Raw genomic sequence first — 44,756 nt, forward strand, 5'->3', positions numbered from 1 at the left:
TATCAAAATCATATAAAACTCCTTGACAAGCATCAGTAAGATTTGACAAAGAGCCATTTTTATTGCGTTAGAAAAGCGGGCTAGTTTTGTGTATCCAGGGAAGAAATGGCTTGACTTTTTTAAAATAAAGATTAAACTTTTCCGAGAAAACATTAACAAAAAATGAGGAGCTTAATCAAAAACAAAATGATTGAAATTGATCAATTGTCGTTTGACTACCGGACTTTCAGCAAGGAACCGGGCTTAAAAGGAGCTTTGCGGGATATATTTCACCGCCAGTACCAGGCGGTACCGGCCCTCAAGAATCTCAATCTGACCATCCAAGACGGTGAGATCGTCGGCTTGATCGGGCCAAATGGCGCGGGGAAGACCACCTTGACCAAGCTCTTGACGGGAATCATCCAGCCGAGCAGGGGGCGCGTAACGGTTGCCGGGATTGCCCCAGGAAGCCGGCAAAAGTAGCTGCTGCGGCAGATTGGCGTCATGTTTGGCCAGAAGTCGCAGCTGTCCTGGAATCTGCCGGCGGCCGACACCTTGAACATGCTGGCGGCCATCTACCAGCTGAAACCAGACCGCTATCAGCAGCGGCTGCAAGAATTATGTGCCATGCTGGACATCAGCGAGATCATCAAATTGCCGGTCCGCAAGCTGTCACTGGGCCAGCGGATTCGCTGTGAACTGGCCTGCTCATTGATTCATGATCCCCGTTACCTGTTTTTGGATGAGCCGACCATCGGCTTGGACCTGTTGACTCAGGAGAAGATCTATGACTTTTTAAAGGAAGAAAATCGCCTGCACCGGACAACGATCATTTTAACTTCACACAATGTCCGCGATCTTGAGGCCTTGGCTAAGCGGCTGCTGATTTTGAGCAAGGGCGAGCTGATTTTTGACGACAAACTGAGCAAGCTGCCCCTGCAGATTAAGCAGGCTGATGCTTACTGTCTGAAATATTGGATTGGCGACCGGGCAGACGTGCGTGAGGAAGTCATTCATGATCCTGGTCAGCTGTTCGCGAAAATGGAAGAATTTCGTCCAGAACAGATTATTTCTTTGAGCAAGACTGGGGTCTCGGTAGAAGACGTAATCTTGAAAATTTACCAAAGAGAAAAAGAATGAAAAAATATTTGCCAGTTTATTATTTAGGTTTGAAGAACAGCTTGGTCTACCGGGCGAATACGGTGATGAAGCTGGCCTTGCAGCTGGCCAGCCTGCTGGTCACGATCCTGATGTGGAGGTTTATTCTCGCGGAAGGCGAGAGCTTCAGGCAAATGGCCCGCTATCTGCTGGTCACGAACCTGGTCAGCCTGATTTTTACCACTGGTCCGGTCTTTCAATTCGCGGATATGGTCAATACTGGGAGCCTGTCAGTCTATTTGACCCGGCCACTGTCCTTATATTGGTATCTGTTCAGCTATAACGTGGGCCTGCAGACCCCGCTGCTCGTGCTTTATCTGCTTTTGCTGCTCTTTTTGCTGAAAAGTGCTGGCAGCCTGTTCTTATTGGCGGTCTACCTGCTTATGAGCAGTTTGATGTTCTTTAGCCTGATGATGGCCTTGGCCATGCTCAGCTTTTGGCTGCTCAATATGTGGCCCCTGCGCAGCGGCATCAACGCGATCTATCTCCTGCTGGGCGGCCTGTACTTTCCTCTGCGCCTGTTGGGACCAGCTTACAAGTATCTGCAGTACAATCCTTTTTCATTAGTGACCGACTTTCCAGCCCGGCTGCTGACGGCTTCAGTCAACGGACGCGAGTTTGGGCAAAATTGCCTGGCCGTCGTGGCCTGGCTCTTGCTGAGCCTATTGCTGGAACAGGTGCTTTTTAAAAAGGGAATCAAGACTTTTGAGGGGGCAGGAGCATGAGCACGATTAAAGCTATTTGGCAGCAAAGTCTGGAAGAATTTTTGATTTACCGTGGCACCAGCATTATCACTTTTATTTTGGCCGCGGTCTTTCTGCTGATCGAGCTGTTTACTGGGAAAGTTTATTTCAGCCAGGGCGAAAATCTGGCGGGCTGGACGGCCAACCGTTATTTCATCATAATCAGCTTCATGAATAGCGCGGTCTACCTGTACAACTTGTTCTTTATCTTGGGTCATGAAAGCCTGGGGGACGACATTTTGGAGGGCAACCTGGACTATCTGCTGGTCCGTCCCAGCTCAAGCTATTGGCTGGCTGTAGGACGGAGCCTGGACGTGCCAAGCTTTTTCAACCTGCTCTTGTCAGGCGGTCTGCTTGTCCACTATCTTTGCGTGGAAAAAGCAGGGGGGAAAGCAGCATTGGTGGCAGGCATGGTTGTCCTGACGGCGTTTTTAATCTTTCTATTGAACCAGCTTTGCTTGACCCTGCTATTTTGGTTTGAAGGACTGACTGCCCTGGGCGGGATCGTGGAGGACCTGGTCAGTCTTGCCGCCCGGCCCAAGCAGATCTTTCCGCGGATCATCCAGCAGCTCTTTACTTGGCTGATTCCGCTTTTGCTGGTCAGCAACCTGCCGATCGACTGGCTGTCAGGCCACGGCGGCTGGCTGCTCTTGTACCTGCTGGCCTTTTTGCCGTTGCTCTACTGGCTTTCGGTTAAGTTTTGGCAACGGGGGCTGCGGCACTATTCCTCAGCAAATTAAAGAAAAGTCATTGATCAAATCAGTCTTGGCAGACTGCATTGACAAGCTTGGTATGCCTAAAAATCGAGCAGCACTTTTGCGCTATTACGATATCAGCGCCGAAGACTCTCATGAGATCGAAGTGAAATTAGCCCTTGACGGGCAATCTTAGACCTAGTACAATAGAAAAAGTTGAGAACAAGAAGAAGCCCCCGCTTCTCGCCTAAGTTAATGAACCTCTGGGCAAATCGATATTTTCTGTTGATTTTAAAGGCGGGCTTTGATTACCCGCTTTTTTCTTGTCCTCGAAATTAACATGGAGGTGAACAGTTATACCACAGAAACAAAACAACATGATCCTCAACGAAAGCATCCGTGCTCGTGAAGTTCGGCTGATCGATGCTGACGGCAAGCAGGTTGGGGTTGTGTCAAAGAACGAAGCTCTGCGCCAGGCGAGCGATGCTGGCCTTGATTTGGTTTTGATTTCACCAAATGCCAAGCCACCAGTTGCCAAGATTCTTGACTACGGCAAGTACCGTTTCGAACAACAAAAGAAGTTGAAGGAAAGCCGGAAGAATTCCAAGCAAGTCAGCGTCAAGGAAATTCGCTTGAGTCCGACGATTGAAGGCAATGACTTCGAAACCAAGTTGAAGCATGCACGCAAGTTCATTGAAAAAGAAGGCGCCAAGGTTCGTGTTTCGATTCGTTTCAGAGGCCGTGCGATCACGCACAAGGAGTTAGGACAACAAGTGCTGGAAAAGATGGCCGAAGAAACTTCGGATATTGCTGTTGTAACCAGCCGTCCAAAAATGGAAGGCCGTCAAATGTTTTTGGTGCTCAGTCCTAAGAGCGATAAAGACAAAAATAAAAAATAGTTAATTGGAGGAATTTTACCATGCCAAAGATGAAAACCCACCGCGCTTCTGCAAAGCGTTTTAAGAGAACTGGTAACGGCGGTTTGAAGCGTCACCACGCCTTCACTGGTCACCGTTTCCACGGCAAGACCAAGAAGCAACGTCGTCATTTGAGAAAGGCCGCTATGGTATCAGCTAGCGACTTGAAGCGCATCAAGCAAATGCTTTCCCAAATGCGTTAATTTACTATTTTTATTAATACACTAACGATATTAGGAGGATTTTCAGATGCCAAGAGTTAAAGGTGGTACTGTTACACGCGCACGTCGTAAGAAGGTTTTGAAGCTTGCCAAGGGTTACCGTGGCTCAAAGCACGTTCAATTTAAGGCTGCTTCTACGCAATTATTCGTTTCATACAAGTACGCATTCCGCGACCGTAAGAAGCGCAAGAGCGAATTCAGAAGATTGTGGATCGCCCGGATCAACGCAGCTGCTCGTCAAAACGGCTTGTCATACTCAAAGATGATGCACGGCTTGAAGCTTGCCGGCGTTGACATGAACCGTAAGATGCTCGCTGACATCGCCTACAACGACGAAAAGACTTTCGCCGCTTTAGCAGAAACTGCTAAGAAGGCTTTAGCTTAATCAACGAACGCTAAGAGAAAAGACACTCATCTAAGTTAGATGGGTGTCTTTTTTGTTTGAATATTGCCCGGAAACAGGAATGCTTGCCATCCGGATTGCCAGTAGCCGATAGCCACGATATAAAGCAGGCTGCTTCAAAGCCGAATTCATATGAGCGTTGTTTGCATCTGTCTTATGCTTCATCGTCAAGTGCTGACCGATGACCTTTTAAGGCAAAGACATAAACCAAAAGAGAAATGAAGGCTGCGAATGAGACGTAGTAGAAGAAGAGACTTTCATGGCCGATTGACCGCATGTATAAGGCGACGTATTGGGAAGTGCCGCCAAAAAGAGCGACAGTCAATCCGTATGGCAGGCCAACGCCTAAGGCCCGGATTTCACTTGGGAAGAGTTCCGCTTTGACGATGGCATTGATTGAAGTATAGCCGGAAACGATGACCACGCCCGTCAGCATTAGAAGAAATGCCTGCAAGGCAGTAGTTACATGAGCGAGCAAGGTAAAGAGCGGGACGGTCAAGAGAGTTCCGCCGATGCCAAAGAAAATCAAGAGGGGGCGGCGGCCGATTTTATCCGACATATGGCCAAAGAGGGGCTGCAGGGCGACCATGACCAAAAGAACCAAGAAGTTGATCAGGGCGACCGTTTCCTTATCCATGCCGGCCGAGTTGATCATGAACTGCTGCATGTAGGTGGTATAGGAGTAGAAGCTGATCGTGCCGCCCAGGGTCATCCCGACGACGATGGCAACTTGCTTAGGATATTTCATTAAAAGAGTGAAGCTGCCGGCCTGCTTGTTTTGCCTGTTTTTGGCAACGAACTGGGCGGATTCGTCCATGGACAGGCGCAGCCAGAGGACGGCGATGGCACCAAGGGCACCAATAATGAAGGGGATGCGCCAGCCAAAAGCGTAGAGCTGGTCGTCGGTCAAGATCTGCTGCAGGATGATTTGGACCAGCAAGGAGAAGAGCTGGCCAGCGATCAGGGTCACGTATTGGAAAGATGAGTAGAAGCCCCGCCGGCCCCGGCTGGCCATTTCCGACATGTAGGTGGCGCTGGTGCCGTATTCTCCGCCAAGGGAGAGTCCTTGCACCATCCGGGTGACGACCAGGATGATTGGACTGATGATTCCCACTTGGGCGTAGGTTGGGGCAAAGGCAATGATCAAGGACCCAGCGGTCATGATTGTGACTGACAGGGTCAAGGCAGCCTTGCGCCCTTTTTTGTCAGCAAACTGGCCCATGATCAAGGAGCCCAGGGGCCGCATCAAGAAGCCAATCGCGAAGACGGCAGCCGTTGAAAGCAACTCAGCGGTCTGGTTGCTGGCTGGGAAAAACGCAGCTGAGAAGTAGATTGAGAATGAAGCGTAAACATACCAGTCGAACCACTCAATCATGTTTCCCAGTGAGCCTTTGAAGATATTTGAGGCGATCTGCCATTCACCAGATAAGCTGCCGATTTTTTTGCTAGGAACTTCCATCATGTTTCCCTCCGTTTCTAAAAGATAAATAATGGATCAGCTCTTGCTGATGACTGTAACTATAGAAGCTTTGAAAAGGGGTGACAAGGGGGAGGTTATAACAAGATTGAAAATAAGTGATAAAGGGACGGTTGCTGTTGAAAAATAGAGCAATCGACATTTGCGCATAATATAGTTAAGTGGCACCTCCGCAATTTTGACAACGACAACTGTGATTATTAACTAAATTAAGTTTTTGAAAAGTGCTGCAGATTATGCTGTTCCTTTTTAGAAAAAATCGGTTTCTTGTCACTATAGATCACATCCGGCAGAAAGGACAAGGTTTGCCAGAGTGCTGAAGCCCATGCTATTGTGTGCTTTTTAGCTGCTGTGCATGAAAATCGCTGCCCCAAATTTTGGATAATACGGTTCTTTTTATGTCACTCCCTTAACTTAATGACATTGCTCTGAGCTAGATGCGCTTTTTCTTTGTTAAACCCCAATTTTTCTATATAATTAGGAGAGGCACTATAAAGAAAGTTCAAGGAGGAAACAATTACATGAGTGAAGAAATTCGTTGCATTGGCTGTGGGTCAGTCTTGCAAAGCCAAGACAGCCAGCAAGCCGGCTATCTGCCACAGTCAGCCTTGGCCAAGGTTGAAAGCGGTGAGCGCGAGGAAGTGTACTGCCAGCGCTGCTTCCGCCTGCGGCACTACAATGAAATTATGCCAGTGGAGCTGGACAATGACGACTTCCTGGCCCTGCTCAACTCTTTGGCTGCTAAGAAGGCCTTGATTGTGAACGTAGTCGACCTGTTCGACTTCTCCAATTCATTGATTTCTTCCCTGAAGAGATTTGTCGGCAGCAACGACTTTATCCTGGTCGGCAACAAATTCGACTTGTTCCCGCTCAACTCCAAGGAGTCCAAGATCAAGGACTGGATGCGGCAAGAGGCCAACCGGATGGGCTTGTACCCGAAGGAAATCTTTCTTATCTCCGCGGCCAAGAAGAAGAACCTGGATGAGCTGATTAAGTACTTGAACCTGCACAGCCAGGATCAGGACGTCTACTTCGTCGGCACGACCAACGTCGGCAAGTCGACTTTGATCAACGCCATTATCGACGAAATGGGCGACGTGCAGAACCTGATCACGACTTCCCGCTTTCCGGGAACCACTTTGGACCGGATCGAGATTCCGCTGGACAACGGCCACTTCCTGGTCGACACCCCAGGGATCATGACCAAGAAGCAATTGGCAAGCAAGCTGGATCCAAAGGAGCTGGACATTGTCGCGCCAAAGAAGCCGCTTAAGCCGGCCACCTACCAATTGCTGCCTGGAAATACGATCTTCCTGGCTGGCTTAGGGCGGATCGACTACCTGCAAGGGCCATCGACTTCCTTTACGGTTTATGCCTCAAGAAGCATGTATGTCCACCGGACCAAGACGGAGAAGGCTGACGAGTTTTACGAAAAGCATGTCGGCGAGCTGCTGACCCCGCCAGGTGCCAAGGATGAATTGCCAGCGCTTAAGGGGCAGGAATACAATATTAAATACCGAAGCGACGTCTTGTTTGCCGGGGTCGGCTTTATCACCGTCCCCGCCGGCTGCTTGATCAAGGCTTACACTCCGGGCGGAATTGGCTTAGGAACCAGAAGAGCTTTAATTTAGCATTTTTAATTAGAGGTTGATCATGGATTCATTAGTAGATTTCAGCAAAGAACCTGGCGTGAAGGTTCAAACAGAAGAAGACCACCGCGGCCGCGGCAAGCAGATCGGAATCATGGGCGGGACTTTCAACCCCGTCCACATCGCCCACTTGGTTGCTGCCGAGCAGGCAATGACCAAGCTGCACTTGGATGAGGTCTGGTTCATCCCGGACAATATCCCCCCGCACAAGGACGCGCCAATCAAGATTTCTGCCCGGGACCGGGCAACCATGCTGGACTTGGCAACGCGGGAAAATCCGCGCTTCCGGGTCAAGCTGCTGGAGCTGTTCCGAGGCGGCGTGTCCTACACGATCGACACCATGCGCTATCTGACCAAGAAGGCCCCGGAGAACACCTACTACCTGATCATGGGCAGCGACCAGGTCAACAGCTTCCACAAGTGGAAGGACGCTGACGAACTGGCCAAGCTGTGCACCCTGGTTGGCATCCGCCGGCCGGGCTACCCGCAGGATCCGCACTACTCAATGATCTGGGTCGACGCTCCCGACATCCGCCTGAGCTCAACCTATATCCGCCGGGCCGTGGCTACGGGGACCTCAATCCGCTATCTGGTGCCAGAGCCGGTGCGCAAGTATATTGAAGAAAAGGGGCTTTACCGTGACTAAGCTGGCATTTAAGGAAACCTATTCGCCTTTGACCAGCGATGAGATCATCGCTAAGGAAAAGAGCATGATGGACGAGAAGCGCTTCAAGCACTGCATCGGCGTTTCCAAGACGGCCCGCAAGCTGGCGAAGCTCAACGGCTATGATGAAGACAAGGCTGCCTTGGCGGGCTTCGTGCACGACTATGCCAAGCAGATTCCCGTGGCTGACTACGTGCAGGCCATCAAGGAAGAAGGCTTTGATCCTGACCTGCTCAACTGGAGCCGGGCCATCTGGCACGGGATCGTTGGGGCCTACTTCATCAAGCGGGACCTGCAGATCGCGGATCCGGAAATCCTGACGGCCGTCAACCGGCACACGACAGGTGACAAGGAGATGACCACCTTGGACAAGATCGTCTTCGTGGCAGACTTCATTGAGCCCGGCCGGGACTTTCCAGGGGTTGAGGAAGCCCGCGAGACTGCTTTTGCCGATCTGAATGCCGGGGTCGGCTATGAACTGGCCCATACCTTGGAATACTTGGCTGAAAAGCGGGCCAAGATCTACCCAAGAACCCTGGAAGCCTACAATGTCTGGGCAGTTGCCGCGGACAGTCAGAAGCAGCTGCAGGCCAAGGAAAGAGCCAAAGACAAGCAAAAACACCAAAAATAACAATAGGAGAAATTACATTTGAAGAGCGAAGAGTTATTAGACATCGTATTGAAAGCCATCAGCGAACGCCACGGTGAGGACACCGAGGCATATGACATGCGCGGGATCAGCATCCTGAGCGACTTTTTTGTAGCTACCAGCGCTTCATCAAGCCGCCAGCTGCACGCCATTGCCAACAGCGTGATCGAGGAATGCCACAAGCATGACTACTACGACTACCACGTTGAAGGGAACCACGACTCAGAATGGCTCCTGGTCGACTTGGGCGACGTAGTCGTCAACATCTTTACCGAAGACGCCCGGGCCTTCTACAACCTGGAGAAGCTGTGGGCTGACGGCAAGCGCGTGGAAATCGAGGAAGACTAGGCAATGAGCGTTGTTGGGATTATTGCGGAATATAATCCATTTCACAGCGGACATGAATTTCTGATGAACCAGGCCCGGCTTTTGGCCGGGGATGATCCAGTCATCGTCGTGATGTCGGGCAACTACGTCCAAAGAGGGGAAATGGCCATCTTGGACAAGTGGTCCCGGGCCAAGGCCGCCTTGGCGGCTGGGGCGGACCTGGTCTTTGAGCTGCCTTTTTCCTATGCGGTGCAGCCCGCGGACATGTTCGCGACTGGCGGTGTGGAGCTATTGACCAAGCTGGGCTGCAGCGACCTGGTCTTTGGGGTTGAAGATGCCAACATCAACTTTGAGTACTTTGGCCAGAAAATTGCCAAGATCCCGCGCCAGCGCCAGGACTTTGCCGATTACAGCCAGACTTATTCGACTCAGTACAATCAGATGGTTGCCCGGGAAGTTGGCCATGAGATCAGCGAGCCAAACTCCATCCTGGGTCTGGCCTATGCCGTGGCCAATGCCAATCTGGGGATGCCGCTGCATCTGCACCCCGTCACTAGAGTCGGGGCCGGGCATGACGACATTCTCCAGCGGGAAAAGGTCGTCCAGAGCGCCAGTGCCATCCGCAACCTGCTGTTGAACGGGGAAAAGGGCGAAGACCTGGCCCAGTGGCTGCCAGCGGGGGAAATTGCCGACATCAGGAAGCAGAGAACCCTGCCCAACTGGGACCTGCTGTTCCCGCTTTTGAAATATCGCTTGGAATCAGCGTCCATCCCTGAGCTGCAGCAGATCTACCAGATGAGCGAGGGGCTGGAGTACAAGATGAAGGCGGAAATTCACCTGGCCAAGGACTTTTCCGAATTCCTGCGCCACGTCAAGTCCAAGCGCTACACTTACTCCCGCCTGCGCCGCTTGAGCCTGTACGTTCTGTTGAACGTGACGACGAGCGACGTCCTGCACAGCTACGACGACGTTTCGACCATGCTTTTAGGCTACAGCAAGGCGGGCCGCAAGTACCTGAAGAAGGAGCGCAAGGATTTCGCGGTCAGCATCATTTCCAAGGTTGACCGCAAGAATTCCCAAAACGGAACCTTGGGCCTGCAGGTCAGAACCGACCGCTTGTTTGAACAAATGATTGGGGTCGACCAAAACTTTGGCCACCGCCCCCTGGAGGTAAACTAATGCTTAAACTGTCTTATTTTCAGATCAAAAACAGCCGTGAGCCAATGACCGTCGTGGATGCCGACTTGGACTTTGGAAGTGACTTCTACGAGCGGGCCAAGAACCTGGTCATTGACGTCAAGCAGGCCCACGTCAGCGGTCAGCTGTTTTACGATGAGCCCTTCGTAACGGCCAACTACCAGGTCAAAGCCGACCTGGTGGTGCCGTCATCGCGGAGCCTGGCGCCAGTGCCGCTGCAGCAGCATTTCTCTTTCGTCGAGAACTACTCCGACCATGAGCCGACTCAAGAAGAGAAGGAAATGGGTTTGTTCATCATTCCGCTCGCGGATGACGACATCGACGTGCAGAAGGCGGTTGAAGACAACATTCTCTTGAACATTCCGACCACGGTCTTGACCAAGGAGGAAGAAGAGGAGGACGTCTACCCGGAAGGCCAGGGTTGGGAAGTCGTGTCTGAAGCTGAATTTGCCGAAGAGAAGAAGGACAAGGTCAACCCGGCCTTTGCCCAGCTGCAGGGCCTGCTGGACCAGATGAAGGCTGAAGAAGACTCAGGCAAAGAAGAGTCAGACAAAGATAAGAATAATAATAAAAAAGACTAAAGCATTCTTGAATGAAGGCTGAGGCAAAATAAGTTCCAGCTGGAATTAATCCAGCCGGAACTTATTTTTTATTGGTCTCTTGTTAAAATTCGATTTTTGGGCTATGCTAGAATTATTAAAATTAGCTTTAAGATGAGACTTGTATTAATTAAAGCGACAATTGAAGAGAAAATAAACTTTCTGTTAGGGGAATTTGAAAACTATGGCGAAAATATTGATTATTGAAGACGAAAAGAACCTGGCCCGGTTCGTTGAATTGGAACTTCAGCATGAAGGCTATGAGACTGAAGTGCAGAATAACGGCCGCAAGGGGCTTGACGCCGCTTTGAATGAGGACTTTGACGCAATCTTGCTGGACTTGATGCTGCCAGAATTGAACGGGTTGGAAATTGCCCGCCGGGTAAGACAAGTCAAGACTACGCCGATCATCATGATGACGGCCCGCGACTCCGTGATCGACCGGGTTTCCGGCTTGGACCACGGCGCTGACGACTACATCGTCAAGCCATTCGCGATTGAAGAATTGCTGGCCCGCCTGCGTGCCGTCTTGCGCCGGGTCAAGATTGAAAAGGATGCTTCAAAGGAACAAGTGCCGCGGCAGAAGGTGGTCAAGTTCAAGGACCTGACCATTGAGACCGCCAACCGGATCGTCCACCGGGGCGATGGCAAGACGGTTGACTTGACCAAGCGGGAATACAACCTGCTGATGACCTTGATTGAAAACAAGAATAACGTCGTTGGCCGGGACCAGCTGCTCAACCAGATCTGGGGCCCAGAATCCAACATTGAAACCAATGTTGTCGAAGTTTACGTGCGTTACCTGCGCAACAAGATCGACATTCCTGGCAAGCCTTCATACATCAAGACAGTGCGTGGGACTGGCTACATGGTAAGAGATGAGGACGACAATGCCGAATAAGGGCAATGGCAAGAAGAGAGGGACCAGACGCGTCTCACTGATCGTGAGATGGGTCAGCATCGTCGCGCTGACGATCGCGGTCTCTTTTCTTGTTTTCTGCGGGGTTGTCTTCAATACGGTCAAGCAGGAATCCCTCACCCAGCAAAAGGACGTTTCAAACGAAGTGGTAACGACTTTGCGCAAGCGTCTGGTGGGGATTGACCGCGAATTGGAAATTACCAGCGTCATCCAGCAGCTGTCGCCGGATACCCAGCGCCTGCTGAACGGGGGGCCAACCATTCCCAACGACCAGAGCTCAAACAAGAGCTCGGTCTTCAGCGACAGCGTACTGACGACGATTACCAATCCTGACGTTACCGTGGCCATCTATAATCTGCGCGATGAGATCGTCTTCCATAACGGGGATACCGCGCCTAAACTGGTGAAGTTCTCGGGGAGCAAGAAGACGGTCGTCAAAGACGACAAGAAGGGGCAAAGCGTCCTTTACGTTTACCAGGAAGTGCGCAACCGGACCAGCGGCAAGCTGACGGGCTACATCGTGGTCAAGAACGTGATGACCAGCTACAACCGCTTGATCCACCGGACCGTGCGGGTCATGGCCTGGCTCTCCTGCCTGGGGATTCTGGCGGCAATCATCGTTTCTTATGTGGTCGTGCGCAACGTCGTCAAGCCGATCAAGATCATGTCCAAGGTGGCCAGAGAGGTCAACGAAGACCCTAACAGCTCGGTCAGAATTCCGGAGCTGCACCGCAATGACGAGCTGGAAGAGCTGGGATTGTCCTTCAACAGGATGCTGGACCGGATGCAAAAGTACATTGAGCAGCAGAAGCAGTTCGTCAGCGACGTCTCCCACGAGCTGCGGACGCCCGTAGCCGTCATTGAAGGCCACTTGAGCATGTTGAAGCGGTGGGGCAAGGATGATCCCCAGATTCTGGAAGAATCTATTGATGCTTCGATTTCAGAAGCGGAGCGGATGAAGCACTTGATTCAGGAAATGCTGGATCTGACGCGGGCAGAGCAGATCAGCGTCCACTATCCAAACGCGATTACCGAGCCAATGGAGGTCTTGACCAGGGTCGTAGGCGACATGGCCATGGTCCACCCTGATTTTGAGATCCACTTGGAAGTCTCGGACCTGGATCCGGAAACCAAGATCCAGATCTACCAGGGGCACTTGGAGCAGCTCTTGATCATTTTGATTGACAACGGGATCAAGTACTCAACCGACCGCAAGGAGATCACCGTTTCTGCCGGCCAGGCAGGCAGCGAGTGCCAGATCGTGGTTCAAGACTACGGCGAAGGGATTTCGGATGAAGACAAGAAGAAGATCTTCAACCGCTTCTACCGGGTCGACAAGGCCAGAACCCGGGAGAAGGGCGGCAACGGCTTAGGCCTGTCCATCGCCCAGAAGCTGGTTGAGTCCTATCATGGCGAGATCAGCGTGGAATCAGTCCTGGGCCAGGGAAGCCAGTTCAGAATCACCTTCCCAATCTTGAGCGAGTCCGACGTCAAGCGCCTGGAAGCCCGCCAAGCTGCCCAAGAGGCAGCCGGAGGCCAAGGAAATGTCTTGCCAGGTCAACAGAGCCAAGATGCTGGAAAACAAGAATAAGCGCCTTTTAAGGCCAAATAAAACAGCTCATGCATTGCATGAGCTGTTTTATTGTCTGCTGACAAGCTTTGCTTGTCAGCTTTATTTATGTTTATTGCGCTGCTGCTTGCCTTGGTTGCGCTTGCGCAGGTCTTGGTGCTGCTTGGAGTCAGCGACTGACTGTTGGCTCTTGGCAGCTGGCCTGTTGATGATGCTGTCCAGCTTGGCCTGGGTAACGACTTCCACGATAGGCTTGTCTTGCAGCTCTTTCTCAATCCGCTTCTTAGCATGCGGCTGAACGATGAAGGTCGTGATCAGCTGCTGGATGACCATCACCAGGTTGCCGACTGCCCAGTAAAGGGCCAGGGCTCCGGAGAAGGACATGGAGAAGAAGAAGGTCATGATTGGGTTCATGAGCAGGGTAGCCTGCATGGTCTTCTTCTGCTCTTCAGGGATGCCGATGGTTGAAATCCCGCTTTGAGCCAAAGCCAAGAGGGTGGCGACGATCGCCAAGAGCATGGACTTGTCATACAGGGAAATCCCAAAGAAGGTGGAGTGGGCCAAGGCTGAGGAATAGGCTACGGCCTGGTAGATCCCAATCATGATCGGCATTTGGATCAAGAGGGGCAGGCAGCCCATGCCGCCAGTCAAAGAGATGTTGTTCTTGGAGTAGATCTCTCTTTGCAGGCCGCTGAGCTCCATCTGCTGCTGGGGCGTCAAGCCTTCGGTCTTCAAGGCCTTCTGCAGCAGGGCCATCTGCGGCTGGATGCGGTGCATCTTTTCCTGCTGGGTAATGGCCTTGTGCTGCTGGTTCAGCATCAACGGCATCAAGATCAAGCGCACGACCAGGGTGATGATGACGATCGCCCAGCCGGCCCCGCTGGCTCCGCCAATGGCGTGGCTCAGGTTGACGGCAATGTGCTGCAGGGGCAGGCCGATCCACTTGTAGACCCAGTAGTAAGGACCAGCCGTTGGCGCCTTCATGACATTGCTCTTGGACGTGCTTCTTTGACACGCTGACAAAAGCAGCGTCATGGCGGCTAAGCCAGCAGTTGGCAAAAGATATTTTTTGATTTTGTTCATTTCGTATTAACTCTCCAGATATTTAGGCTACCCTAATATAATACATGAAAAGAGTGCAGTTGTTCCATTTCCGGCACGATTTCTGTATCAATTCGGGAAATATGGGCAAAATGCGCTGCCTTGCCCAAGTCCTTGGTGAAGGCGTCAAGCTCGCTTGGCTCGCCTTGCACCACGATGGTGACCGAGCCGTCAGGATTGTTGCGCACCGTGCCCGGCAAGCCCATTTCCTGGGCCTGCATCTGAACTGCCCAGCGGAAGCCTACCCCTTGAACGACGCCGTAAACCTGCATTTTTCTAGTTTCCATATTTGATCCCCCTCAGTTTTATGATTTAATTTTTTTGCAAGTTCGATTAGAATAGTATTTCTAAGGAGTATTTTATCATGCAAGAAATAACATCTGTCAACAACCGCTTAATTAAGTCCATTGCCAAGCTGGACCAGAAGAAGTACCGCGAGGAAAGCGGCTACTACCTGATTGAGGGCTTTCACTTGGTGGAAGAAGCCCTGAAGGCCAAGGAGAAGTACCAGTACCTGCTGGCTACGCCGGACGCGGTCAGCCGCTTGGACCAGGACTATGATGAAGACAAGCTGGTTAAGATCAACAGCGCCGTGGCCCACCATTTGAGCTCAACCAAGAACTCACAGGAAATCTTCATGACGGTCAAAATCAACCAGCCGGACCACTTCGACTTCACTTGGGGCAAGTGGGTCCTGCTCGATGACCTGGCTGATCCGGGCAACGTGGGGACCATCATCAGAACGGCTGATGCCGCTGGCTTTGATGGGGTGGTCTTGTCGCCAAGGACGGTCGACCTTTACAATCCCAAAGTTCAAAGAGCCATGCAGGGGAGCCAGTTCCACCTTTCTTTGCTGAAGTACCCTTTGGCCAGCGCCATTGAATCCTTCCGCGCGGCGGACATTCCGGTCTATGCCTCAATGCTGGACCGGGAAGCCAAGCAGCTGCAGGACTTTGACCAAGTGCCGCAGCTGGCCTTGGTCATCGGCAATGAAGCCCATGGGGTCAGTCAGGACGTGGCTGAGCTTTCCGACGAGAAGCTCTATATTCCGATCAAGGGCCAGGCTGAATCGCTCAACGCGGCCGTAGCCGCTGGGATCATGATCTATTACTTCTCCTAGGCTGGACGGGTCTGTTTAGGCTTTTCACTTGTATTTGGTAAGTTGATTATGCTTAAATAGGATCATAAATCAGAATGATAATTCTTAGGAGGAATCTATATGGCGGAAGCTGCTGAATTAAAGGACAGTCCCTGTGACTGCGTCCCAGCGGAAAACTATGAAATGTGCCAGCGCTTTGTCAAGGCGTTCGAGATTATAGGCAAGAAGTGGAACGGCTTGATTATCAGCTCCCTGTGCGATACCAAGGCCATGCGCTTCAGAGACCTGGCCCATGCCGTTGGCGCCTGCTCTGACCGGGTGCTGGTGGAACGGCTGCGGGAACTGGAGGCTGAAGGGATCGTCAACCGGTCCAAGGATGAAGAGCGCAAGATCGTACTCTATACGTTGACCCCAAAAGGCGCGGAATTGAAGCCGGTTTTTGAGCAAGTTCACCTTTGGGCGGACAAATGGGCTTAAAAGCTGCTTGCATTCGGCTTGATTTTGCCTTATTATTCTAATTAATTACTAAGAACAAGACTAGTAGCAGGGCCCAGCTTTGACAGGGAGGCTTCTTGGTGAACTGAGAGGAAGCTAAGGCAAGGCTTGTGAATTTCATCTTGCGAGTAGAATCTAATCAATTCCGGCGGCCACCGTTATTCGGCAAAGAGCGTAGGCACCTGTTGGTGCCTAAACTAGGGTGGTACCGCGAAGCTTCGTCCCTTTTTGGGGGGCGGAGCTTTTTTTGTTGAAAGGAAATTAGTTACATGGATTTATTTGATCGATTGAAAGACCTGCGTGAGCAGGGGCTGGAAGAAATCAAGGAAGCTGCTGACGAGAAGAGCTTGAACGACGTCCGCGTCAAGCTGGTCGGCAAGAAGGGCGAACTGACCCAGATCTTGCACCAAATGAAGGACGTTGCCCCAGAGCGGCGCAAGGAAGTGGGCCAAAAGGTCAACGAGCTGCGCGACGCCTTCAATGAGAGCTTGGCCCAAGCCAAGGATGAGCTGGTACAAAAGATGATCGAGCAGCGCCTTGAAGCTGAAAAGATCGACGTCACTCTGCCAGGCCGCCGTCAGCACATGGGCTCCAAGCACCCGATCCGCATCATCCAGGACGATTTGGAACGCTTCTTCATCGGGATGGGCTACCAAGTCGTGCAAGGTCCTGAAATCGAAACCGAACACTACAACTTCGAAATGCTGAACCTGCCAAAGAACCACCCGGCCCGCGACATGCAAGCTACTTTCTATGTTGACGTTGACCGCCTCTTGAGAAGCCAGACTTCACCAGTGCAGGCCCGGACCATGGAAAAGCATGACTTTAATAAGAGCGACCTGAAGATGATCTCTCCAGGCAAGGTCTACCGCCGTGACGATGACGATGCCACCCACTCCCACCAGTTCATGCAGATGGAAGGGCTGGTAGTCGGCAAGAACATCGCCTTGAGCGACCTGAAGGGGACTTTGGAACGCGTGGCCAAGCACGAATTCGGTCAAGACAGAGACACGCGCCTGCGTCCAAGCTACTTCCCATTCACTGAGCCATCCGTGGAAATGGACGTTTCCTGCTTTGAATGCGGCGGCAAGGGCTGCGCAATCTGCAAGAACACCGGCTGGATTGAAGTTCTGGGGGCCGGCATGGTGCACCCGAACGTTCTGCGCGCCGCCGGCATTGACCCAACCGTCTACTCCGGCTTTGCCTTTGGCCTGGGGCTGGACCGCTTTGCCATCTTGCGTTATGGCGTTGACGACATCCGCGACTTCTACAGTGATGACGTCCGCTTCTTACAACAATTCCGTCAGGAGGAAGATTAATGTTAGTTTCATACAATTGGTTGAAAGATTTCTTGAACATGGAAGGCGTAGATCCCTACGCTTTAGCTGAAAAACTGACCCGGTCCGGGGTTGAGATTGCCTCCACGGTTCACCCGCAAGCCGGCTTGAGCAAGCTGGTCGTTGGCCATGTCTTGACTTGCGAGCTGATGGAAGGAACCCACCTGCACAAGACCACGGTTGACGTGGGAGAAGAGGAACCTAAGCAGATCATCTGCGGGGCGCCAAACGTTGCTGCTGGCCAGGACGTGATCGTGGCGCTGCCAGGCGCCCACATTGCCGGCGGCCACAAGATCAAGAAGGGCAAGCTGCGCGGGGAAGTTTCCGATGGGATGATCTGTGGCTTGCAGGAAATCGGCTTTGCTGATGCCCTCGTTCCGCCAAAGTATGCTGACGGCATCTTTGTCTTCCATGAAGAAGGCCTCAAGCCTGGTGAAGAAGTCTTCAAGGCCCTGGGGATGGATGACTACATTTTGGACTTTGACATTACGCCAAACCGGGCCGACACCTCATCAATGGAAGGGGCAGCCTACGAAGTCGGGGCTTTGATTGACCAAAAGCCAAAGATTGAGGACGTCGTTCTCAAGGAAGACGGTCCAGACTGGACTGACGGCTTCACGGCCACTGCCGACGTCAAGGTCGCGCCAAAGTACTACCTGAGAAAGGTAACTGGGGTCAAGATTGGCGAAAGTCCGCTCTGGATGCAGACTCGCCTTTGGAACGCCGGCATTCGTCCAATCAACAACGTCGTTGACGCCACCAACTACGTCATGCTGCTGACTGGCCAGCCAATGCACGCCTATGATGCCGCTATGTTCAAGAATGGCCGCATCGACGTCCGTCTGGCCAAGGAGGGCGAAAAGCTGCAGCTGCTCAATGAGAAGGAATTGGACCTGGACCCAGAAGACGTGGTGATTACCGATGGCGAAAAGGCCGTTGGCCTGGCCGGCGTCATGGGCGGCTACAACTCAGAAGTTACTGAAAGCACCACTGACGTGATTCTGGAAGCCGCGGTCTTTGACCCAGCCTTGATCAGAAAGGCTGCCCTGCGCCACGACAACCGGACCTATGCTTCCGCCTTGTTTGAAAAGGGCATCAACTGGGACAACACCCAAAAGGCCCTGGACGCCTGCGCCTTGATCCTGAGAAACGACGCCAACGGCACGGTCTGCGCCGGTGAAGTCAAGGCAACTGACGAAAAGCGCGATCCGGTCGTAATCACCACGACTGCCAGCCGGACCAACAAGCTCTTGGGGACCAACCTGTCAATGGACGAGATCGTCAAGATCTTCCACAAGCTCAACTTCGCCATCACGACTGACGGCGACAGCTACACGGTCACGGTGCCAAACCGCCGCTGGGACATCTTCATTGATGCTGACCTCTTTGAAGAAGTCGGCCGCATCTATGGCTACGACAACATCAAGTCAACCCACCCGGAAACCGGCGAAATCTCCGGTGGCTACACTGAAGAAGAAACCAAGATCCGCCACCTGCGCAACCTGGCTGAAGGCCAAGGCTTGACTGAAACCATCAACTACTCCTTGACCAGCGATGAAATGGCCACGACCTTCGTCAAGCAGCCGCTGCCAGCAGTCAAGGTCAACTGGCCGCTGAACTCATCCAGAACGACCATGCGCCAGAACCTGATCTGCGGTCTGTTGGACACGATTGCCTACAACTTTGCCCGCAAGCAGACTGAGTTGCAGCTGTTTGAAAACGCCCGCGTCTATGACAAGGCCAACGGTGAATACAATGAACACGAACATCTGGCTGCCGCTTACGTTGGCAATGCCGGCCAAAGCAACTGGCAGCACCAGGATGAAAAGATCGACTTCTACTACGTCAAGGGGCAGCTGGAAGACCTCTTGGAAATGGTTGGCATCAGCAAGGGCATTGAATACCGGCCAGAAGTCGTCAACGGGATGCACCCAACCAGAACTGCTGGCATCTACATCAACGATGAATACGTTGGGCTGATCGGGCAGATCGCCCCAGTTTTGACCGTCAGCGACAAGAACTTCGCCGGCAAGGAGATCTACGTTTACGAACTGAACCTGGAAAAGATCCTGCCTTTGATGACCAAGGGCGTCAAGTCAGTTCCAGCGCCGAAGTACCCAGCAGTTGAACGCGACCTGTCAATCCTGGTTGATAAAGACGTGACTAACGCGGCGGTCGTCTCCGCGATCGAGGACAACGCCGGCAAGTACCTGGTCAAGGTTGACGTCATCGACGTCTACGCTGGTGCCCACCTGCCTAATGGCAAGAAGTCACTGGCCTACCGGTTGACTTTCTTGAACGAAAAGGACACTTTGACTGATGAAGTCGTAAGCAAGGCCATGACTGAAGTCCAAAATGCCTTGGAAGAAAAAGTGGACGCAACTATTCGTTAATTGTTGACTTTCAAGTGATAAAACTCTAATATTTAACAATGCAAAGCGTTGAAATAAAGGAGAATTTTTAATATGCCTGAAAAAAGATATGAAATGACTGCCGAAGGCAAGAAGCAATTGGAAGAAGAATTGCACAACCTGAAGTTTGTTAAGCGGCCACAAATCGTAGAACGTTTGAAGATTGCCCGTTCATACGGTGACTTATCAGAAAACTCTGAATACGACGCAGCTAAAGACGAACAAATGCGTCTGGAAGAAAGAATCGACCAAGTATCTGAACAATTGAAGTACGCGGTCATCATCAACGCCGACGAAGTCGACCCAGACGAAGTAAGCATTGGCAAGACGGTAACGGTTACCGAAGTGGGCGAAGACGAGCCTGAAACTTACGAAATCGTGGGTTCAAGCCAATCAGACCCATTCAACGGCAAGGTTTCCAACGAATCCCCAATCGGCAAGGCACTCTTGGGCCACAAGAAGGGTGAAACCGTCAAGATCAACGTTGACGCTGCCAACGTCAGCTACGACGTCGTAATCAACGACGTGAAGACGACTCACTAAGCACGGTCATTTAAAGCACAACAAAAGAAAAGCGCTGAACAATTAGCTTTGTTCAGCGCTTTTTGCTGTCATTTTTAAATTGGATAATTGCCATCCTGGTCATAGCGCCTGATCGCGCTAAGCCGGCTCCAAATCTTGTAAAGGAGCAGGGTGATCAAGGAAAGCAGGCTGCTGAAAAGGAAGAGCCGGGGCACGTAGATTAAGGTCAGCTGGTGCTTGCCCTTGGCCAGCTTCCAGGTCAAGAAGACATTGGCATATTTGCCGTTTTTTACCCGCTGGCCCTGGTCATAGACAAGCCAGTTCGCGGAATAAGGGATGGTCGAGGCCAGCCGCTTGCTTTTGGCCAGCGTGAAGGCACTGGACTTGATGCACAGGCTGCCTGCCTGGAAAAGCTTGAGCTTGGGCTGGCGCAACTTGGCCAAGGCCTGGCTGACCTGTTGGTTTTGCAGGTGCAGGATCCGGGCGCCAAAGAGGTCAAGCGAGTTCTTTTGCAGGGTGAAGACGATCTTGACTTCATTGCCCTTTTGTCCCGAGGCAATATTGACCAAGCGGGTCTGGTCGTCGCGGCTTTCAAAGTCATAAAAGATGTCGTTGACCGTGAGGGAGTCCTTTTTAAAGTCAAAGCCGCTTGGCAGCTCAAAGTAGTAGGAATCGTTGCTGTCGGGGGTGAAGTAGAAGGTGATGCTGGCTGGCTTGGCCGGATTAACCTTGCTGAAGGCCAGGGCGTTGTTGGACTTGGCTTTCAGGTTGGACAGCTTGTAGGCCGGCAGATTCAGGTCGTCAAACAGCTTGAGCCGCTTTTGTCCAGTCAGCTTGGCCAGGAGGATTTCCTGGTTGGCCGCCGGATCGTCGTTGACGAACTTGACCGCAGTCGTCTTGGCGTCAGTAGCAAAGATCAGGGGCAGGGCCGCTTGGTTCTTGAGGATGCTGACCTGCTTGAACTGCTTGCTTGGATAGCAGTTGAAGAGGTCAGCCCGGTGGATCAGGTTGTCATAAGCCATCCGGGCCTTGGCGGAGACTCCGTCAGCTGAATAGTTGGGTTGCAGGTAGTACTTGATGCCCAGGAGGCTGTCCGTGATCAAGGTGCCGCCCTGGTTGGTGTAGGAGTTGCTGTTGTGGACGTAGCCCAGGCTGGTCATGAAGCTTGAGACTGCCCGGTTGCTGATGGAATTGAAGGTCGTGATCCCGTAGTAGCCGCCCGTGAAGGGGTCATCATCTGACCGGCTGAAGGTCTTCTCCAGCCGGTAAAGGGTAGGATCATGCTTTTGCTGCCAGCTGGCGGCTTCACTCACGTTGACGGCGAACTTGGAGTAGTCTTGATTGTTCTGGTAGGACAAGGCGTTCAGGGACCAGACTAAGTTGAGGGACATTTCGGCCATGGCCAATAGGCAGAGGTAGTAGGCCCCGTACTTGTGAAAGCCATGGATGAAAAAGATATACAAAAGCGCGGTCAGGAGGAAGAGGCAGCTGGCCAGGACGTCATCCTGGCTTAAGAAATTCAGGTGGCTGGGATTCAGAATCAAGTAGATCGCCAAGCCAGCCGCGAAAAGCGAGGCCAGAATTTTTTGGAGCAAGGAGAAGGCGACCGGCTGGCTGATGGTCGCCAAGGCCAGGTCAAGGGCGAAAAAGGCCAGAATAAAGCTGAAGCGGCCCGGGTACCAGACCGGAAACTGGCCCATGTGCCAGATCAAGACCAAGGGAGTAAAGTCCAGGGACAGGACCAGGAAGAAGAAGAGGGCGAAATTGGCCAGGCGCTCTTTAAGCTTGATTCGCTGGTCAAAAAAGTAGATCAAAGCGACCAGCAGAAAGCCGCTGCCGATGAAGAGGTTGGGCATCCCGTCCTCCATTTCCCCAAAGCTGTAGGAGCCTACAGCCAGCTTGCCCAAGATCTTGAGGGGGGCAAACTGCCAGCTGAAGGACCAGACGGCGTCAGAATCGGCCTTGCCCTGAAGCAGCTCGGCCAGAGTCGGCAAGAGCATGAACAGGCAGAGGAAGCTGGCAATCACGCTGGCTGACAGGTAGCGGCCAAAGGCCCGCCAGATGAACTTGGCGTCGGTTTTTGACCAGTTGATGACCATCCGGGAAAACAGATAGAGCGCGCCAAACAGCAGGGCCATGTAGCCAGTATAGAAGTTGGTAAACCAGATGAGGAAGGTGACTAGGACCAAGTGGCTTTTGCCTGCCAGGGGATGCTTGACGAAGAGCCGGTCGATCTCTTGGACCAAAAATGGCAGCAGGCAAAGGGTGTCCAGCCACATCAAGTTCAAATTGTTGGCCACCACGAAGCCGCACAAGGCATAAGCCAGGCTGGCCGCCAGGGCGGTGGCGCTTCTAAGCGGGTATTTGGTCTGCCAGACTTCATAGCTGGCCAGGCCAATGGCCCCGATCTTTACGGAGATCAGGACCAGGATGGCCAGGGGCAGCTGCTTTTGCGGAAAGAGCAGGAGCAGTAGGTTGAAGGGGCTGAGCAGGTAATAGGCATCCGTCCCCAGCATTGAATTGCCTAAGCCGCTTGCGAAGGTATAGATCAAGCGCAAAGGGTGGGTCAGGAGGTTCTTTTGGTAGAAGGCCAGCAGATCAACGTACTGCTGGCCCAGATCCACCGTCAGGACGTTATAGCCCTTGCTGGCAAAATAGGCAAAAAAGATCAGGGCCGGTAGGAGGAAGCTGAACCAGTAGGGCAGCGCGCTGAGGCTGAAGATTTTAGAGCAGCGGTTTTTGAGTTTTTGCGGACACATTAAGAATTATCTAACTCCTCTCCAATGTGATAGAATTGCGAACGGCTTTTTGTTAAAATGTCTTTAGTTTAGTGAGGAAGATTTATCGTGAGTTATTTCAGAAAGAATAGCGGGACTGGCAACGGAAGTCAAACCGCGAATACGCCTCTCAGAATGAAAATCCTGGTAGGTATTATTTTAATCCTTTTTGCCGCTTTGATCGGCCAATTGGCCTATTTGCAGCTGGCTTACGGGTCAAGATTTGCCGCGGAAGTCGATTCAACCGACCAAAACACGATTTCCAAGTCCGTGCCGCGGGGGATTATGTATGACTCCCAAGGACGGATTCTGGTCGGCAACAAGGCGATCAACGCGGTAACCTATACGCGTGGCCTGTCGACTAGCCCGACGACCATGTACAAGGTTGCCAATGCCCTTAGCAATTATATCGAAATTACGGATGAAAAGCCGTCTGAAAGAATGGTAGCCGACTACTACCTGGCTGACAGCAAGCGTGAGGCCAAGGTCAAGAAGGCCTTGCCCAAGAGCCAGAAGAAGACCAGCCTGTCAACCAGCCAGATCAACGACTATGAAGTGGCCTACGTTGAAAAGCAGCTCAAGCCTGCTTTGACCAGCAAGGAGAAGACGGCAGCCTTGATCTACAACAAGATGTCCGGGGCTACGACCCTGTCCACGATCAACCTGAAGTCCAACGGCCTGACCAACAAGGAAATCGCCCAGGTTGGCGAGCACTTGTCAAATCTGCCGGGCGTAGGGATCGGGACCGACTGGAACCGCTACTACCCAAATGGCTCATCCATCAAGAGCATCATCGGATCCGTTTCCACGACCAAGACCGGCTTGCCAAGCGACAGCCTGCAGTACTACCTGGTCAATGGCTACTCCAGAAACGACCGGGTCGGCACTTCATATCTTGAAAAGGAATATGAGGCCCTGCTGAAGGGGACCAAGGCCAGCTACAAGGTGACCTCCAAGTCCGGCAAGGTCTCCAAGACTGAGCAGGTTTATGCCGGCCAGTCTGGGGCCAGCCTGAAACTGACGATTGACGCCAAGTACCAGGCTGAGGTCACGAAAGCTTTGAAGACCCAGTTCAAGAAGGCCATCGGTGCCGGAGCAGCTAAATTGTCCAGCGGGGCCTACGCCGTGGCTATCAACCCTAATACGGGGGCAGTTTTGGCCTTGTCCGGAATCAGCTATGATCCATCAAAGCAGAAGATCACCGATAATGCCTTGGGCAACATCAACCAGTCCTTCGTCATGGGTTCTGTCGTCAAGGGGGCGCAGGTGGCAGGCGGCCTGATCAACAAGGTCATTACTCCAAGCAACTCCACCTTGCCTGATACGCCGATCTACCTGCCCGGCTCACCAGTCAAGAAGTCAATCTACCCAGTTGGGATCTTCAGCTCCCTGGACGCGCCAAGTGCCCTGGAAGTTTCTTCAAACATCTACATGATGCAGCTGACCCTGCGCTGGATCAAAGCTGGCTATGTAGCCAAGTCCTACATTCACATGCCGCAGACGGCCTTCCAGACCCTGCGCAACAACTTTGGCATGTTTGGCCTGGGGCAAAAGACCGGGATCGACCTGCCCGGGGAAAGCTCCGGGATTCAAGGCTCCTCCTTTGACTCTAAAACTGGCTTGATCAGATCCGGCTCCGTCCTGGACGAATCCTACGGGAACTATGATGCCTATACGCCAATTCAATTGGCCCAATACGTGTCAGCCATTGCCAACGGCGGCTACCGGATGCAGCCGTACGTAGTCAAGTCGATCGGCCATACCTCCAGTGACGGGAAGCGCTTCTCGGTTTACTACAACAAGAAGCCAACCGTCCAGTTCAAGATTCCATGGACCCAGTCTGAGCTTGACGTCATCAAAGACGGCTTCTACCGGGTCACCCACGGGAGCAATGCCTGGGGGACGGCCCATAGTTTGAAGAACGTCAAGCCATCCATCTCAGCCAAGACTGGGACGGCCCAGACCTTCTACTACAATGCCAAGACTGGCAAGTCAACCGACACGGAGCTGATCAATGAAACCATGGTTGGCTGGGCTTCATCAAACAACCCGCAGATTGCCTTCGCGATCGTCTTTGCTGGCTTTGATCCAGACCTGGAAGGGTCTTACAACAAGGATCTGGCCAAAGCGATGGTCACGTCCTACTACAAGCTGCACAAGGGCCAGTTCACGAATTAGTGGCAAAAAAACTTGCTCTCTTTTTCATAAAATGTTATCATTGGACAGTCAGATATTAATTTGTAGGTGGTGAAAACAATGGCAGAAAACATCATTTTGGAATGCACTGAATGTGGCGACAGAAGTTACTTATCCAAGAAGAACAAGCGTAAGCATCCAGAACGTTTGACCTTGAAGAAGTATTGCCCAGTCGAAAGACAAGTTACTCTTCACCGTGAAACTAAGTAATAAAGATGGCAGGTCCTTCCGACCTGCTTTTTTATTTTGCTGATTTTGGGAGGCAGAAAATGGACAAGCGGACTTTCCGCAAGCAGCAGATCGCCAAATTGGCGGCTTTTGCCAAGAGCGGGGAGAAAAAGAAAGAAGACGCGGTTTTGACCCGGAAGGCCTTGCGCCTGCCGCAATTAAGGGAGGCCAATGACATTGGGGTGACCTATTCCCTGGTCAGTGAGGTTGACACCTCCAACCTGATTGCCCAGCTTTGGGAAGCTGGCAAAGGGGTCTGGCTGGCCAAGAGCCATCCTGACAAGAGCATGGACTTTGTTCGCTATGAGCCAAGCACGGTCTTGCAAAAGTCCAAGTTTGGGGTCATGGAGGTGGCGGACCGGTCAGCCGCCATCAAGAATGACCTGGACCTGGTGATCGTGCCCGGGCTGGCCTTCAGTGCTAGTGACCACAAGCGCCTGGGCTTTGGGGGCGGGTATTATGACCGCTTTTTGGCCAAATACCAGCCGCAGACCGTTTCCCTGGTCAATTCTGTCATGCTCTACCCGGAAGCCCTTTGGGGGGCGGAAGCCTTTGATTACCCAGTCGATTGTCTGCTAACCGTGAAAGCAGCAGACCAGGAAAGGGACAGGTAAATTTATGAGACGCAGCCAGCAGAACTATATGACGACTTTGATCGTGGTTGTCCTGTTTATCGTGTTTATTGCTGAAGAATTGCTGGGCGGGTCGGAGAATACGTCCGTCTTGCTGAAGCTGGGGGCCACGTACAACCCGGCCATCGTGATGAAAAATCAATGGTGGCGGCTGTTTACGGCCCAGTTTCTCCACATCGGGATCATGCATATTGCCTCCAATGCGATCATGATCTGGTACATTGGCCAGTATGCTGAGCCGATTTTCGGCCACCTGCGCTTTTTGCTTTTGTACCTGGCCTCAGGCGTTGGCGGCAACCTGCTCAGCCTGGCCTTCGGCAATGACAATTCCCTTGGGGCCGGGGCTTCCACGGCCTTGTTCGGCATCATGGGGGCTATGGCCGTGGTCGGCTTCAAGAACAAGGAAAGCGACCTGCTGAGCTTCTTGGGCCGGCAGGCCCTGGCCTTAGCCGTCATCAACCTGCTTTTGGACATTTTTATGCCTGACGTCGACATCTTGGGCCACTTGGGCGGACTGATCAGCGGGCTGCTCCTGGCCGCTTTGCTGGGAGACGAGACTTACAAGCAGTTCGGCTTTTGGAGCCGGATGCTGGCCACGGTTCTTTTGGCCGTCTACGTAGTCGTGACGGTTCGCTTGGGGATGGTGATCAATCTATGAGAAGAAAAGTCATGAAGACCCTCTATGACGTCCAGCAGCTCCTGGAAGAGTACGGCGTCCTGGTTCACGTGGGCAAGCGCAAGTGGGATATTGAGCTGATGGCGATTGAGCTGGACAACATCTACCGGGCCGGCGTCTTGGACCAGCGGACCTTTTTGAATGCCAAGATGATTCTTAACCGCGAGTACGAATATGAAGAGCGCCAGGAACGGGAAAAGAAAGCAGACAAGTCCTAGCGGTTGAAGGCTTTTAGCGGTATCATTGTAGTTATGTTGATTTGCAAAAGGAGCACATAAGTTTATGAGTACTTTTTTGATCGTTTTAGATATCATCCTGGCCGCGATTCTGCTGGTCTTCCTTGGCTTTTGGGCTTACAACCGCATCCAGGCCAAGCGCTTTGGCGGGGAACTGACCAATGATGAGTTCAAGAGCGGGATGCACAAGGCCCAGATCATTGACGTGCGCGAGGCTGACGAGTTCAAGCGCTCCCACATCGATGGGGCCCGCAACATTCCCTACACCATGTTCAAGTACCAGTATTCTGAATTGCGGCCAGACCTGCCAGTCTACCTGTATTCAGACTCATTGACCATGACCCTGCGCTGCGTGGGCGTTTTGCGCAAGCATGGCTTTAGCAAGGTTTCCTACTTGAAGGATGGCTTTGCAGAATGGAACGGGCGCAAGAAGGCGTCAAAGAACTAAGAAGTTCCCAAAAAATCATTCAACTCTTTAAAAAGCTTGCTGAGATCAATTCTCAAGCAAGCTTTTTTGGTTTATCATGGTTAGTGATAGAAAAATGGAGGACAAAATGCAGAAGATTGTGGCAATCGTTGGACCGACGGCCATTGGCAAGACCAGCCTGGCCATCCGTCTGGCCCAGAAAATCCAGGCCGAAATCATCTCCGGCGACTCCATGCAGATCTACCAGGAGGTTGCCGTGGGGACGGCCAAGGCCACCAAAGAGGAGCAAGCGCAGGTTCCCCACTACCTGGTCGACCAGCATTCGGTTTTTGATGACTACTCAGTCAAGAATTTTGTCGATGAGGCTCAAGCTGCCGTCAAGCAGATCACAGCCAAGGGCCGCTTCCCGCTCTTGGTGGGCGGAACCGGCTTTTACGTCAATGCTTTGCTGAATGACTTGAAATTGGGCGACCGGGCTGATGAGGAGCGGGCAATTGCGCCGGAATGGCGGGATTTTTTGGCTAAACAGGGCCCGGAAGCCTTGTGGAGAGAGCTGAACAACAAGGACCCGGCAGCCGCTGCCAAGATTCCCCCGGCCAATTCCCGGCGGACTCTGCGAGCCCTGACGGTGATCAGCCGGACTGGCTGTTTGTTTTCAAAGCAGCAAAAGGAGATCAAGCCCAGGTATGACTACCTGATTATTGGCCTAAACGGCAACCGCAGCAAGATCTATGAGCGGATCAACCAGCGCGTGGATCTGATGATGGACCAGGGGCTGCTTGATGAGGCCAGGTTCATCTACCAGAACCGGGCCAAGGAGCACCAGGTTTTGCAGGCGATCGGCTATAAGGAGTTTTTCCCTTATTTTGCCGGCGAAGCCAGCCTGGCTGACTGCGTAAGCAGCCTCAAGCAGGCCTCGCGCCGCTATGCCAAGCGGCAGCTGACCTACTTTAGGAACAAGCTGCCGGTCGAGTGGTTTGACCCCCTGGATGATCCGGACTGTTTTGAGAAAATCGTTACCCGAGTAGAAAATTGGATGAAGGATTAACATGAACAATTTACCTGAAGAATTAGCTAAGATCGTTAAAGAAGTCGACGCCCAAATCGCGCCGCGCCTGGCCGAAATCGACGAGCAAGTCGTCTACAACCAGGCCAAGGTCCTGCAGGCTTACGTGGACAACGCGGTTGCCGAATCAGACCTGAAGGGGACCAACGGATATGGTGATGACGACGCCGGCCGTGACAAACTGGAAAGAATCTACGCCCAGGTCTTCCACACGGAAGATGCCCTGGTGCGTCCGCAATTCGTTTCCGGAACCCACACCTTGACCTGTGCCCTTGACGGGAACCTGTTGCCTGGCGATACTTTGACCTACCTGACGGGCATGCCTTACGACACCATGCAGCACGTCATCGGGCTGACCCCGGACAAGCGCGGCACTTTGATCCAAAAGGGGGTCAAGTTCTCCCACGTGCCGCTTAAAGACGGCGACATCGACTATGAAGAGGCCGAGAAGGTCCTTAAGCGCGACCACCCGCACATCGTTGCCATCCAGCGCTCCCGCGGCTATGACACCCGCCAGAGCTTCACGGTGGACAAGATCAAAGCCATGATTGCTTTCGTCAAGAAGGTCAGCCCAGACAGCCTGGTCTTCATTGACAACTGCTACGGCGAATTTTCTGAAAAGCACGAGCCAACCGAATACGGTGCTGACTTTATGGCCGGCTCCTTGATCAAGAACGCGGGCGGCGGCTACGCCAAGACTGGCGGCTACATCGTCGGGACCCACGAAACGGTTGAAAACGCTGCTTGCCGCTTGATCGCGCCAGGCATCTGCCGGGAAGAAGGGGCAACTTTGACCAACATGCAGGACTTCTACCAGGGCTTCTTCATGTCTCCGCACACCACTGGCGAAGCCATCAAGGGCATGATCTACTCTGCTGCCTTGCTGGAGAAGCTGGGCTATGAAGTCAGCCCGAAGTGGAATGATCCCCGCACTGACTTGATCCAGACCATTACCTTTGGCGATCCGCAAAAGATGATCAATTTCACCAAACAGATCCAGAAAAATTCGCCTGTTGACTCATTCGTTGAACCAATCCCATCAGACATGGCCGGCTACGAGGACAAGGTCATCATGGCCGCCGGCGACTTCGTGTCCGGGGCGACTATCGAATTCTCCGCGGATGGACCAATTCGTCCGCCATACGCCCTTTACATGCAAGGCGGGCTGACTTATGCCCACGACAAGATTGCGGTTACAAACGCTGTAAAAAATACTTTTTTTAAGTAAAATCGGGAAAATCCCTTTTTAATTAAAAAGTTCATTAGACCAATTTGACCTGAGGCCCGCTGAGTGTTACTGTTAATACATCGATTGACACAGAGCCAATTGAGTAATTGATAGTAAATTATTCTTTTTTAAAGGTGAAACAATGAGCAAAGTTATTACTGAAGAAGAAATCCGTAAAGAAGTAGAAGAAAAGAACGTTCGCTTTTTGCGCTTGGCGTTCACTGACATCAACGGGACTTTGAAGAACCTGGAAGTTCCAGTCAGCCAACTGGATGACGTTCTGGGCAACCAAACCCGCTTTGACGGTTCTTCAATCGACGGTTTCGTTCGCTTGGAAGAATCCGACATGATCTTGTACCCAGACTTGTCAACTTGGACCGTTTTGCCATGGACTACTCCAGAAGAAGGGACCATCGGCCGGATGATCTGCTCAGTTCACAACGTTGACGGCACTCCATTTGAAGGGGACCCAAGAAACAACCTGAAGCGGGTCGTAAAGGAAATGAACGACATGGGCTTCAGCGAATTCGACATTGGCTTTGAAGCTGAATTCTTCCTCTTCAAGGAAGGCAAGGATGGGGAAGCAACCATCAAGCCATGCGACAGCAGCTCATACTTCGACATGGCTTCTGAAGACGAAGGCGCCCGTTGCCGCCGTGAAATCGTTGAAACTTTGGAAAAGCTTGGCTTCCGCGTTGAAGCTGCCCACCACGAAGTTGGTGACGGCCAACAAGAAATCGACTTCCGCTTCGACGACGCCTTGGCAACTGCCGACAAGCTGCAAACCTTCAAGATGGTTGTCAAGACCATTGCCCGCAAGTACCACCTGTACGCCTGCTTCATGGCTAAGCCAGTTGAAGGCCTGGCCGGCAACGGGATGCACACCAACATGTCCTTGTTCAAGGATGGCAAGAACGCCTTCTACGACAAGGATGGCCAATACCACCTGTCAACGACTGCTTTGACCTTCTTGAACGGCATCTTGGAACACGCCCGCGCGATTACCTGCGTTGCCAACCCAACTGTCAACTCATACAAGCGTTTGATCCCAGGCTTTGAAGCTCCTGTCTACATTTCATGGGCTAGCCGCAACCGTTCACCAATGGTCCGGATTCCAAACGCCAACGAAATCGGCACTCGTTTGGAAATGCGTTCAGCAGACCCAACTGCCAACCCATACCTGCTTCTGTCAGCCTGCCTGAAGGCTGGTTTGACCGGCATCAAGGAAGGCAAGCTGCCAATGGCACCAGTAACTTCAAACTTGTTCGAAATGAGCGATGAAGAACGCGCTGACCTTGGCATCAAGCCATTGCCATCAACTCTGCACAACGCGATCAAGGCCTTCAAGGAAGACGATGTCGTAAAGTCAGCCTTTAGCGAACACATCGTTGACAGCTTCCTGGAAATGAAGGAAACTGAATGGTCACTTTACACGCAATCTGTTTCACAATGGGAAGTAAAGCGTTACTTCAACTACTAAAATCAGCTCTCAGCTAAAAAATTTACTAAGCAGGAAAGAGGAAGTCTCAGTGACTTCCTCTTTTTTTGCTGCTTTAAGATTTTCAATATTTAATAAGGTCTTCTGCAGACATCCCTGGTTTTTAAATCATACTTAATAAATTTAAGCTTAATAGCTAAAAAAGCAAAAAAACGAGCAAAACCCTGTATTTTTAGCAAATATTGCTTACGAAAGATTCTACAAACTGGTAAAGTAATCAATTGTCATGATTGAAAACAGGAGGTAATCTTTGAAAAATACTGAAAATAATGTTGCAATGAAGGCAGTCGTGCCGACGGCTCATCCATGGCTGGCCATGCTGCCCTTGATGATCGGCGCCTTCGTCGGCATGTTCAGTGAAACTTCATTGAACATCGCTTTGCCGCAATTAATGGCGGCCTTAAAGGTCGGGCAGGGGCAGATCCAATGGCTCGTGACCGGCTATATGCTGGTGATCGGGATCGTTCTGCCGCTTTCCAGCTTCTTGACCAAATGGTTCAGCACCCGGCAATTGACGATTTTTGCCTTGCTGGCCTTTATTTGCGGGTCAATCGTTTCTGGACTTGGAAGCAATTTTGGAATCGTCCTGCTGGGCCGGATGGTGCAGGGGATTGGGACTGGGATCATCCTGCCCTTGATGTTCACGGTGGCGATGATGATCTTCCCAATGCAAAAGCTGGGCTCCGTCAACGGGGTTCTGGCCTTGGTCATCATGTTTGCTCCAGCCATTGGGCCAACCTTGACTGGCTTGATTCTGGCCGCTTCATCCTGGCGCTTCGTGTTCTTTTCTTTTGCCATTATCTTGGCTGTCGGCTTGCTGTTTGCCTTTACTTCATTAAAGAACGTTGGCCGCTTGACCAAGCCAAAAATGGACCTGCCATCAGTGCTGCTGTCAGCTTTGGCTTTTTCCGGCCTGATTGCCGGGGCCAGCTTCGCTTCTGAATTCGGCTGGCTGTCAGTGCAGGTCCTGGTCACTTTGCTGGTCGGCATCGTTTGCCTCTTCTTCTACAGCCGCCGGCAGCTGGCCATGAAGACGCCAATTCTTAACCTGCGCGTTTTCCGCCACAAGAACTTTGCCTTGGGCGGGATCTTGATGATGCTTGACTTCGCCGTAATCCTGTCAGCGATGTACATTTTGCCCCAATACCTGCAAAACAGCCTAGGCGTCAAGGTAGCCTTGACGGGGCTGATCATGCTGCCAGGCGGCTTGGTCAATGCCTTGACCAGCGCCTTGGCCGGCAGAATGTATGACGCCCTGGGGGCCAAGTGGCCAAGCCGAATCGGCTTCATGATCGCCTTGCTTGGCGCCGCAATGCTGGCCCTGGGGAGCAGCCGCAGTGCTGTCTGGTACGTGATCACGGCGCACATCGTCTTGATGATCGGGACGCCTTTGGCCATGTCGCCAGCCCAAACCTCAGCCCTGAACTCTTTGGAAGGAGCTGAATCAGCTGATGGCTCAACCATCTTGAATACCATGCAGCAGATCATCGGGGCCTTGGCCACGGCTTTGTCCACCAGTTTCCTGACTTTGGGCAAGGGACTGACCGCTGGCTCAATGACCGCCAAGTTTACTGGCGGCGTACACTTTAGCCTTTATTTCACCATCGTCTTGATCCTTTTGGGCCTGCTGGTCTCATTCAAGGTGACGGATGATGGCCGGCCTGACTAGATATTACTAGTCTGATTAGCAATTTTAGTTTAATTAATTAAGCACTGTCTTTCCTTGTAAGCGTTCAGCTTGCTTTTCCACGAGAAAAAGCAAAATGAACGCTTTTTTTGCCCTTTTTTAGGCCAAAAGATGGTAACCTTTAATATGATTTTAAGGATCAAATGCTAAACAAAATTTATTCAGCTTCTTTAATTAGCTTAATTAGGATAAGAGGAATCAAATCGTGAGTACCAAAGCCCAAACTTTATCAACTCATAAGCCCAATGCCACGGGGAGGATGCACCAGGAAAAGAGCAAGTCCATCTATTCCAAGGACGTGATCTTGGTCATGGCCGCTTCATTCTGCTTTATGTTCGGGACCATGTTCAACAATCCTTTGATCAACGGCTACGCTGAAAGCCTGGGAGCCAATTCGGTTCTGGCCGGGGTTATCGTCGGGATCATGAGCTTTGCCGCCATGTTCTTGCGGCCAATTGCCGGCAACCTGACGGACAAGTTCTCCAAATTTCAGCTGTCCTTTATTGGGGGCATTCTGATCTTCCTTGGGATCGTGGGCTATATTTTCGCGCCTAATGGGGAGCTGCTCCTGCTCTTCAGAATCATCAACGGTACTGGCTACGTCCTCTGCACCGTCTGCATGACCACTTGGATTGCCTTTCTGGTGCCGCGCCAGCACGTTGGGGCAGCGATGGGCCTCTACGGCTTGATGAATGCCTTGGCTATGTCCGTGGCGCCAGCTATCTCAATCAACCTGTACGACAAGATCGGCTACCGGCAGACGATGATCATTCCGGCAATTGCCACTTTGATCATGCTGGTTTCCATCCAGTTCGTGTCCAACCACGCCGTGCCAAAGCCCAAGCCGGCAAGCAGCAAGAAGAAGTTCAAGATCATTTCTGTCAATGCCCTGCCGGTGGCGATCTTGACGACTTGCTTTGGCATTTCTTACTTTATCACCCAGGCCGATATCGTTACCTATGTCGACAGAATGCACATGAACGTGGCGGTCGGGAGCTACTTCCTGATTTATGCCGTCGTCTTGCTGTTGATCCGGACCTTCCTGAAGAACTACTTTGATACGGTGCGCTTTGGCACCTGGTTCTGGATCAGCTTTGTTTCGACCATTATTTACCTGTTGCTTTTGACTTACATGAGCAACAACTTCATGATGGCCCTGGCTGCCGCTGGCATGGCCTTTGGCTATGGGGTCATCTACTCAGTCCTGCAGTCAACGGCTTTGCTTTTGTCGCCGGCTGATGAGCAGGGTTTGGGCTCAAGCACCTTCTATCTGGGCTTGGACGTGGCCATGGCCTTTGGCCCAATGCTGGCCGGGGTGATCGCCAAGAACCTGCCTGGCCGGGAGTTCTACCTGGTGCAGCTGGCGTTGATGCCGATCGCGCTCGTGGTCTACTTGATCTGGCGCAAGCGATTGAATGGGGCAATTGACCACCACTAGTCAAGATGACAAACAGATGAAAAGCACGAAGGCGGCTTGATCGGGCAGATCAGGCCGTCTTTTTTCTGGCAAGCTTTGCTATTTGGCCAAGAACCCCTATAATTAACTTGTTGGAAGAAGCAGGCAGACTGCAGTTGCATTTTAAGGAGCAAAAATGGAAAAGATTGCTTTTATTTGTACTCACAACTCCTGCCGCAGCCAGATCGCGGAAGCCTTCGGCAAGGCTTTGGCCAGCGATGCTTTTGAAAGCTGGTCGGCGGGCACGGAAATCAAGGACCAGATCAATCCCGACGCGGTTAGAATCATGAAAGAGCGCTATGGCATCGATATGATCAAAAACGGCCAGCACAATAAAACCTTGGCTGAATTGCCGCCGGTAGACGGAGTCGTGACCATGGGCTGCGGGGTTGAGTGCCCATTTTTGCCCTGCAAATGGCGGGTCGACTGGGGCCTGGACGATCCGACGGGACAGGCGGATGCCGCTTATCTCAAGACAATGGAAGAAATCAGGCAGAAGGTATTGGACCTGCGCCAGCAGGTGCTAAAGGAGCGAAAATAATGGATTTGAAGCAGCTAAAGCAGGACTATCTCGACTGGGAAGCTAAGCACACGTTTTTTTACCCATGGAGCGAGACGGTTTTTGAAGTCGAAAATGACCTGGTTGATGCCTATGGCCGCAAGCCCTTCGTTCTGGTGGAAGAAGGGGGCGGCCGCTACACGGTGACTGATGACGGCTACTTGATGTTCAAGTACAACCCTTTGGAAGACAATGACGACTTGAATGAATACGCGGCAGGAATGGTCATTGATGCCGGCTTTGACTTTGACCAGGAACACGGGGTGATTTCCCGCGAGGTCAGCCAGGCAGCCTTACCGGCGGCCATCAACGGCTTGATGCAGCTGGAAATTATGATGTCATACATTGCCTAGGACGATTTCCTGGGAAATAGGCGGGCTCTTATCCCTGAGAGGGGAGGCAAGAGCCCGTTTCTTGTCTAAAAAATCAGGAGCGCAGATGCCAGCAAACGGCCTGGGCAATAAAGCAATAACAAAGAAAGAAGCATAAACAATTAATGAAGGCAAGAGATCGCTTAATTTTGATAATTGTGGTTGCCTTTGGCTTTGCCATGCGGGCGCCAATCACCGTCGTCCCCTTGATTATTGACCAGCTGGCCCGGGGCTTGCACGCTTCGGTCAGCAATTTGGGGATATTGACCACGATCCCGTTGGTCATGTTCTTGAGCTTTTCGGTCGTGGCCGCAAAGGAAATGACCAGATTTGGCTTGCGCAAGACTCTGAATTTCGGCCTGGCCGCCTTGCTAGCCGGGGCTTGCCTGCGCTTATGGATTTCCTGGCCGACGATCTTGCTTGGCACGGTGCTGGTTGGCTTGGGGATCACCCACGTGAACGTGCTGACGCCATCAGTCGTTTCAAGCTATGAGCCACAGCGGGTGGCCTCGTATACGACTTCATATTCGACTGCCATTTGCCTGGGCACGGCCATTATGAGTCTGCTGGCCGGCCCCCTCAATGAGCATTTTGGCTGGCAGTCGGTATTATGGTCACTGATGATCGTCTGCGCCATTCCCTTTGTCTTGTGGCTGTTTGCTCCAAAGTCTGACTATGAGCTCCGGCTGTCAAAGCGGGCGGAAAAGTCGCCAAGCGTCAAGAAAGGCAAGCTGACCGATCTACTGAAGAGCCGCTATACTTGGGCTTTTTTGATCATGTTCGGCAGTCAGTCCATCATCAACTATACTTTGATTGCCTGGCTGCCAGTCCTGATGAAGTACCATGGCTTTGCCCAAGGCCAGATCAGCGTCGTCTTGTCCTGCTACTCCTTTGCTGGCTTGCCGGTATCGCTCTTTTTGCCCAGATTTCTGGATGGAGCCAAAGAGCGGACCCAAGCCGCGGTTTCCTGGACCATCAGCCTGATTGCTCTGGTCGGCGCGGTCTTGATGTTCTGGCAGAGCCAGATGCCGCTGGCCTTTTGGTACTATCTGTCAATCACGGCCGGCGCCTTGACCGCTGTCTTCTTCATCATGGCCCTGACCTTGTTCCCGCTGAAGACCACCACGCCCCAAAAGACGGCTCAATTGTCCGGGCTGACCCAAAGCGGCGGCTACTTCATCGCGGCTTTTGGTCCAATGCTCTATGGGGCAGCTTACAAGGCCAATCCGCTGGGAATAGGACAGAACATCGCCTACGTGCTGATGATTGCCTTGTGTCTGCTTTCCAGCTTGATTGTCATTAAAATGCCGAAAATTTAGCCAAAAGCAGTTTAAGAAAAATGAAAGAAGGAAATGCGGATGCTGTATAAGCAAATTGAGCAGAACAAGCGCAATACTTGGCTGGCAATAGGCGGCTATGTGCTCATTTTGGGAGCAGCGGCATGGTTTATTGACTACCTGACCGATACTATGGCTATTAGCTGCTTCTTCCTGGGTGCCGGCTTGATCTACCTGGCCTACATCTATTTTGACGCAACCCGGCATTTGATGAAGATTACCGGCGGCGTTGAAGTCAGTCGGGAAGAGGCGCCAGAGCTCTATGAACTGGTAGAGGAGATGAGCCTGGCAGCTGGCCTGCCGATGCCCAAGGTTTATGTCGTCCCGCTGGCTGAGCCGAATGCTTTCGCCACGGGCCGGGATCCGGAGCATGCCAGCTTGGCCGTGACCTCAGGGCTCTTGCGGCTGATGAACAAGAAAGAGCTCCTGGGCGTCATTGGTCACGAGATGTCGCACATCCGCAATTATGACATGCGGGTGACCACGATTTCTTCTGGCCTGTATACTTTTATCCTGCTGGCGGCCTTGGGCTTAACCACTTTGGGCTTGGGCTGCTTTACGACTAAGGTGCGGGGATGCATTTCCGCCATCATCCTCTGGTGCTTTGGCGCCTTCTTCTTGGCCGTGGGTCTGGCCCTCTTGCTGGTGGCTTTGCCGCTGGCCTACTTGCTGAACTTGGCGACCTCCCGGCAAAGGGAATACTTGGCGGACGTGGGCTCAGTCGACTTGACCCGGGATCCCTCGTGCATCATCTCGGCCTTGGAAAAGCTGGAAGAGTTTGCAGCGGTAGCGGAAAAAACGGCCAAAGAAGACCAGGCCGCTGATTTCACTGCCGCCCGCCGGGATGCCGATCCAATGGTCAGGGCCTTGGCCTTCAACGTCTTCAAGAGCAAGCATTTTTGGGCCAACCTTTTTTCCGACCACCCGACCTTGGACCGGCGGATTGCCCGCTTGCAAGAAAGCATGAAATAGTTATTGAAAATCAGCAACAGTTTTCAGACTGCTGCTGATTTTTTTGCAAAAATTCAACTAGAAAGGGCTTACATTGCTTTGGCAAGTTTTCTCCGCTCCCCATGCGACTATAATTAGGACAGGTGTTTAAATATGAAGGAGGAAAAAGATGGATTCTTTAGATGAGACAGGAAAAAGAAAATATATTTCCTGGCCCGTCATTGCCCTGATGGACTTTGTCACCGTCATCGGCTTTGACGATATTATTTACAACTTCCAGAACCAAGGCTTGGCCGTGGTCTCCGACTGGATCATGCTGCTGGTTCTGTTCGTGATTCCGTATGAAATGATGGTTGGCCACTTGGGGAGCGTCTTTGCGAAAGAGGGCGGCGGATTGTCATCATGGATCCGGCACACGTCCGGCGACCGGATGGGCTACATTGCGGCTTGGTGCTACTGGGTCGTTTCCCTCCCATACCTGGTTGACGTTGCCAACTCGACGGTAATTTCCTTTGCCTGGCTCTTTAAAGGCCGGGCCCTCAATGACCGGGAAATGTCCAACTGGGCCTTTGCCCTGTTTACGGCGGTAATCTTCGTGCTCTTTATTTTCTTCCAGCATAAATTTGCCAACTCCTTGCAGTGGCTGTCAGTCATTGGCGGGGGAGCCATGTTCATCATGACCATCCTCTTCGTCATCATGACTTTTGCATACTTGGGCCAGGGGCGGCCAATCGCTACCCAGCCCTTCCACTTCAAGAACTTCCTGCCGACCTTTAACATGAAATTTCTGATGAGTCTGGGCCTGCTGATTTTTGCCATGAACGGCAGTGAATTCGTCGCGCCATACGTCAACGAAATGAAAGACGGCCCGCATGACTTCCCAAAGGCCATGTACATGCTGGCGGCAATGACGGGCTTTTTGACCATCTTCGGTTCCTTTGCCCTGGGGGTCTTCTTTAATGCCCACAAGCTGCCGGATGACTTGAAGATGAACGGATCCTACTATGCCTTCAAGGCAATGGGGGACAAGTTCGGGATGGGCAACTTCTTCCTGTATGCCTTTATCATCACCCAAGCCCTGTACATGCTGGCCCAGCTGGCAGTCCTGGTCGATGGCGGGGCCCGGATCTTCCTGTCAGACACTGCCAAGCAGTATTTGCCCAAGCAGTTGACCAAGGTTGACAAAAACGGCCTGCCAATCAATGGCTACTGGCTGACGACCTTCATCTGCTCAGTCCTGCTCTTCTTGAGCGCGACCCTGCCAACGGTCAACGACATCTTCAACCAGCTCTTGAACTTGAACGGGATCGTTTCGCCATATGTGACCGGCCTGCTTTTCTGGGCCTTTATCAAGGTGCGGGTTCATGAAGAGGACTACCCGTCAGCCTACGTCTACATCAAGAACCGCAAGTTTGCCATCTTTGTCGGCTGGTGGTGCCTGATCATCACCTTGACTGGGGCTACCTTCGGGATCGTGCCAATTGACGCCAAGTACGGCACGGCCAAATGGGTCCACATGCTGGTCTTGAACATCGTTGAGCCATTGTTTATGATCGGCTTGGGCGTGATCCTGCCAATCATTGCCAAGTGGCAGAGAAAACGCGACGGAGAGGGCAGCGATTAGTTAATAAGCCAATTCAAAAAGCCCTGCACGAAATTCGTGCAGGACTTTTTGTGTGTTATTGATTCAGCTAGCTATGGTTTACAGCAGCTTGGCTTCTTTCAGCAGTTCTTCCAGCCAAGTGCCCTGGACCTTCTTCATGGCCCCTTTAACCGCAATCTTCGGCAGCGGCAGGTCCATCTGGTCGATTGGCTTCTTGTCGTTTAAGTAGTAGGTAGCCTTCAAAAGTTCCCGGATGTCGTAGACGGAGTCAAAGACTTCCGGAACCCCGCGGTCAACGTTGAGCAGGCTGTAGACGGCTTCCATGGCGGTCCGGACTGAGTATTCAGTCGTGAAGACCGTGTCGCGGGTCGGGGATTCGGCAAAGTTGCCGATGAAGCCCAGGTTCCGTGAACCAGCTGGAACGACGTCTGGCCGGTCGCCCTTCTTGCGCAACTGGAAGTAGGCCGTTACGTAAGGCATGTAGACTGGGATCGTGTTGACGTAGTCTTCGCCGGCATACTTCTCGATCAAGTCGTCTGGAACGCCCAGGTGGTAAAGGAGCTCTTCAGTAATTTCTTCACCCGTGCAGTCAACGACCCGCTTCTTGATGTAGTTGCCTGGAGTGTCAGAGTAGAGGGCATAGATCCAGACAACGGTCTCGTTTTCCTTCTGGTCCTTGAAGTGCGGCTGCCGGTGGATGGTGAAGGAGAGCATCCAGTTGGAGTCAGTTACCGTAATGATCCCACCCGTGTTGACGCGGTGCTGATGGATGTCGCGCTTGGTCAGGCGCTCAAAGTATGGCTCAAGGGTGGCGTCCTTCATGGTCATGGTCGCGGAAATGTACCAGGCCCGTTCTGGAATGTTTTCGCAGAAGACTTCTGGGTGGCCAAAGTCAGGCGACTGCTTGGCTAGGTTCTTCCACAAGGTCCAGGAGCCGCCCAGCTTGTGGGTGATTGGGGCTGGCGCGTGATGGGTGCCGTAGGTTGAGCTTTCAACGATGGACCCGTTGGTAACCAGGACGATGTCGTTTTCCGTCAGGTCAAGCTCGTGCTTCTCACCTTCACGGGTGTAAAGCAGCTTCTTGGCCAGCTTTTCGCCATTGGCACAGTCAACGATGACGTTTTCAACCTGGGTGTCGTACCAGATTTCAACCCCGTGGTCCTTGAGGTAGGCCAAAAGCGGCTTGGTCATGGACTCATATTGGTTGTACTTGTTGAACTTCAAGGCTGACAGGTCTGGCAAGCCGTCAATGTGGTGGATGAAGCGCATCGCGTAACGGCGCATTTCAATCACTGAGTGCCACTTTTCAAAGGCAAACATGGTTGCCCAGTAAGCCCAGAAGTTGGTTTCAAAGAATTCGTCAGAGAACCAGTCTTCGATCGTGATGCCTTCCAGCTTGTCTTCCGGGGTCATGATCAGCTTGACGATTTCGCTCGCACACTTGCCCAGGCCATATTGCCCGTCGGTTGGAACCCGGTCGCCGCGGTGGTGGATCAGGCGGCAGTTTGATGAGTTCGGGTCGTCGCGGTCAAGCCAGGCATACTCGTCCAAATAGGAAGCACCTGGAATTTCCAGGGAAGGAATGGACCGGTACATGTCCCACAGACATTCAAAGTGGTTTTCCATCTCCCGGCCGCCCCGGATGATATAGCCGTATTCCGGCCGCTTGATCCCGTCCAGAGACCCCCCAGCCAGGGCTTCTTCTTCCAAAATGTGGATCTTGCTGCCCGTCATGTGGGCATCGCGAACCATAAAGACGGCCGCAGCCAGGCCGGCCAAGCCGCCACCGATAATATAAGCATTCTTTTCGGCATTTTCCTTTGGCGCGCGTGCGTCAATAAAAGCTTCATAGTTACCGTTAGTGTAATGCATGGTTTTTACCTCATAAATTACTTGTTAACAGATTAACTTTCGATTTCAAGTGCATTGTAACACCTAAATGAAGCGCTTTCAATCGTGGAGGGAGAAAAAATATTTCTTTTGAGATTCTTAATAACTTTCCAAAAGCAAATTGGTCTTCTCGTTTTCAAACAAGCTGCCATGGATTAAGCCATAAGGCACAATTCTTTAACAAGGAATTCTGGAAAAACAGCCGCAGATTTTTGCCTAATCGCTTAACTTTTTTAGTTTTTTGGCAATTGCCGGTCTTGTCTTGACTCTGTGTCCAAAGGATTGTAGAATTATGGCAATTAGATTAACGACTGCTGAGAAAAGATGAGTAGTTATTGAAGGCTATTAAAGAGAACCGGGGCAGGTGAGAGCCGGCATAGTCGCAGGTAGCGAAGATGGTCTTGGAGCAAGATCCGGAGGTGAGCACGGCAAGCCTTCGACGAGTGGCGCCCGTTATTGCGCCTGGGTTTCAACAGGAACCTGTAGAGGATCCAACTGTGAGGGTGGATCGAAATTTAGGGTGGTAACACGCAAGCGCGTCCCTTGGCCAGCAGGGCCAGGCGGCGCGCTTTTTTGCTCTGGCCGTTGATTATCTTATTTTTAGTTGATTATCGTGACTATTGATTATTTTCGTATTTTGAGAAAGGACTTTGAACAATTATGACCAAACAGGCACCATATCGCAATGACATCGTCGGCAGCTTTCTGCGGCCAGCAGAACTGAAGGAGGCCCGCGCCAAGTTTAAGGCCGGGGAATTGAGCCAGGAAGAATTGACCAAGGTTGAAGACAAGTGGATTAGCGACTTGATTGCCAAGGAAAAGCAGGCCGGTCTTAAAGCAGTGACTGACGGGGAATTCCGCCGCAGCTGGTGGCACTTGGACTTCTTGTGGGGCCTTAAAGGCGTCATCAAGTATGACTACCAGCAAAGCTACAAGTTCCATGGGGCCAAGACCAGAACTGACAACGCGGAATTGGGCGGCAAGGTAGCTTACAACCCAGACCACCCCTTCTTTAAGCACTTCCTTTTTGTCAAGGAACACGCGGGCGAAGGCGCTGAAGCCAAGCAGACCATTCCTTCTCCAACCATGCTCTTCCGCGACAACCGCTCCGACAACTGGCCAAAATTCTACAAGACATGGGATGAATACCTGCAAGACTTGGCCAAGGCCTACAACGAGACGATCAAGCACTTCTATGAGCTTGGCTGCCGCTACTTGCAGATTGACGACACGACTTGGGCATTTTTGATCTCCAAGCTCAACGAAAGCCAGGACAAGCCTGAAGAACATGCTAAGTACGTGCACTTGGCTGAAAGTGCCGTTAAGGTCATCAACTGGACTTTGAAAGGCCTGCCGAGCGACTTGACGGTCACGACCCACATCTGCCGCGGAAACTTCAAGTCAACCTTCTTGTTCTCAGGCGGCTATGAGCCAGTAGCCAAGTACCTGGCCCAGCTGAACTACGATGGCTTCTTCCTGGAATACGACTCAGACCGGGACGGGGATTTCAGTCCTCTGGCCACCATCTGGAATGGCCGCGAGAACGTGAAGATCGTTCTGGGCCTGGTGACTTCCAAGTTCGGGGAGCTGGAAGACAAGGAGGCCGTCATCAAGCGGATCAAGGAGGCGGCAACGCACGTGCCGCTGGCCAACCTGTGCCTGAGCCCGCAATGCGGCTTCGCTTCAACTGAAGAAGGGAACGTCCTGACTGAAGCAGAAGAGTGGCACAAGCTGGACCTGATCAAGGAGATCGCGGACGAAGTCTGGGGTTAAAGCATGAAAAAAGTGCAAAAAAGCCGCGTGGAGCAATTCCACGCGGCTTTTGCGGTTGATTCCGCATTGCTTAAAATTTTTCGCCAACGGCTTCAGAATGCACGTCAGCCAGCGGCTGCCCCTGCTCATCAAAGTAGGAATCCAGCTTTCGGCACCAGATGATGGCTACGGTATGCTTGCCGCAGTGGACGCCAACGACGGGGCCAATGATCGACCGGTCGAAAGCGTCCTTTGGAAACTGTTCTTGGTAGTCCTTGAGCCAAGCCGCCCCCCGGTCAGGGTCGGCAGCGTCAAAGATCGTGGCCTGGATCGGGTAGGACTTGCCCGCAGTCAGGTCCGCAAAGTCCTTTTGGACATGCTTGTAGGCCCGCTTGTATTGGCGCTCTTTGGCAATGGCCGAGATATGGCCGGTCTCCTGAACGTCCAAAGACAGAATCGGGGTGATGTGCAACAGGGACCCAATGAAGGTGGCGGCGTTAGAAAGGCGCCCGGTCCGCTTCAAGTGGGCCAGATTGTCGACCAGGAAGCGGACGCCAATGGTTTGGCGCAAGTCTTCCAAGTCTTTCATGATCAAGTCCGCGTCCGCCCCGGCCTTGACCAGGCGGGCAGCCAAGATGGCGCAGTCAGCCAAGCCCGCGCAGGTGATATGGCTGTCGAATGGGTGGATCTTGAGGCGCTTTTCCTCAGCCGCGTAGCCGACCAAGTTGCTGTAGAAGCTGGAAATCCCGCTGGACAAGGTCAGGATGATGACGTCCGTGTAGCCTTCAGCCACGTAGCGGTCGATGAATTCCTCAATCTGGCCAAAAGAAGGCTGCGAGGTCGTCGGCAGGGTTTCGGTATGTTCGATTTTTTCATAAAACTCGTCAGAAGTGATGTCGACCAGGTCATAGTAGGTCTTGTCGCCCCAAATCAAGGGAATCGGCACGACGTCGATCTGGTACTTGTCCTGCTGCTCCTTGCTCAGGTAGGCAGAACTGTCGGTAAGAACGGCAATTTTCATATTTTTTCCCTCCAATCATGCTAACTATATTGTAGTTGAAAAAGGAAACCTTGCCAATCAGTGAAAAAAGGTAGAAAAGAAGTGGGTGGCCAAATGCTATAATTAAAAGGAAGATCCAACAATAGAAAGCGATGAAGGAATAATAATGAAAGCAGCTGATTGCCGGGCCGCGGCCCGGGAAGATTTGAAGAAAATACCGGCAAGGGTTTACGCCCCGCTGGGCCTGTTGGCCTGCTATTTGACGGCCATTCCCAATGTGATTGGCATTTACGCCTCTGCCGGGGACGTCAATTGGGGACTGACCATCCTGGCTTTTGCCTTGGCCTTGCTGGCTTATCTTTACCAAGCGGCCTTCATGCTCTATTTGAAGCGCTGGCGCGCCCATGTCAAAATTGGCGCGGTCAAGCCAACCTTTTGGGAAGTCCTCTCTGGCAAGCGGATTCCGCGCCTTTTGGAATATGCCGTGTTGCAGAGCGTGTTGACTCAGAGCGTCGACGTGGTGTCCATGCGGGTGATGACTGATGGCAAAATGGCCTCCGGCCTGCGCTTTTCAATCACGACTTTGCTGGCCATAATTTTGATTTGGTTCTTAATGCGGCTGTCGCAAGTGCCATACCTGATCGATGACGACTTGCTGGAGGGCAACCGCAACGGCTTTTTTGACGAGGTCAATGAAAGCTGGCGGCTGATGAAGGGCCGCTGCTGGTCGTTCTTCTTCTTGAACCTGTCCTTTTTGGGCTGGATTATCCTGCAGAACGTGACGGGCGGGCTGGCCAGCTTCTTCGTGCAGCCATACCTGGCCTTGGCCTGCGCGGAATTTTACAGCCAAATTCTGGAAGACGAGCACATTTTTGACCGTTAGCAAATCTTAAGCTTTTCAGGCAGATTTTCCTGTTTGCCAGTCTCAAAATAGACTATAATTGTGAGTGCTAACTACTAGTCTCAAAATATGTAATTAAAGTGTGCTGACGTGTTTAAATGGTGGTATAATAGACTTATCCTAATAGAAAGGACGAGTCTATTTTTTATGTCT

General features: G+C 52.1%; 41 protein-coding genes, 2 pseudogenes and 1 other annotated feature. Of the genes and pseudogenes, 37 read left to right on the top strand and 6 right to left on the bottom strand.

All coding sequences use genetic code 11. The annotated features are described in order from the left end of the window. Nucleotides 1–186 precede the first annotated feature (186 nt). From OCH80_RS06300 to rplT, 6 genes and pseudogenes are all read left to right on the top strand, one after another. A pseudogene (locus OCH80_RS06300) lies at nt 187–1,119 on the top strand (ABC transporter ATP-binding protein). Continuing rightward, nucleotides 1,116–1,862: an ABC-2 family transporter protein gene (locus tag OCH80_RS06305; RefSeq protein WP_404539042.1), complete on the top strand. Its 747-nt coding sequence runs from the start codon at nt 1,116–1,118 to the stop codon at nt 1,860–1,862. The pseudogene OCH80_RS06300 and the gene OCH80_RS06305 overlap by 4 nt, the downstream one beginning before the upstream one ends. Next, a complete protein-coding gene (locus OCH80_RS06310; RefSeq protein WP_404539045.1) occupies nt 1,859–2,620 on the top strand; it encodes an ABC-2 family transporter protein in 762 nt (253 codons plus the stop codon). Before OCH80_RS06305 ends, OCH80_RS06310 begins: the two co-directional genes overlap by 4 nt. Before the next feature lie 173 nt (nt 2,621–2,793). Continuing rightward, nucleotides 2,794–2,905: a sequence feature (ribosomal protein L20 leader region), on the top strand. 47 nt (nt 2,906–2,952) lie between these two features. Then, nucleotides 2,953–3,474, top strand: coding sequence for a translation initiation factor IF-3 (gene infC / locus OCH80_RS06315; protein ID WP_154547648.1), 522 nt, complete (start codon nt 2,953–2,955; stop codon nt 3,472–3,474). Nucleotides 3,475–3,494: 20 nt separating this feature from the next. Beyond that, nucleotides 3,495–3,695 carry a 50S ribosomal protein L35 gene (rpmI, locus tag OCH80_RS06320; RefSeq protein WP_154547650.1) on the top strand — a complete coding sequence of 67 codons (201 nt, stop codon included), beginning with the start codon at nt 3,495–3,497 and terminating at the stop codon, nt 3,693–3,695. A 46-nt stretch (nt 3,696–3,741) separates the two neighbouring features. After that, the gene (gene rplT / locus OCH80_RS06325) at nt 3,742–4,098 is read left to right on the top strand and encodes a 50S ribosomal protein L20 (protein ID WP_002879237.1); all 357 of its coding nucleotides are present in this window, start codon (nt 3,742–3,744) and stop codon (nt 4,096–4,098) included. A 172-nt stretch (nt 4,099–4,270) separates the two neighbouring features. Here rplT and OCH80_RS06330 read toward each other — a convergent pair whose 3' ends face one another. Beyond that, a complete protein-coding gene (locus tag OCH80_RS06330) occupies nt 4,271–5,578 on the bottom strand; it encodes an MFS transporter (RefSeq protein ID WP_404539051.1) in 1,308 nt (435 codons plus the stop codon). Between the two features lie 536 nt (nt 5,579–6,114). On the opposite strand from OCH80_RS06330, the gene yqeH reads away from it, so the two are divergent. The 8 genes and pseudogenes from yqeH (at nt 6,115) to OCH80_RS06370 (ending at nt 13,188) form a co-directional block, all read left to right on the top strand. Then, nucleotides 6,115–7,224, top strand: coding sequence for a ribosome biogenesis GTPase YqeH (gene yqeH / locus OCH80_RS06335; RefSeq protein ID WP_404539054.1), 1,110 nt, complete (start codon nt 6,115–6,117; stop codon nt 7,222–7,224). Between the two features lie 22 nt (nt 7,225–7,246). Continuing rightward, the gene (locus OCH80_RS06340; RefSeq protein WP_302187930.1) at nt 7,247–7,888 is read left to right on the top strand and encodes a nicotinate-nucleotide adenylyltransferase; all 642 of its coding nucleotides are present in this window, start codon (nt 7,247–7,249) and stop codon (nt 7,886–7,888) included. Then, nucleotides 7,881–8,465, top strand: a pseudogene (gene yqeK / locus OCH80_RS06345) (bis(5'-nucleosyl)-tetraphosphatase (symmetrical) YqeK); the annotation flags it as partial. The gene OCH80_RS06340 and the pseudogene yqeK, both read left to right, overlap by 8 nt. Before the next feature lie 90 nt (nt 8,466–8,555). Beyond that, nucleotides 8,556–8,903 carry a ribosome silencing factor gene (rsfS, locus tag OCH80_RS06350; RefSeq protein ID WP_154547658.1) on the top strand — a complete coding sequence of 116 codons (348 nt, stop codon included), beginning with the start codon at nt 8,556–8,558 and terminating at the stop codon, nt 8,901–8,903. Nucleotides 8,904–8,906: 3 nt separating this feature from the next. Next, nucleotides 8,907–10,061, top strand: coding sequence for a nucleotidyltransferase (locus tag OCH80_RS06355; RefSeq protein ID WP_404539058.1), 1,155 nt, complete (start codon nt 8,907–8,909; stop codon nt 10,059–10,061). Beyond that, nucleotides 10,061–10,660 (top strand): DUF177 domain-containing protein, encoded by a 600-nt coding sequence (locus tag OCH80_RS06360; protein ID WP_404539060.1) that lies wholly within the window; start codon nt 10,061–10,063, stop codon nt 10,658–10,660. The genes OCH80_RS06355 and OCH80_RS06360 overlap by 1 nt, the downstream gene beginning before the upstream one ends. Before the next feature lie 202 nt (nt 10,661–10,862). After that, nucleotides 10,863–11,579, top strand: coding sequence for a response regulator transcription factor (locus OCH80_RS06365; RefSeq protein ID WP_154547664.1), 717 nt, complete (start codon nt 10,863–10,865; stop codon nt 11,577–11,579). After that, nucleotides 11,569–13,188: an ATP-binding protein gene (locus tag OCH80_RS06370; protein ID WP_404539064.1), complete on the top strand. Its 1,620-nt coding sequence runs from the start codon at nt 11,569–11,571 to the stop codon at nt 13,186–13,188. The genes OCH80_RS06365 and OCH80_RS06370 overlap by 11 nt, the downstream gene beginning before the upstream one ends. An 81-nt stretch (nt 13,189–13,269) precedes the next feature. On the opposite strand, the gene yidC is transcribed toward OCH80_RS06370, so the two are convergent. Further along, nucleotides 13,270–14,250 (bottom strand): membrane protein insertase YidC, encoded by a 981-nt coding sequence (yidC, locus tag OCH80_RS06375; RefSeq protein WP_404539066.1) that lies wholly within the window; start codon nt 14,248–14,250, stop codon nt 13,270–13,272. Nucleotides 14,251–14,282: 32 nt separating this feature from the next. Further along, nucleotides 14,283–14,555, bottom strand: coding sequence for an acylphosphatase (locus tag OCH80_RS06380; protein ID WP_404539069.1), 273 nt, complete (start codon nt 14,553–14,555; stop codon nt 14,283–14,285). Nucleotides 14,556–14,632: 77 nt separating this feature from the next. On the opposite strand from OCH80_RS06380, the gene OCH80_RS06385 reads away from it, so the two are divergent. From OCH80_RS06385 to greA, 5 genes are all read left to right on the top strand, one after another. After that, nucleotides 14,633–15,388, top strand: coding sequence for a TrmH family RNA methyltransferase (locus OCH80_RS06385; protein WP_206988458.1), 756 nt, complete (start codon nt 14,633–14,635; stop codon nt 15,386–15,388). Between the two features lie 99 nt (nt 15,389–15,487). Further along, on the top strand, nt 15,488–15,844 hold the full coding sequence (locus tag OCH80_RS06390) for a helix-turn-helix domain-containing protein (RefSeq protein WP_154547674.1): 357 nt from the start codon (nt 15,488–15,490) through the stop codon (nt 15,842–15,844). A 287-nt stretch (nt 15,845–16,131) separates the two neighbouring features. Further along, nucleotides 16,132–17,181 carry a phenylalanine--tRNA ligase subunit alpha gene (gene pheS / locus OCH80_RS06395; RefSeq protein ID WP_404539072.1) on the top strand — a complete coding sequence of 350 codons (1,050 nt, stop codon included), beginning with the start codon at nt 16,132–16,134 and terminating at the stop codon, nt 17,179–17,181. Continuing rightward, the gene (gene pheT / locus OCH80_RS06400; RefSeq protein ID WP_404539075.1) at nt 17,181–19,592 is read left to right on the top strand and encodes a phenylalanine--tRNA ligase subunit beta; all 2,412 of its coding nucleotides are present in this window, start codon (nt 17,181–17,183) and stop codon (nt 19,590–19,592) included. Before pheS ends, pheT begins: the two co-directional genes overlap by 1 nt. Nucleotides 19,593–19,664: 72 nt before the next feature. Next, nucleotides 19,665–20,153 (top strand): transcription elongation factor GreA, encoded by a 489-nt coding sequence (gene greA / locus OCH80_RS06405; RefSeq protein WP_206988454.1) that lies wholly within the window; start codon nt 19,665–19,667, stop codon nt 20,151–20,153. Nucleotides 20,154–20,227: 74 nt separating this feature from the next. On the opposite strand, the gene OCH80_RS06410 is transcribed toward greA, so the two are convergent. Then, nucleotides 20,228–22,891, bottom strand: coding sequence for a YfhO family protein (locus tag OCH80_RS06410; RefSeq protein ID WP_404539077.1), 2,664 nt, complete (start codon nt 22,889–22,891; stop codon nt 20,228–20,230). 87 nt (nt 22,892–22,978) lie between these two features. On the opposite strand from OCH80_RS06410, the gene OCH80_RS06415 reads away from it, so the two are divergent. The 16 genes from OCH80_RS06415 to OCH80_RS06490 all read left to right on the top strand — a co-directional run bounded on the left by OCH80_RS06415 (nt 22,979) and on the right by OCH80_RS06490 (nt 39,081). Next, nucleotides 22,979–25,087, top strand: a complete 2,109-nt coding sequence (locus tag OCH80_RS06415; protein ID WP_404539079.1) for a peptidoglycan D,D-transpeptidase FtsI family protein — start codon at nt 22,979–22,981, stop codon at nt 25,085–25,087. Between the two features lie 78 nt (nt 25,088–25,165). Next, a complete protein-coding gene (gene rpmG / locus OCH80_RS06420) occupies nt 25,166–25,315 on the top strand; it encodes a 50S ribosomal protein L33 (protein WP_008461198.1) in 150 nt (49 codons plus the stop codon). Between the two features lie 59 nt (nt 25,316–25,374). Beyond that, a complete protein-coding gene (locus OCH80_RS06425; protein WP_404539082.1) occupies nt 25,375–25,947 on the top strand; it encodes a 5-formyltetrahydrofolate cyclo-ligase in 573 nt (190 codons plus the stop codon). 4 nt (nt 25,948–25,951) lie between these two features. Further along, entirely contained in the window at nt 25,952–26,623 is a 672-nt protein-coding gene (locus tag OCH80_RS06430; RefSeq protein ID WP_206988446.1) for a rhomboid family intramembrane serine protease, read from the top strand. A gap of 11 nt (nt 26,624–26,634) precedes the next feature. Further along, the gene (locus OCH80_RS06435; protein ID WP_404539119.1) at nt 26,635–26,859 is read left to right on the top strand and encodes a YqgQ family protein; all 225 of its coding nucleotides are present in this window, start codon (nt 26,635–26,637) and stop codon (nt 26,857–26,859) included. A 64-nt stretch (nt 26,860–26,923) separates the two neighbouring features. Continuing rightward, on the top strand, nt 26,924–27,325 hold the full coding sequence (locus tag OCH80_RS06440; RefSeq protein WP_206988444.1) for a rhodanese-like domain-containing protein: 402 nt from the start codon (nt 26,924–26,926) through the stop codon (nt 27,323–27,325). A 106-nt stretch (nt 27,326–27,431) separates the two neighbouring features. Then, nucleotides 27,432–28,352 (top strand): tRNA (adenosine(37)-N6)-dimethylallyltransferase MiaA, encoded by a 921-nt coding sequence (gene miaA, locus OCH80_RS06445; protein ID WP_404539085.1) that lies wholly within the window; start codon nt 27,432–27,434, stop codon nt 28,350–28,352. A 1-nt stretch (nt 28,353) separates the two neighbouring features. Continuing rightward, on the top strand, nt 28,354–29,598 hold the full coding sequence (locus tag OCH80_RS06450; RefSeq protein WP_404539088.1) for an aminotransferase class I/II-fold pyridoxal phosphate-dependent enzyme: 1,245 nt from the start codon (nt 28,354–28,356) through the stop codon (nt 29,596–29,598). A 142-nt stretch (nt 29,599–29,740) separates the two neighbouring features. Then, the gene (gene glnA, locus OCH80_RS06455) at nt 29,741–31,078 is read left to right on the top strand and encodes a type I glutamate--ammonia ligase (protein ID WP_154547692.1); all 1,338 of its coding nucleotides are present in this window, start codon (nt 29,741–29,743) and stop codon (nt 31,076–31,078) included. Nucleotides 31,079–31,346: 268 nt separating this feature from the next. Beyond that, nucleotides 31,347–32,765 (top strand): DHA2 family efflux MFS transporter permease subunit, encoded by a 1,419-nt coding sequence (locus OCH80_RS06460; RefSeq protein WP_404539091.1) that lies wholly within the window; start codon nt 31,347–31,349, stop codon nt 32,763–32,765. A gap of 277 nt (nt 32,766–33,042) precedes the next feature. Further along, nucleotides 33,043–34,221, top strand: coding sequence for an MFS transporter (locus OCH80_RS06465; protein ID WP_404539121.1), 1,179 nt, complete (start codon nt 33,043–33,045; stop codon nt 34,219–34,221). Nucleotides 34,222–34,375: 154 nt separating this feature from the next. Beyond that, nucleotides 34,376–34,780, top strand: a complete 405-nt coding sequence (locus OCH80_RS06470; protein WP_404539094.1) for an arsenate reductase ArsC — start codon at nt 34,376–34,378, stop codon at nt 34,778–34,780. Next, nucleotides 34,780–35,151 (top strand): hypothetical protein, encoded by a 372-nt coding sequence (locus OCH80_RS06475; protein WP_404539097.1) that lies wholly within the window; start codon nt 34,780–34,782, stop codon nt 35,149–35,151. The genes OCH80_RS06470 and OCH80_RS06475 overlap by 1 nt, the downstream gene beginning before the upstream one ends. Nucleotides 35,152–35,294: 143 nt before the next feature. Continuing rightward, the gene (locus tag OCH80_RS06480) at nt 35,295–36,488 is read left to right on the top strand and encodes an MFS transporter (RefSeq protein ID WP_404539100.1); all 1,194 of its coding nucleotides are present in this window, start codon (nt 35,295–35,297) and stop codon (nt 36,486–36,488) included. A gap of 39 nt (nt 36,489–36,527) precedes the next feature. Continuing rightward, nucleotides 36,528–37,478 (top strand): M48 family metallopeptidase, encoded by a 951-nt coding sequence (locus OCH80_RS06485; protein ID WP_404539103.1) that lies wholly within the window; start codon nt 36,528–36,530, stop codon nt 37,476–37,478. A gap of 148 nt (nt 37,479–37,626) precedes the next feature. Further along, the gene (locus tag OCH80_RS06490; RefSeq protein WP_404539106.1) at nt 37,627–39,081 is read left to right on the top strand and encodes an APC family permease; all 1,455 of its coding nucleotides are present in this window, start codon (nt 37,627–37,629) and stop codon (nt 39,079–39,081) included. 78 nt (nt 39,082–39,159) lie between these two features. On the opposite strand, the gene OCH80_RS06495 is transcribed toward OCH80_RS06490, so the two are convergent. Then, nucleotides 39,160–40,932, bottom strand: coding sequence for an oleate hydratase (locus OCH80_RS06495; protein WP_404539108.1), 1,773 nt, complete (start codon nt 40,930–40,932; stop codon nt 39,160–39,162). Between the two features lie 678 nt (nt 40,933–41,610). On the opposite strand from OCH80_RS06495, the gene OCH80_RS06500 reads away from it, so the two are divergent. Further along, nucleotides 41,611–42,723, top strand: a complete 1,113-nt coding sequence (locus OCH80_RS06500) for a vitamin B12 independent methionine synthase (protein WP_404539111.1) — start codon at nt 41,611–41,613, stop codon at nt 42,721–42,723. A 70-nt stretch (nt 42,724–42,793) separates the two neighbouring features. Here the strand turns inward: OCH80_RS06500 and OCH80_RS06505 are convergent, their stop codons facing one another. Then, nucleotides 42,794–43,723: a DegV family protein gene (locus tag OCH80_RS06505; RefSeq protein WP_404539114.1), complete on the bottom strand. Its 930-nt coding sequence runs from the start codon at nt 43,721–43,723 to the stop codon at nt 42,794–42,796. A 145-nt stretch (nt 43,724–43,868) separates the two neighbouring features. Here OCH80_RS06505 and OCH80_RS06510 point away from each other — a divergent pair, with 145 nt between their 5' ends. Continuing rightward, nucleotides 43,869–44,585 carry a DUF975 family protein gene (locus tag OCH80_RS06510; RefSeq protein WP_404539117.1) on the top strand — a complete coding sequence of 239 codons (717 nt, stop codon included), beginning with the start codon at nt 43,869–43,871 and terminating at the stop codon, nt 44,583–44,585. Nucleotides 44,586–44,756: the final 171 nt, after the last annotated feature.

Origin of the sequence: Lactobacillus sp. 23-2 (genome assembly GCF_044902225.1) — a bacterium.
GTDB classification, from domain to species: Bacteria; Bacillota; Bacilli; order Lactobacillales; family Lactobacillaceae; genus Lactobacillus; species Lactobacillus absianus.

Coding starts and splice junctions, on each gene's coding strand:
- OCH80_RS06435 (WP_404539119.1), top strand. CDS start 26,635: ATGAAGACCCTCTATGACGTCCAGCAGCTCCTGGAAGAGTACGGCGTC.
- OCH80_RS06450 (WP_404539088.1), top strand. CDS start 28,354: ATGAACAATTTACCTGAAGAATTAGCTAAGATCGTTAAAGAAGTCGAC.
- pheT (WP_404539075.1), top strand. CDS start 17,181: ATGTTAGTTTCATACAATTGGTTGAAAGATTTCTTGAACATGGAAGGC.
- OCH80_RS06360 (WP_404539060.1), top strand. CDS start 10,061: ATGCTTAAACTGTCTTATTTTCAGATCAAAAACAGCCGTGAGCCAATG.
- OCH80_RS06465 (WP_404539121.1), top strand. CDS start 33,043: ATGCACCAGGAAAAGAGCAAGTCCATCTATTCCAAGGACGTGATCTTG.
- OCH80_RS06480 (WP_404539100.1), top strand. CDS start 35,295: ATGAAGGCAAGAGATCGCTTAATTTTGATAATTGTGGTTGCCTTTGGC.
- OCH80_RS06490 (WP_404539106.1), top strand. CDS start 37,627: ATGGATTCTTTAGATGAGACAGGAAAAAGAAAATATATTTCCTGGCCC.
- OCH80_RS06430 (WP_206988446.1), top strand. CDS start 25,952: ATGAGACGCAGCCAGCAGAACTATATGACGACTTTGATCGTGGTTGTC.
- OCH80_RS06305 (WP_404539042.1), top strand. CDS start 1,116: ATGAAAAAATATTTGCCAGTTTATTATTTAGGTTTGAAGAACAGCTTG.
- OCH80_RS06380 (WP_404539069.1), bottom strand. CDS start 14,555: ATGGAAACTAGAAAAATGCAGGTTTACGGCGTCGTTCAAGGGGTAGGC.
- OCH80_RS06330 (WP_404539051.1), bottom strand. CDS start 5,578: ATGATGGAAGTTCCTAGCAAAAAAATCGGCAGCTTATCTGGTGAATGG.
- OCH80_RS06440 (WP_206988444.1), top strand. CDS start 26,924: ATGAGTACTTTTTTGATCGTTTTAGATATCATCCTGGCCGCGATTCTG.
- OCH80_RS06340 (WP_302187930.1), top strand. CDS start 7,247: ATGGATTCATTAGTAGATTTCAGCAAAGAACCTGGCGTGAAGGTTCAA.
- OCH80_RS06390 (WP_154547674.1), top strand. CDS start 15,488: ATGGCGGAAGCTGCTGAATTAAAGGACAGTCCCTGTGACTGCGTCCCA.
- OCH80_RS06310 (WP_404539045.1), top strand. CDS start 1,859: ATGAGCACGATTAAAGCTATTTGGCAGCAAAGTCTGGAAGAATTTTTG.
- OCH80_RS06510 (WP_404539117.1), top strand. CDS start 43,869: ATGAAAGCAGCTGATTGCCGGGCCGCGGCCCGGGAAGATTTGAAGAAA.
- glnA (WP_154547692.1), top strand. CDS start 29,741: ATGAGCAAAGTTATTACTGAAGAAGAAATCCGTAAAGAAGTAGAAGAA.
- OCH80_RS06470 (WP_404539094.1), top strand. CDS start 34,376: ATGGAAAAGATTGCTTTTATTTGTACTCACAACTCCTGCCGCAGCCAG.
- yidC (WP_404539066.1), bottom strand. CDS start 14,250: ATGAACAAAATCAAAAAATATCTTTTGCCAACTGCTGGCTTAGCCGCC.
- OCH80_RS06495 (WP_404539108.1), bottom strand. CDS start 40,932: ATGCATTACACTAACGGTAACTATGAAGCTTTTATTGACGCACGCGCG.
- rpmI (WP_154547650.1), top strand. CDS start 3,495: ATGCCAAAGATGAAAACCCACCGCGCTTCTGCAAAGCGTTTTAAGAGA.
- yqeH (WP_404539054.1), top strand. CDS start 6,115: ATGAGTGAAGAAATTCGTTGCATTGGCTGTGGGTCAGTCTTGCAAAGC.
- OCH80_RS06505 (WP_404539114.1), bottom strand. CDS start 43,723: ATGAAAATTGCCGTTCTTACCGACAGTTCTGCCTACCTGAGCAAGGAG.
- OCH80_RS06475 (WP_404539097.1), top strand. CDS start 34,780: ATGGATTTGAAGCAGCTAAAGCAGGACTATCTCGACTGGGAAGCTAAG.
- OCH80_RS06425 (WP_404539082.1), top strand. CDS start 25,375: ATGGACAAGCGGACTTTCCGCAAGCAGCAGATCGCCAAATTGGCGGCT.
- rpmG (WP_008461198.1), top strand. CDS start 25,166: ATGGCAGAAAACATCATTTTGGAATGCACTGAATGTGGCGACAGAAGT.
- OCH80_RS06365 (WP_154547664.1), top strand. CDS start 10,863: ATGGCGAAAATATTGATTATTGAAGACGAAAAGAACCTGGCCCGGTTC.
- rplT (WP_002879237.1), top strand. CDS start 3,742: ATGCCAAGAGTTAAAGGTGGTACTGTTACACGCGCACGTCGTAAGAAG.
- OCH80_RS06500 (WP_404539111.1), top strand. CDS start 41,611: ATGACCAAACAGGCACCATATCGCAATGACATCGTCGGCAGCTTTCTG.
- pheS (WP_404539072.1), top strand. CDS start 16,132: ATGGATTTATTTGATCGATTGAAAGACCTGCGTGAGCAGGGGCTGGAA.
- OCH80_RS06410 (WP_404539077.1), bottom strand. CDS start 22,891: ATGTGTCCGCAAAAACTCAAAAACCGCTGCTCTAAAATCTTCAGCCTC.
- infC (WP_154547648.1), top strand. CDS start 2,953: ATGATCCTCAACGAAAGCATCCGTGCTCGTGAAGTTCGGCTGATCGAT.
- OCH80_RS06485 (WP_404539103.1), top strand. CDS start 36,528: ATGCTGTATAAGCAAATTGAGCAGAACAAGCGCAATACTTGGCTGGCA.
- greA (WP_206988454.1), top strand. CDS start 19,665: ATGCCTGAAAAAAGATATGAAATGACTGCCGAAGGCAAGAAGCAATTG.
- miaA (WP_404539085.1), top strand. CDS start 27,432: ATGCAGAAGATTGTGGCAATCGTTGGACCGACGGCCATTGGCAAGACC.
- OCH80_RS06370 (WP_404539064.1), top strand. CDS start 11,569: ATGCCGAATAAGGGCAATGGCAAGAAGAGAGGGACCAGACGCGTCTCA.
- OCH80_RS06385 (WP_206988458.1), top strand. CDS start 14,633: ATGCAAGAAATAACATCTGTCAACAACCGCTTAATTAAGTCCATTGCC.
- OCH80_RS06355 (WP_404539058.1), top strand. CDS start 8,907: ATGAGCGTTGTTGGGATTATTGCGGAATATAATCCATTTCACAGCGGA.